The sequence below is a fragment of the Actinophytocola sp. genome (assembly GCF_009379765.1).
Taxonomy (GTDB): Bacteria; Actinomycetota; Actinomycetes; order Mycobacteriales; family Pseudonocardiaceae; genus Actinophytocola.
In genome coordinates, this window is sequence record NZ_WHTD01000052.1 from 1 (window position 1) to 45,882 (window position 45,882).

The following is a 45,882-nucleotide window of genomic DNA, read 5'->3' on the forward strand; positions in this document are numbered from 1 at the left end:
CACTAAGCAGCTCACGCTGGCACCGCCATCCAGTGGGCGATGGATCAGTCCCCGCTGGTGCCCTCCGGCCAGGCCGTCGGGGATCGCGGGTCACAATTAGGTCACCAAATGTGACTTCGCCTTCGCGACCCGCGAGTCCAACGCTCGCGACCCGCGAGTTCGGACACTCGCCGCGAACGGTGAACTCGCCGATCCCGCACGTTGACCTTGCGGGTTCAGGGCGTGTGCCGGAGCGGGGGACTCGCGGGTTCTGGGTGTTGGACTCGCGGGATCCCGCGTCCGGCCGGTGATCAAGAAGGGCGAGCCACGGCCGTCGGTCCGCTACCAGGCGGTCGTCATCGGCACGGCCGGGCAGTGCGTGCCGCGCCTCGGCGGCTCCAGGTCGACCAGGTACCGGCTCGTCGCCGCCAGCGTGCAGGCGCTGCGGTCGATCACCCCGTGTCCCCAGCCCTCGTAGGTGAGCAGCACCCCGCGGGGGATCTGCCGCGTCACGTTCTTCGCCCACGAATAGGCCGTCGCCGGGTCGTGCAGCGAGTTCAGCACCAGGATCGGCGGCGCGCCGTCGATGTCCAGCCGGTGCTGCGGGTTCGGCACCGGCGCCGGCCACGACGCGCACATCGACACCGGCAGCCACGCGAAGTGCGTCCGCAACGTCGGCGCGGAACGCCTCTGCTTCTTCCACAGCGCGAGCCACTCCCGCTCCGACGAGATCGGCATCCGGTGGTCGGCACAGAACGCCGCGAGCGGGAAAGGCGCGACGTCCGCGGTTTCTCGGGCCGCGACCGCCGACCCACCGTCGGCCAGCGACCTCAGGTACGCGGCCGCCTCCGGCCACCGGGGCCCGTAGAAGAAGTTCACCGTCCGGGTGACCAGCTCCATCGGCGCCACCAGCCGCCCGGACCCGTCCGGCGCGGGCAGCTCACCGGCCACCGACCTCCGGTACAGCGCGTCGTACACCTCGTGGACGTCCCGCCCGTGCAGCACGCAGTCCGCCGACGCCGAGCACCAGGAGGCGAACTCGTCGAACGTGTCCTGGCCGGTCGCCGCCTCGGTCTCCAGGAACCGCGCCGGCGACAGGCTGTGGTCGAACACGCTGTCCAGCACCAGTGCCCGCACTCGCGACGGAAACCGCTCCGCGTACATCTGCCCGGCGAGCGTCCCGTACGACCGCCCGTAGAGCGACAGCTGCCGCTCGCCCAGCGCGGCGCGGATCGCGTCGATGTCGCGCGCGACGCTCACGCTGTCCACGTGGTCGACGAGCGGACCGGTGTGCTCCCGGCAGCTCGCGCCGAGCGCCCGGCTGTACGCCGACACCTGCGCGAACGTCGCCCCGCCCTCCGGGTTGCCGTCGGGCGGGCTCGCCACGAGGTCCGCGTCGCACACGACCGGGTGGCTGCGGTTGGTGCCGCGTGGGTCGAAGCTCACCACGTCGAACTTCGCGGCGAGCTCCGCCGGCACCGGCTCCGGTCCGAGCAACCGGTTGACGCCGGAGTCACCCGGGCCGCCGGGCAGGAAGAACAACGTGCCGATCGGGTTCGCGGCCGCCCTGCGCGCGACGGCGACCTCGATCGAGCCGCGTGACGGTCTTGACCAGTCGATGGGCACGGTCACCGTGGCGCACTCGACGTCCGCGTTCTCCTGGCACGGCCCCCAGTCCGGCCCGGGCGACGCGACGGCCGTGGCCGTGCCCGCCAGCGTGGCGCCCACCGCGACGGCGGCGAGCAGCGCGGTTGTTCGGAGCAGTCTCATCCGATTCCCTCCGGCATCCCTGTGGATCTCCCGGAGTCGAGTATGGTTCGCCGCCCCGAGCCGGCGGCTCCGGGAAAACCCTGAGATGGCCCCGAACTACGGGGTCGAGGTGAGGAGCTCGGTGAGCGCGCGGGTGGTCGCCGCGGGCGCTTCCTGGTGCGGGAAGTGGCCGATCCCGTCCAGCAGCCGGGTGGTGACCCGGCCGTGTGCCCAGCCCGCGGACGCGCGGACGGTGCCCGGCAGGATGCACGGGTCGGCCGCGCCGGAGAGCTGCAGCACCGGCACGGTGATCTCGCGCTGCATCGCCTCGCTGAACCGCCTGCCCTCGCCGCGCAGCTGTGCGCGGACCGCCCAGCGGTAGTACTCGAGCGCGCTGTGCGCGGCGCCGCGCACCAGCATGGCCGAACGAAACCGTTCCGCGACGTCGTCGAATCCCGGTTGGACAGTCCACTCCGGACCGGACCAGCGGCGCATCAGGGTCTCGACCGTGGCCGCGTCGTCGCGGGTGAGCCAGCGTTCCGGCGCGATCGGCAGCTGCGCGCGGAAGACGTGGCCCAGCGCGCGGGCCTGGTTGGTGGGCTTGCGGTGCAACGCGGTGCGGCGGATCTCGCGGCGCAGCGCCAGCGGATGCGCGGCCGACACGGAGCTGACCGAGCGCACGAGACGCGGGTGCATCGCGGCCACCGTCCACGCGAGCATGCCGCCCCAGGCGTGGCCGACGAGGTGCGCGTTGGGCTCGCCGAGCGCCTTGACCAGGCCGCCGACGTCACCGGCGAGCGTCCACGCGTCGTAGCCGCGTGGCGGCTTGTCCGAGTCGCCGTAGCCACGCAGGTCCACCGCCACCGCGCGGAACCCGGCGTCGGCGATCGCGGTGAGCTGGTGGCGCCAGGTCCACCAGAACTCGCAGAAGCCGTGCAGCAGCAGGACGAGCGGGCCCTCGCCGGTCTCGGTGACGTGCAGCCGGATGCCGTTGGCGTGCACGTCCCGGTGCACCCAGGGCCCGTCGATGCGCACGGTCGACGGGTCGGGACGGGGGCGCACGGCGGCCGCGGTGCTCAGCGGACCGGCCGATCAGACACGGCGCACGGCGTCACCCGAGGTCGGCACGGGCGCGGTCTCGGCCTCGCCGTTGTCGCCGCCGTTGTCGCCTCGGTGTCGCAGGACCGCCGCGGTGTCCTTCACGGTCTCGATCGTCCGTTTCGGCGCCCGCACCGACCTGACCTTGCGCCATCCCCGGAACGCGAAGAACAGGATCAGGACGAAGATGAAGGCGAAGATCATGAGGAAGCCGAACCACGGGTGGTCCTCGAAGTCGAACATGTCGTTGATGCCCAACCCGAGCGCGATCAGACCGAACGGGATGAACAGCAGGAGCAGGACCAGCGCGAGGATGAAGTAGATGCTCCCCGTGAGGCCCTTCTTGACCTCCTTGGTGACCTCCGACCTGGCCAGCTCGACCTCGGCTCTGACCAGCGTCGACAGGTGGGTGGTCGCGTCCTTGACCAAGTTCCCGATCGACTGGTCGCCCGCGCCGGTCGTCTCGTCGGACAGCGGGATCGACGGGACCCGCGGCAGCCCCGCTCCGTTGCCGTTGTTGTCGTGCGCACTGGTCACGTGCGCCATCGTGCCATGTGCCGATCAAACGAGCTGGCCGGGCGGGTTATTCGGCGGGTTCCTCGCGGGCACGGCCGCGGCGCAGCAGCATCACGGCGGCGAGCAGCGCGGCGATCACCGACGCGACGAGCACCGCGCCCTTGGCCAGCTCCATGTCCACGCCGTCCAGCGCGAGGTCGGCGAGCAGCAGGCTCACCGTGAACCCGACGCCGCCGAGCATCGCCACCGCGACGAGGTCCCGCCTGCCGAGCCCGGACGGCATTCTGGCGATCCGCAGGCGGACGGCCAGCAGCGACGAACCGACGATGCCGACGAGCTTGCCGACCACCAGCCCGAGCATCACCGCGAGCGCGACCCGGTCGGTGAAGAGCTGCCCCAGGGTGTCCGCGGTGACCGGGATGCCGGCCGCGAACAACGCGAACAGCGGTACCACCAACCCGGCCGACCACGGCTGCAGCCGGTGCTCGAGCCGCAGGCACGGCGACTCGTCCTCGTCGGGATCCGCCCGCACCCGGGTCAGCAACGCGAGCGCGACACCGGCGATCGTCGCGTGCACCCCGCACGCGTGCACCGCCATCCAGGTGCCGAGCGCGATCGGCACGTACAGCCACGCCGTGCGGACCCGCCGGTGCTGCAGGAACCAGTACAGCGCGAGCAACCCGACCGCGGCCGCCGCGGCGAGCAGGTCGAACGTGCCGGTGAAGACGATCGCGATCAGCAGGATCGCGCCGAGGTCGTCGACGACCGCGAGGCTCAGCAGGAACACCCGCGCGCTGCTGGGCATACCCGAGCCGGTCAACGCGAGCACGCCGAGCGCGAACGCGATGTCCGTGGCGACCGGGATCGCCCACGCGTCGGCGATGCGCGGGTCGCCCCAGCCGACGCCCAGCGCCACGACCACCGGCACGACCATGCCGCCGAGCGCGGCGATCACGGGCAGCAGCGCGTTGCGCAACCGGGACAGCTCGCCGATCACCAGCTCGCGCTTGAGCTCGAGCCCTGCGACGAAGAAGAACAGTGCGAGCAGGCCGTCCTTGACCCAGTCGCCGACGGTGAGGTTCAGGTGCGGCCCCGACGGGCCGAGCTCGGTGTCGCGCAGCGTGCGGTAAGACTCGGACCAGGGGCTGTTGACCCACAGCAGCGCCACCGCGGTGGCGGCGAGCAGGATCGTGCCACCGACGGTCTCGGTGCGCAGGTACCGGGCGAACTCGCCGACGGCGGGAATGCGTCGGGTCATGGGCGTCCTTTCGGCATCACGGACTCGATCGTGCTGCCGACCAGACTTCCCGGCGCTCCAAGACCTGATCTTAACCCGTTGTGACGCCGAACAGGAGGCCGACGAGGTAGGTCACGACCATCGTCAGCGCGCCGACCCCGACGTTGCGCGCCACCGCGCGGCCGATCGGCGCGTTGCCCAGCCGCGCGCTGAGCCAGCCGGTGACCACGAGCCCGACGACCACCGCCGCCGCGCACGCCGACACCCGCAGGCTCACCGGCGGCAGCGCGATCGCGATCAGCGGCAGCAGCCCGCCACAGGTGAACGCGACGAGCGACGCCCACGCCGCGTGCCACGGGCTCGTGAGCTCGTCCGGGTCGATACCGAGCTCCGCCTCGGCGTGTGCCTCGAGCGCGTCGTACTCGGTCAGCTCGCGGGCCACCTCGGCGGCGAGCTCGGGGGAGAGGCCCTTGTCCTCGTAGATCCCGGCGAGCTCGCGCTCCTCGGCCTCGGGCATGGTCTCGAGCTCGTAGCGTTCGAGGCGAAGCGCGGCCTGCTCGGTGTCGCGCTGGGTGCTGACCGAGACGTACTCGCCGCCGGCCATCGACAGTGCGCCGGCCACGAGGCTCGCGACCCCCGCGATCATGATGGCGGTCCGGTCGGTGGTCGCGCCGGCCACCCCGACCACGAGCCCGGCCACCGACACGATGCCGTCGTTGGCGCCGAGGACCCCTGCGCGCAGCCAGTTCAGCCGCTCGCCGAGGCTGGTGTGATGCGGCTCGCCGGTGTGCGCCGCACCGTGCATATTCGCGGGCTCTTCGGCACCCAGCTCGGTCATTCGCCCATTGAACTACCGTGCGCAAACTGTGGCAGCATGACTCCAACTGTCACGGCGTCGGGGAGCCTAGATGAAGAAGTGGATCTTCTGCCTGGTCGTCGGCCTGGGCCTGCTGGCATTCGGCGCCGCCGTGAACGGCAACGACAAAACGGTCCGCTGCGACGGGCAGCTGATGCAACCCAGCGATGTGTGCGAGTACCGCACCCGCGGCGGTGACGTCACGTCCAGCGAGACGTACGACGAGGTCAAGGCCGGCAACGAGAGCGCGCGGCGCACCTTCGACACCTGGGGCCGGTGGGCCCTGCTGGGCGGCGGCTTGGCCCTGACCGGCCTGGGCGTGTGGGGCATCGTGCGGACGCGCCGGCGCCGGAAGGCCCAGGATCCGACCACAGCCGACCTGTTCCTGCAGCAGCAGGCCGCACATTCCGGAGCCGGGTACACACAGCCGCCGCACACGCCGCCACATGGCCAGGACCCGCCGCAGGCCCAGTACCCACCCCAGGCCGTCCAGCAGCCCGGCCCGCCCGCACAGCAGCCCCGCTACGGGCCGGGGCAGCAGCCTCAGCCCGCACAGCAGGCCCGGTTCGGGCCGGGGCAGCAGCCTCAGCCCGCACAGCAGGCCCGGTTCGGGCCGGGGCAGCAGCCTCAGCCCGCCCAGGCCGTTCCGCCGTGGCCGCCCCAGCAGGCGCCCATGCCGCCCGGTCCGCCGCCACCGGTCGGCACACCGGGCTACGGCACCCACCCGTGGGGCTCGGCCCCACCGCCGCCGCCACCTGGACCGCACCCCAATTTCGGCCCGGGAGCCGACGAGGACCTCACCGAACGCTACTGACGAACGAACGGCGGCCCCGGCTACAACCAGCCGGGGCCGCCGTTCGTCACGGTGTCACTCGTCCGAGCCGCCGCCCTTGTTCAGGCCGGCGGAGATCAGGTCCATCACCGCGGAGTCGGCGAGCGTGGTGACGTCGCCGACCTGCCGGTTCTCCGCCACGTCCCGCAGCAGCCGGCGCATGATCTTGCCCGACCGCGTCTTCGGCAGCTCGGCCACGACCAGGATCTGCCGTGGCTTCGCGATCGGCCCGATCTCCTTCGCCACGTGGTCGCGCAGCTTCTTCAGTGCCTCCTCGCCGGACGCCTCGTCGGACGGAACGCCGCCGCGCAGGATCACGAACGCCACGATGCCCTGCCCGGTGGTCGGGTCGGTGGCGCCCACGACCGCGGCCTCGGCCACCGTCGGGTGCGACACCAGCGCCGACTCGACCTCGGTGGTGGAGATCCGGTGCCCGGACACGTTCATCACGTCGTCGACCCGGCCGAGCAGCCAGATGTCGCCGTCCGCGTCGTACTTCGCGCCGTCACCGGCGAAGTAGTAGCCCTGGTCGGCGAAGCGCGCCCAGTAGGTCTCCCGGTACCGCGCCTCGTCGCCCCAGATGCCGCGCAGCATCGCCGGCCACGGCTGGTCGAGCACCAGGTACCCGCCGCCGCCCTTGCCGACCTCGTTGCCCTGGTCGTCGACGACCTTGGCGGAGATGCCCGGCAGCGGCGTCTGCGCCGATCCCGGCTTGGCAGCGGTCACGCCGGGCAGCGGGGAGATCATGATCGCGCCGGTCTCGGTCTGCCACCAGGTGTCCACGACCGGCGTCCGGTTGGCGCCGATGTTCTCCCGGTACCAGATCCACGCCTCCGGGTTGATCGGCTCGCCGACCGACCCGAGCACCCGAAGCGACGACAGGTCGAACTTCGCCGGGATGTCGTTGCCCCACTTCATGAACGTGTGGATCAGCGTGGGCGCCGTGTAGTAGACCGTCACCCCGTACTTCTGGATGATCTCCCAGTGCCGGCCCTCGTGCGGGGTGTTCGGCGTGCCCTCGTAGACCACCTCCGTGACGCCGTTGGCGAGCGGCCCGTAGACGATGTAGCTGTGCCCGGTCACCCACCCGATGTCCGCGGTGCACCAGTACACATCCGCGTCCGGCTTCACGTCGAACACGGTGCGGTGCGTGTACGCGGTCTGGGTGAGGAAGCCGCCCGAGGTGTGCAGGATCCCCTTCGGCCGCCCCGTCGTGCCCGACGTGTACAGGATGAACAGCGGGTGCTCGGCGTCGAACGCCTCGGGCTCGTGCGTGTCCGGCTCGTCGTCGACGACGTCGTGCCACCACAGGTCGCGACCCTCGGTCCACTCGACGTCGGTGCCGGTGCGGCGCACCACGAGCACGTGCTCGATCGTCGGCGTCCGGGCGACGGCCTCGTCCACCGCGGCCTTGAGCGAGGCCGGCTTGCCGCGCCGGTACTGGCCGTCCGCGGTGATCACGAGCTTGGCCTGGGCGTCGTCGATGCGCGAGCGCAGCGCCTCGGCGGAGAACCCGCCGAACACGACGCTGTGCGTGATGCCCAGCCGCGCGCAGGCGAGCATCGAGAAGATCGCCTCGGGCAGCATCGGGAGGTAGATCGCGACCCGGTCGCCGGCCTCGAGGCCCAGCGAGAGCAGGGCGTTCGCGGTCTTGGCGACCTCACGCTGCAGCTCGGCGTAGGTGATCGTGCGGCCGTCGCCGGGCTCGCCCTCCCAGTGGATGGCCACCCGGTCGCCGTTGCCGGCCTCGACGTGCCGGTCGACGCAGTTGTAGGCGACGTTGAGCTTCCCGCCGACGAACCACTTCGCGAACGGCGGGTTCGACCAGTCGAGTACCTGGTCCCAAGGGGTGTCCCAGTGCAGCTGGCCGGCCTGCTCGGCCCAGAACGCGTCCCGATCGGCCTCTGCCTTGTCGTAGAGGTCCGCCTTGGCGTTGGCCTGCTGGACGAACTCCGCACTCGGCGGGAACGTCCTGCTCTCGGTGAGCAGGTTGTCCAGCGTCGGGCCCCGGCCGGGCTGCTCTGTCATGATGCGGATCCTCCTCGACCCAGGGATGAAGTTGCTCGCCCTGTGCTATCACACGCGACGACCGGGCGCATAGAGGTCCAGACCACTGATCGGGACGCCCCACGAGTGGATGTCACCCGGTAAGGTCCGGTGCCGTGACTGACCCGCTGGCGCCGTTGCTCGAGCTGCCCGGGGTGGACGACGCGGTGCGCGCCGCCCGCGATGCGGTGGACGAGGTGCACGGCCACCCGGCCAACCGCCGCGGCTGGCCGGCGACCGCGGCCGAGGCGTCGGTGCGTGCCGCGCGGGCGTCGGCCGCCCTCGACGGGGGCGACCCGGAGATCCCCGCCGCCGGTGAGGTCGACGAGCCGCATCTCGCCGGAGCGCTCCGCATCGCCGAGTCGATCGGCACGCTCGTGCCGATCTGGCAGCGCGCGCCGATGCAGGCGTTGGCCCGGCTGCACGTGCTGGCCGCGACGGAGCTGGTGAGCGACGAGAAGCTGGGGCGGCCCCGGCCGAGCCGGGGCGTCACCCGCCGGCTGGACATCCTCGGCGACCTCGTGGCGGGCGGCACGTCGGTGCCCGGCGCGGTGCTGGTCGCGGTCGTGCACGGCGAGCTGCTCGCCTTGTCCGCGTTCGGTACCGCGGACGGCGTCGTGGCGCGTGCCGCGGCCCGGCTGACGACGATCGGCACCGGACTGGACCCGAAGGGCCTGATCGTGCCCGAGGTGTTCTTCCTGCGCCGGCAGGACGGCTACCGCGCGGCGGCGGCCGGCTTCGCCACCGGGACCGACGAGGGCCTCGCCGAGTGGATCGTGCTGTGCTGCGACGCGGTCGTGGCCGGCGCTCGCGAGGCGACGAGCATCGCCGAGGCGGCGCTGGCGCGCTGACCTCGGCATTCAGCAGACTTCCAGTCCTTTTCGTCCGGGTCCGCGCATCATTGGTGGTGCGAGTCCCCCTTCCTCGCTGTGTAGTTGGGATCCCCACGGAGCGGGCCGAGATTCCTAGCGTCTCGGCCCGCTTCCCCTGTGTGGCGGTCAGTCCCGCGTCGGCGTCTCGTCGAGGAACGGCTCGACGAGCGGCAGCACCAGGTCGGCCCGCCGGGTGAGGTCCATGTGCGTGGTGCCCGGCAGCACCGCGAGCCGCGAGTCCGGGATGTGCTGCCGCATCTCGGCCGCGTGGTCGACCCGCACGAAGTCCGTGTCCCCCACGACGATCAGCACCGGCGACGCGACCGCCCCGAGGTCGTCGGCCGACCAGTCCAGCTTCTCCGGCAGCGCCGAGGCCTTGGCCATGAACACCTCGAAGTGCTCCGGCACGGGCGCGACGGCCAGGTAGGCGTCGCGCATCGCCGCGAAGTCGGCCTCGGTGGGCAACCGCTTGGAGTGGGGATCCAACGCGAAGACCTCCGGGTGGTACCCGTCGGCCCGGAAGTGCACGCCCGCGACGACGAGTCGCCCGGCCCGCTCCGGGTACGCCATGGCGACCTGCAGCGAGACGAGCCCGCCCAAGGAGAACCCGAAGAAGTCGGCCTTCTCGATGCCGAGCTCGTCGAGCAACCCGACGACGTCGCCGGCGAGATGGGAGAGCTCGAAGGGTCGCTCGGTGTCCGCGGTGTGCCCGTGCCCCTGCAGCTCGACCGCGATGACCCGCCGCGTCCGCGCCAGCGCCGGCAACACGGCCGCGAACGTGAGGTCGATGGTGAGGAGCCCGCCGTGCAGGAGCACCAGCGGCTCACCCGAGCCGTGGACCTCGTAGTAGATGTCCAGGCCGTTGACGTGCGCATAGCTCATGGTGCGGTCTCCGTTCGCGGTGGGTGCCCGACACTCACGCGTCGAACGAGGACCGCGCCGATCGACACGGCAGGGTCAGACAGTCGCACCCAGCGTCAGGAGGGCCTGCCGCACGTGGCCGTCGGCGGCCGCCAGCGCCGCTGCCGCCCGCGCGGAGTCCACTCCGGACAGGAGGTGGACCAGGGCCACCTTCAGGTCGCCCCGGGCCTCGTCCAGGGCCTCGGAGCACTCGTGGAGGTCCTGGCCCGTCGCCTCGCGGAGGATGCGCAGGGTGCGACCGCGCAGCTTCGCGTTGGTCGCGCGCATCGACACCATCAGGTTCGAGTAGGTCCGGCCCAGCTTGACCATCACGGCCGTCGAGAACGCCGTGAGGACCAGCTTCTGCGCGGTGCCGGCCTTCATCCGGGTGGAGCCGGCGACCGCCTCGGGGCCGGTGTCCACCTCGATCAGCACGTCGATGTGGTTGAACCGGGTCGCGTGCGGGTTCGAGAACACGAGCCCGGTGCGGGCGCCGAGCGCCCCCGCCGCTCGCAGCGCGCCCAGCACGTACGGGGTGCGGCCGGACGCGGTGAGCCCGAGCACGAAGTCGCCCGGTGACGCGTCGCGGGTGAGCTCCGCGGCGCCGCCCTCCTCGTCGTCCTCGGCGTCCTCCACCGAGCTCCGCAGCGCCCTGGTCCCGCCGGCGTGGTGGACGACGAACCACTCGGCCGGCGCGTTGTACGTCGGCGCCAGCTCGGCGGCGTCCAGGGTCGCCATGCGGCCGGACGTGCCGGCGCCGACGTAGTGCACCCGGTGTCCGGTGCGCAACGCCTCGGCTGCCAGGTCGACGGCCGTGGCCAGCGCCGGCAACGCGGCCGCCACCGCGTCCGGCACCAGGCGGTCCTCGGCGTTGATCGATCTGAGGAGGTCGAGGGTGGACAGCTGGTCCAGGTCGGTCGTGCGCGGGTTACGCCGCTCGGTCGGCGAGTCGACGTGTACGGCCTGGCGCGGCACTGTCATGTTTGTCTCCCCCAAGGATCACTTGCCGGTCTCTCGCGCCTTGCGGCGACCGTCGTGGCGGGTCTCCAGCCGATGCGAGCCCACCGCGTCCCGGGTTTCGTCCAGCGCCTTCATCGAGTCGGTCAGGTGTCGCTGGGCCACCCCGATGAACAGGCAGTCGATGACCGTGAGCTGGGCGATGCGGCTGGCCATCGCGCCGGAGCGGAAGGTGGTCTCCCGCGCGGCGGTGGTCAGCACCAGGTCGGCCACCTCGCTGATCGGCGCGGTGGGGAAGTTGGTCAGCGCCACGGTCGTCGCCCCGGCCCGCCGGGCCTCGCGCAGCGCCTCGACGGTGTCCTGGGTCGCGCCGGTGTGCGAGATGGCGAACGCGACGTCGCCCTCCCCGAGCACCGCCGCCGAGGTCAGCATGATGTGGGTGTCGCTCCAGGCGAAGCTGATCCGGCCGATCCGGTGCAGCTTCTGCTGCAGGTCGGCGGCCACGAACGCGCTGGCGCCGACGCCGTAGACGTCGACCCGGTTGGCCCCGGCCAGCGCCGTGACCACCTTCTCGAGGACGTCGATGTCGAGCTGGGCGGCGGTCTCCTCCACCGCGCGGGCGTCGGCGAAGGTGACCTTGCCCACGACGCTCGCCAGCTCGTCGTCGGGGGCGATCTCGCCGCCCAGGTCACGCTCGGCGTGAACCTCGGATCGGGCGGTGTCCGCGGCCAGGGCGATGCGCAGTTCGGGGTAGCCGCCGACGCCGATGGCCTTGCAGAACCGGGTGACGGTGGTCTCGCTGGTACCGGCCTCCTCGGCGACCTCGGTGATGCTTCGACGGGCCACTGTGGAGGGGCTGTCCAGAACCACTTTGGCCACGCGCTGCTCAGCGCGGGCCAGACCGGGCAGCAGCGACCGGATACGAACCAGGGGACTTGACTCAGTGTGTTGTGTGGTCATGGCACTCGCGCTCACGTGGGAAACTTACTAACCGGCAGGTGGGTCAACAAGACGGCAGCCGCTGTCTTGGGACAACGCTACCCAACAAAGGCGGAAAATTCAGATGTCGTGGTGCTTGCTCAACATCGGAATCGACGGTCAGGGGCAGGTTGTTAGCGTTTCAACCAGTTTTTCAATCTCATCGTGATCTGAGCTGCCAGCCGTCTGCCTGCACTTTGTGGGGTTCTTTCTCACCGTTGAGGAGCGTTTGAACACTGTCCGTGATGGCGAGCCCGTCGAGGGATATTCCCCGCCCGGTGTACCGGGCGTCGGTAGTGAACCGCCAGCGCAGCGTGATCTCCGCAGCGTGCGGTAGTTGCGCACGCACCTTCCACCAGTCCCGGTGGCCCGATCCGGACAACGACGTGACCGTTTCGTCCGGTGCGCCGCGGCCCGAGACGGACAGCGGGACGGCCGTCCAGGTGGTCCCGTCCGTGCTCGACTCGAGGACCAGGAGGTCCGTCGACTCAGAGTCGACGAATGCGTCGAAGTTCACCCGTACGGGGCCCGTCGGCCGCAGGGGGAGGGTCGTCAGCGTGGCCTGTGACGCGTCCCCGATGCCGGTGTACCACGCGTCCCGGCCGCGCTTGGGCCGGACCGCGAGCGACTTCGCCAGACCGGTGCAGAGGACCTCGCGCGCGAGGTTGATCGAACCCCAGCTGCGGCTCGGGTGCACCCGGTTGGTCAGCAGGATCGCGAACGACCGCGACGCCGGGTCGATGACCACGTCGGTGCCCGTGTACCCGGTGTGCCCGGCCGTGTGCGCCCCGGAGAGCCCGCCCATGTACCAGATCTGGTTGAGCTCGAACCCGTAGCCGTGGTCGTCGCCGGGGAAGGCCTCGTTGTGGTTGTCGATCATCGCCTGAACGGTGTCCGGGCGCATGATCCGGTGCCCGCGGTAGGTGCCGCCGTTGAGGATCGTCTGGGCCAGGATCGCCATGTCGTTCGCGGTGGAGAACACCCCCGCGTGCCCGGCGACGCCGCCGAGTGACCAGGCGTTCTCGTCGTGCACCGAGCCGCGCACCATGCCGCGCGGCGGCGTGGTCTGGAACTCGGTGGCCGCGATCCGGTCGAGCTTCTCGGCCGGCGGGTTGTATCCGGTGTCGACCATGCGCAGCGGGCCGGTGATCCGTTCGGCGACCACCTTGTCCAGCGTCTTGCCGGTGAGCCGCTCGACCAGGACGCCCAGCGTGATCAGGTTCAGGTCCGAGTACTCGTAGTTCGTGCCGGGTGTGGTGCGTGGCGCGACATCCATCACGGCCTTGATCCGCGACGGCGGGTCCGGGTACGCCGACCACAGCGGCAGCCACGACACCAGCCCCGACGTGTGCGTCAGCAGCTGGCCGACGGTGATCGACTCCTTGCCGTTCACACCGAACTCGGGCAGGTAGGTCGCCGCGGGCGCGTCGACGTCGATCTCGCCCCGCTCCGCCAGCTGCATCACGAGGATCGAGGTGAAGAGCTTCGACACCGAGGCCATGTCGAAGATGGTGTCGGTGCGCATCGGCACCTTGTCGGCGTCCGGCAGCTCGGTGCCCGCGCCGTCGGCGTAGCGCACCGCGTAGCCGGCCGTCTCGCGGCTGACGACCACGCCGTCGTGGGCGAGCAGCGTGACCGCGCCGGAGTACAGCGGGTGGTCCGTGTTCGGCGTCGGGTGGGTCCGGGTCCACCCGTCGATGCGGCCCAGCGCCTCGTCGATGGGTGCCGGATCCAGCCCGACCGAGCGCGGCGAACCGTCCCGCAGCACGGTTCTCGGCGACGCGAAGCCCTGCTGGGGCCGGTCGAACCGGCCGGTCGGGTCGCCGCCGTGCGGCTCGGCGCTCACCGCCGCGCCCGCCGTCGTGGTGACGGTGCTGAGCACGGCGAGCAGGGCAACGGATAACACGCTTCGCCTGAACATGGCCACCTCGAAGTAGTCACTGAGTCTGTGGCGACCAGCGTGTTGTGGTCATCTCGACTGCCGCCAATTCCGACTTTTCCATCACTGAGTTTTATGGCGACCAGCGCGCTGACGCGATCGCGCCGGCAGGGCGGTTCCGGCGCACGATCACGCCGGCGGTGCTCCGGTGCCCTGCCACCGCGATCGCGTGCCTTCGGCACAGAGCGCGCTCCGTGGTCATCTCGACTGCCGCCAATTCCGACTTTTCCATCACCTGTAGATGAGATACCGCTCCCGCAGCTTCGCGAAAGCCGTGAGCTCGCCCCGCCAGGCGCCGATCACCTCGTCGACCCCGGCGCCCGCGTCGACCATCAGACGCAGCCGGTCGGAGCCGGAGAGCTTGTCGATGTAGTTGTCCGGCCGCCAGCCGAACACGTCCGGATGCGCCTGCTTCGCGGTGACGATCATGGTGACCGCCGTGCGGATGGCGTCGAAGCGGCGCTCGTCGGTGATGTGCACCTGGACCCCACCGCAGGTCTCGTTGACCCATTTGGAGAACGTCGGTGCGAAGTAGTGCTCGCGGAACCGCACACCGGGCAGCCGCGCCGCGTTGAGCGCCTCGGCCCAGTGCCAGTCGATGCCGGGCGCGCCGATGATCTCGAACGGCCGGGTGGTGCCGCGGCCCTCGGACAGGACGGTGCCCTCGAACAGGCACGTGCCGGGGTAGGCGAGCGCGGTGTGCGGGGTGGGCATGTTGGGGCTGGGCAGGACCCACTGCAGGCCGGTCTCGGAGAACAGCTCGTCGCGCCGCCAGCCGCGCAGCCGCACGACCTCGAGGCTCTCCAGCCGCCCGCCCGCGTCCGCGGTCAGGAACTCCGCGTCGAAGAGCCTGGCCAGCTCGCCGACGGTCATGCCGTGCTGCTGGACGATCGGCTTGCGGCCGACGCCGGAGGAGAACGCCGGGTCCAGCATCGGGCCCGCCGGCTTGCCACCGACCGGGTTGGACCGGTCGAGCACCACGACCGCCGTGCCGGTGAGGACCGACGCGTGCATCGCCGTGTACATGCTCCAGATGTAGGTGTAGAAGCGCGAGCCGACATCGGCGATGTCGAAGACGAGCGTGTCGATGGCGGACTTGGTGAACAGCCCCGCGAGCTTGGTCGCGGTGGCGCCGTATGCGTCGTAGACCGGGACCTGGGTGCGCGGGTCGAGATAGTCGCCCTCGGAGCCGCCCGCCTGCGCGGTTCCGCGGAAGCCGTGCTCGGGCCCGAACACCGCGGTCGGCGTGACGCCGGCGGCCACCATCGAGTCGACGATGTGGGTCTGGTCGCGCAGCACGCCGGTGGGGTTGGTGAGGACACCGATCTTGTGCCCGCGGAACTTGCTCCAGTCGTCGGCCGCCAGCAGGTCGGCCGCCGGGGTCACGCCGCCGCCGTGTCCTTGGGTCGTCGGCTCCGTGGCGGCCGGGCCCGCGGCCGCCACGGTCAACGCGGGGGCCGCCAGTGCGGATGCCGTCAGGAAACGTCGTCGGTCCATGCTCACCACGTCAATCCGGTGCCGAACGGGTACAGGACGGTGTTGGGGTCGTCGCCGGTCGGGATGTCCACCGGGAGCGTGCCCTTGGGGGAGACCTCACCGAAGAGGACCTTGGTCAGCGACTCCATCGCGTTGGCCCGCCAGCCGTAGGTGGCGACCCAGGTCGGCGCGTCGACGAAGCCCGCGTCGTAGGGGATCTGCGAGGCGACCGCGACCACCGGCTTTCCGGTGGCGAGCAACGCGTTGACGAGCGCGCGCTGCTGCAGCCGGCCGCTGAGGTTGTTGGTGAGCACGACGACCAGGTCGGCGCCGTTGGCCGCGGTCACCGCCCGGTCGATCGTCGCCTGGTTGGGGTTCAGGCCGGTCGGCAGGGGAGTCGCGTCCGCGCCGCGCTCGTCGATGCTGGCGGCGAGCCACTCGGGGCTGCGGTGGGTGAGCCCGGAGGTCGTGTCGCCGATGCCGGTGACCAGCACGTTGGCCGGCACGTCGGCGATCGGCAGGAGGCCCGCGTCGTTGCGGACCACGGTCGTCGTGCGGTCCATGATCTGCTGGATCTTGGCGACGTTGGCCGGGGTGCCGACGATCTTGTCGACCTTGTGCTCGTTGACGAACGGGCTGGTGAGGATGCCGCGCTTGAGCTTGAGCAGCAGGATCCGCAGGACGCTCTCGTCGATGCGGCGCTCGGTCAGCCTGCCGCTTTCTACGGCGGCCTTGACCGAGTCGATGGCGAGCTGCAGGTCCGGTGGCATGAGGAGCTGGTCGACGCCGGCCTCGAGGGCCATCACGGGGATCTCCTCGGGCGGGAAGACGTTGGCGCCGCCCATGCCCAGCGCGTCGGTGACGATCACGCCGCGGTAGTGGAGCTCGTTGCGGAGCAGCCCGGTGAGGATCGGCTTCGAGAGCGTCGCGGGCACGCCGGTCGGGTCGAGGCTCGGGACCTCGATGTGCGCGGTCATGATCGAGTCGATGCCGGCGTCGACCGCGGCCTTGAACGGCGGCAGGTCGAACTCGCGCCACTCCGCCTCGGTGCGGTCGATGTTCGGCAGGCCGGTGTGGCTGTCGGTCTCCGCGTCACCGTGGCCGGGAAAGTGCTTGGCGGCGGAGGAGACGGTCTCGGAGAGCCGGCCGCCTTCCTGGTAGCCGTCGATCTCGGCGGTGACGAGCCGGCTCGCGAGGTCGGGGCGGGAGGAGAAGGAGCGGGCGCCGATCACCGGGTTCAGCGGGTTGGAGTTGACGTCCGCGACCGGGGCGAAGTTCTGGTTGATGCCCATCGCGCGAAGCTCGCGGGCGTTGATCGTGGCAACGGTCTTGGCGTCGGCGGAGCTGCGCCCGGCGCCGACGGCCATGCTCGCGGGGAACTCGGTGGCCGGCGACTCCAGGCGGGTGACGTTGCCACCCTCCTGGTCGATGGCGACGATCAGCGGTAGGTGGGTGTTGTGCTTCACCGCGGCGCGCTGCAGGCCGTTGGAGAAGGCGGCCAGCTGCTCGGGGTTGTCGACGTTGTCCGTGCCGCTGTTGTTGAAGTAGATGACACCGCCTACGCCGAACTTCTCGATGACCTGGGCAGGGGTGTCCACGCCGTAGTTGGCCTGGTTGGTGGGATGCGCCTCGTTCGCGGACTTGCCCCACACGGAGACGACGAACAGCTGGGCGATCTTCTGGTCGAGCGACATGCCGTGCATGTGCGCCTTGGCCTGCGCGAGCGCGGCGGCATCCGCGCCCCGGTTCGAGGCCTGCGGGTTGCCGGACACGGCGGCTTGGCTCACCCCGCTAACCATTGCCGAGCTGGCGACCACGGCGATCGCGACGGACAGACTTCGACGGGCTGAAGTACGAGACATGGGCACAACGGCCTCCCTGGCCGGCCAGCAGGGGTCACTCCGTAACCTCTTAACCGAGAACAAGCTGCACCGGTAAGTTACCCACGCCAATGACCGCGGGCAAGCAGGCGTTCGGCTCAAAAAGCATGCCGCGAGGATCGCCAACGCCGAAGGCGAGGCGAACGCCGAAGCCGAACTGCTGGTTCATCCGGTACCAGCCACGCTGGGTCGGGAGGAGCCCGCACCGTGGGGGTCTGGGGGGTCGCCCCCCAGAAACTGAACTGGGCGATCCCGGTCCGCGCAGTCCGCGGACAGGGATCGCCCAATCGCCCAGCACAGAACGCTCGGGTTACCAAGCGTGCAACAGTGTCGTACCTACCTGGCCTCGGCGTCCGGCGTCCCGGTACGCAGTCCCTTGACGACATGCCTCCCGCGGCTGGCTGCGCGTGGGTGCCCGGTGTTCTGTGCACGGAGCCCCACCGGGGTGGTCGAAACTTCTCTTCCGCTTCGGCCCTGGCCGATCGGGAGTCCGTATGTCCTTTCTACCCAGTGATGGAGGTCACTTCAAGACCACAGTCGGGTGCACCGTTTCAGAGCCTGTCAGGTGTCGACGAATACGGTCCGTGAGCGTATTGTGTGGCCTCTTTCCGCAGCTCATAAGTGGTGCGGTCGCGGGCTGGTACCGCCACACGGGTGGTGCTGTTCACCGCTTGCGCCGGCGATGGATCCCGTACCAGGTTGCCCCCGCGGTGGCGATCGCGCCGAGGCCGATCGCGGTCACCGCGACGGCCGTGCCGGACGGCGCGTGGAACCGGGAACGCAGCGACACGGGCTTGGTGAACTCGAGGATCGGCCAGCCGCGTTCGAGGGCCAGTGCGCGCAGTCCCCGATCCGGGTTGACCACGGTCGGGTGGCCGACGGCCGCCAGCATCGGCAGGTCCGTGATCGAGTCGGAGTAGGCGTGGCACGCGGCGAGGTCGTAGCCGCGCTCGGCGGCTATCTCCTTGATGGCGCTGGCCTTGTGCTCGCCGTAGCAGTAGAACTCGATCTCGCCGGTGTACCGGCCTTCCGCGGCCACCATGCGGGTGCCCATGCTGTGGGTGGCGCCGATCATCTCCGAGATGGGCGCGACGATCTCCTCGCCGGACGCGGACACGATCACCACGTCGCGGCCCTCCGCCTTGTGGTCGCCGATCAGCTCGGCGGCCTCGGCGTAGACCAGCGGATCGACGATGTCGTGCAGGGTCTCGTCGACGATCGAGCGAACCTGGGCCACGTCCCAGCCGGTGCACAGGGCGGTGAGGTGGGCGCGGATGCGTTCGACCTGGTCGGCGTCCGCGCCGGAGGCCGCGAAGACGAACTGCGCGTAGGCGCCCTTCAGCACGGCGCGCCTGTTGATCAAACCGTTCCGGAAGAAGGGCCGGCTGAACGCCAGGGTGCTCGACTTGGCGATGACGGTTTTGTCCAGGTCGAAGAACGCGGCTGCCCTGGAACGGTCATCGGTGGCCTCAACAGGCATTTCACGGCGCGCTGTCACCTCGTCAGCATAGGAGCGAAGTGCGGTGTTGGACGGACTTCGCCAAGGCTCAGACATCCGATGTCTGACGGGTTTGGCGCCGGTTCGAGCAAGTTGCAACCACGACGTGGAAGTGACGGGATACAGTGGTGGCGTCCGGCTTTTGCCGGGCGGGTTCAGCTCGACCCCCCGGAGCTGAACCTTTGACGACCCCCGTCCCTCCCCCCTGGCGGGGGTCGTCCCTAACTACTCGGTCCCGGTCGGAAACAAATGCGCGAGCATAACCGCGCCCACCGACAGATCTCCCTCGTCGAGCCCCTCCCGGCGCGAGTTGTCCACAACGCACCCAGCTGTCCACATGTTGATCTTGGTGCGTTGAACGGTCCCCGAAGCCGGGCGATCGTGGTTCTGCGGCACGAGAACCGCCGCGACCACGACCGCTCAAGGGGGGCATGGTGGACCCGAACCGCCCGGTGGCCTTCGTCGAGGACGAGGACCTGCTCGACGACGTGCTGAAGCTGGCCGCAGCCGCCGGCTGTGACCTGGAATGCGTGCCCGACGCGGCCGCCGCTCGCTTGCGCTGGTCGACAGCGCCACTGGTACTTCTCGACGCGGCAGGCGCCGAACACTGCGACAACGCGGGCCTGACCCGCAGGGACTCGGTGTTCCTGCTGGCCGCCGAACCGGCGTCGAAAGCCTTGTGGGAACGAGCGGTGGAGATAGGCGCCGAACGCGTCATCGAGCTCCCCGGCGCCGAGGCCTGGCTGGTGAGCGCGATGGCCGACGCGACAGAAGCCCCCGCCCCGACAACGGGCCGCGCTCTCGCGGTCCTGGGTGGCCGGGGCGGCGCGGGCGCGTCGGTCTTCGTGGCGGCCCTGGGTCTCACCGCGCTACGCATCGGCCAAAGCGCACTACTGATCGACTGCGACCCGCTCGGTGGCGGTCTCGACCTGGTCCTCGGCGCCGAGTCCGAACAAGGCCTCCGCTGGCCCGACATGCACCTACGCGCCGGTCGGGTGGCGGCGTCGAGCCTCCACGACGCCCTCCCGAGCAGAACCAGAGGCACAACAAGACTCACTGTGCTGTCCGGCGCCCGCAAAGGCACAGCCCCCGCCCCGGACGCGGTGGCCGCAGTCCTGGAGGCCGGCCGCCGGGCGGGTGAAACCGTCATCTGCGACGTGCCGAGAGCTCTGGAACCGGCGGCCCAAGCCGCCCTGAGCCGAGCCGACCTGACAGTAGTGGTCGTCCCCGGCGAGGTAAGGGCCTGCGTCTCGGCCCGCCTACTGGTCGAACGCCTCACGGAGCTGGGCACCAAGCCCCACCTCGTAGTCCGAGGCCCGTCCCCGGGCGCCCTTCACCCGGACCAGGTGGCGAAAGCCGTGAACGCGCCCCTTCTCACCACGATGCGCCCCGAGCCCAACCTCGCCCACTCCCTCGACCGCGGCGACTTCACCCCACGCCCGAAAGGCCCCCTGGCAACCGCCGCCAGAACCACCCTCACCGCGTTGGCCGACCAACCCCTCCGCACGACCCGAATCCTGCGAGCAGCCTCATGACCGCCACATGCAGCGGCGAAGCGGCCGCTGCCGCCCCTTACGTACTCGGCCCCGACAACCAGAGCCGACATCCACGGCCCCACCCGCCGCTGCCCATCGCCATCAGCCGCGAAGCCACAGCCGACGCGTCAACCTTGCGAGCCATGTCATGACCGGCCTGACGCCCTTCCCCATGCACCGAGTCCACCCCGGCCGCCTGCGAGCGCCCGCGCGGAGCCAACGGCCGCCTGCGCGCTGCCCCGCGTCCGCGACCCCGTGCCCCACCTACCCGAACGCGCCGAGGGCCTGCGACCCCTGCGCCGCCCAACGTGTCCCGACCGACCTGCGAGCGGCGTCATGAACGCCTCGGACAACCTCGTCGGCAGGGTCCGCAGCCGGCTCGCCAGCAGCGGCACCGAGATCACCTCGGCCGTCGTCGCGCGGGCCGTTCGCGAGGAGGCCGGCGGCATCGTCGGCGACGCCGACGTCCTCGACGCTCTCCGCCTCATGCGTCAGGAGTTCGTCGGCGCCGGGCCGCTCGACCCGCTGCTCCGCGCCGACGGCACCACCGACGTCCTCGTCACCGGACCGGACCAGGTCTGGCTCGACGGCGTCGGCGGCCTCCGCCGCACGGACGTCACCTTCCCCGACGAGGACGCCGTCCGTCGTCTCGCCCAGCGGCTCGCCCTCGCCTGCGGCCGCCGGCTCGACGACGCCCAACCGTTCGTCGATGCCTGGCTACCGGTCGGCGCGCTCGGGCGCATACGCCTGCATGCGGTCCTGCCGCCCGTCGCCGCCGACGGCACATGCCTGTCCCTGCGCGTACTCCGGCGCGCCGGCCACGACCTCGGGTCCCTTCACCGGCTCGGCACCTTCGACCAACGCACCCACCGACTTCTCGGAGCCGTCGTCGACGCCCGGCTCGCCTTCGTCGTCACCGGCGGCACCGGCGCCGGCAAGACCTCACTGCTGAGCGCCCTCCTCGGCCGCGTCTCCCACCACGAACGCATCGTCACCGTCGAGGACGCCGGCGAGCTTCAACCCGACCATCCCCAGTTCGTCCGGCTCATCGCCCGCCCACCCAACGTCGAAGGCGCCGGCGAGGTCACGCTCGCCGACCTCGTCCGCCAAGGCCTGCGCATGCGACCCGACCGCATCGTCGTCGGCGAGGTCCGCGGTGCCGAGGTGTGCGACCTGCTCACCGCACTCAACACCGGCCACGACGGCGGCGCCGGCACCGTCCACGCCAACTCCCCGGCCGAGCTCCCCGCCCGCATGGAGGCGCTCGCCGCGCTCGGTGGCCTCTCTCGCGACGCTCTGCACAGCCAGCTCGCGGCCGCCTTCCAGGTCGTGCTCCACATGCGCCGCCACCCGGACGGCACCCGCCGCCTCGACGAGGTCGGTGTCCTCGAGCGAACCGCCAACGGCGTGCAGGTCGTCCCCGCGTGGCCCCAGGACAAAGCCGTCCTCGGTGAGCTGCTCGAAACACGGGAGGTCGAGCCGCCATGGTGAGCCTGCTCTGCTGCGCGCTGGCCCTCCTCACCTGGGCCGGCTCTCCCGCCGCCACCCGACTCCGCAACCTCGACCTCGTCGGGACGCGCCACCACCGGCGGCTCGGCCCGCCTCGCCCCAGCTCGGTCACGCTCACCACCGCGGCGGCCGTCGCCGGATGGCTCATGGCCGGCGTCGGTGGCGCCATCGCCGCGGCTCTCGCGACCGTCACGGTCTGGCGTCGCTGGCGAGCCAGGGGACAACTGCACCGCTCCCTGTCCGCCATCGACGGGCTCACCGAGGCGCTCCGCTCGCTCGTCGCCGGACTGCGGGCCGGCGCCCACCCGGCCGAGGCCGCCGAAGCAGCTGCGGCGGACGCCCAACCGCACGCCGCCGCACCGATGCGAGCCATCGCCGCCGCGGCGCGACTCGACGGTGACGTCCAACGCGCGCTCGACGGCACGCAAACGCTTGCCGGCGTCCTGGCCAGGGTGTCGAGAGCGTGGGCGCTGGCACAACGCCACGGGCTGCCGCTCGCCGACGTCCTCGACGCGGTCGGCCGCGACCTCGACCAGCGCGTCCGGTTCGCCCGCCAGGTCCTCGCCCGGATGGCCGGCCCGCGCACCAGCGCCACCACCCTCGCGTTGCTGCCCGTCCTCGGCATCGGGCTCGGCGAGGCGATGGGCGCCCACCCACTGCGCGTGCTGACCGGCCCCGGGCTCGGCCAAGTGCTGCTCGTCATCGGCATCGCCCTGCTGTGCGCGGGGGTGGCTTGGTGCGGCCGGCTCACGGGCCAGGTGGTGCCGTCGTGAACCCGAACAGCATCGCGCTGGTCCTGCTGGCCGCGGCGGTCCCGCTCTGGTCCAGGGCCAAGCTGCCAGGTCTGCGGCTGGCCAGGCTCGGTGGCGCCCGCCGCGCTCGGCCCGGCCTCGGCCCGAAGGCACCGCGGATCGCCTTGGCCGCCTCGCTCGGCGCGCTGACCGCAGTGGTGACGGGCTTGCCGGAGGGGCTGTTCGTCGGCGCGATGGTGGCCGTTGCGGCCTGGTGGCTCGCTCGCCGCCTGACCCGCGGCGCGACCACCCAACCCGACCCGCTCACCCTGGCCGCGACGTGGGACCTCCTCGCCGCTTGCCTCCGCGCCGGCCTGCCGGTCCCCACTGCGGTCACCGCCATCGCCGACGATCTGCCCTCCGACGCCACCAGGGCGTTGCGGGCGACCGCCGACCTGCTGGCCATGGGTGCGGACCCGATCGATGCCTGGACGCCGGCGATGAACTGCCCGCACACGGCGGCCCTCGCTCGCGGCGCGCGGCACACCGCCCGTTCCGGCACCGCGCTGGCCGACGTGGTCGGCACGCTCGCCACCACCGTCCGCGATACGGCGAGCGACGCCGCCGAGGCGCGAGCGCAGCGAGCCGGCGTGCTGATCGCCGCACCGCTCGGACTGTGTTTCTTACCCGCCTTCGTCTGCCTCGGCATCGTGCCGATCATCGCCGGCCTGGCCGGCAGGTTGTCGCTCTGAACCCAGAGACCCATAGATCCAGAGACCCATGGACAAGGAGAACCCGAATGTTCCCCCACCGGACCCCGCTCCCCCTCCACCCACGCCGGGACTTCCTGCTCGGCGACGACGGAATGAGCACCGTCGAGTACTGCGTCGGCCTGGTAGCGGCCGCGGCCTTCGCGATGGTGCTGTACGCCATCGTCAGCGGCGCCGACGTGCTCGCGGCAGTGACATCGATCGTCCAGCGAGCCCTCACGGTGGACATCTGATGCCCCCGACCAGGCGTGGCCGCCGAAAACTCGACCGGGACGGTGGTGCGGTCACCGTCGAGGCGGCGATCGCGCTGGCCGGCTTCGTGGCGGTGCTCACGCTGGCGCTGGGTGCCATCTCGGCAGCCATCGACCAGCTGCGATGCATCGACGCGGCCCGAGAGGCGGCCCGCCTGGTCGCGAGGGGCGAACCCGACCGCGCCCGAGCGGTGGCCGAGGAGATCGCCCCCGGCAACGCGGCGATCGCCATCACCGTGGAGGACGACACCATCCAGGTCGACGTGCGAGCCGCCCCGGTCAACGGCCTGCTCCCCGGCCTCGACCTCCATGCCGAGGCCTACGCCATCGCCGAACCCGCCGCCACCGAGGCGAACCCATGACCCGACCAGGTGTTGCCCGGGCGGCAAGGATCGCGAGGCTGCCCGGCGGAAGTGATGACCGGGGAGCGGCCACGGTCTGGGCGGCCGGCGCCATCGCGGCGCTCCTCGTGGTCAGCATGCTCGTCGTCTCGATCGGGGCGGCGGCCGCGACCCGGCACCGGGCCGAGGGCGCGGCCGACCTCGCAGCCCTGGCCGCGGCGGGTGCGGCCGTCGAGGGGGAGCGGGCGGCGTGCGGCAAGGCTCGCTGGGTCACCGACCGGATGCGCGTTCAGCTGCAGGGCTGCCGGCTGGACGGATGGGACGCGCTGATCGAGGTCGTCGCGGTGCCGTCCGGCGTGCTGGACGGTTTCGGCCCGGCAAAAGCCCGTGCCCGGGCCGGACCTGTTGAACAGCCTGCCAACCCGGGCGAACGGTCGTCCGCGCACGGTAAACGGCGTTTCCCGGTGCCCGGTGCCTCCGACGACCGGCACATCGAGCTTCAGTCGTGCCTATCCCGTTATTCGCTCACCGTGTCACAACGACCAGTTGTCGACTGCAAGTTACGTCCGGCCGTGGTCGTGCCGTTACATAAGCCGTAGGGCACCTCGCGGACAGCGGGCGCCCGAAGTACAAGGAGGCAAGCACCCGACATGTTGGAAATGGATTGGTCGGATAGCTGGCGCAGGGCATTCCGCGTCGAGCTGCGCGCAACGGCCATCGGCCTCGCGTGGCGCGGATGGCCGGTGCTGCCAGGCACCTATCCGGCTGGCTCGCACTGGGCGGGCCGCGAGGGCATCGAGAACACCGGCCCGCACCCCGTGCACCAGGACTGGCAGGAGCGCATCGGCACCAAGCCGGAGCAGGTCGCCACCTGGTGGAGCGGCCGGCCCTACAGCGTCCTTCTCGCCACCGGCGTGACCCTGGACGCCATCGAGGTTCCCGGCCACCTGGGCCGGGGCGCCGCACGTGTTCTGCGCACCGTCGGCCTGCCGGTGCCGATCATCGCGACGCCGGACGACCGCTGGACCTTCCTGGTCCAAACCGGACAGAAGCTCGCCAGCTCGCTCGCCGAGCACGACGACGTCGTCCTCCACACCGAGGGCAGCTACGTGGCGCTGCCGCCGACCCCGATCCAGCACGGCGTCGTCCACTGGCGGGTTCGTCCGGAGGTCTGCGGCTGGCAGATGCCCGTGTCGAGCACCGTGCAGGACGCGCTGGTCGACGCGCTGGCCGCCGACGCGACCTACGCGCGGACGACCGGCCTGGTCGCCGCGGACTGACACGTCAAGGGATGAGTGGGATGCGCTCAGCAGTACCCGTGTACCAAGCCTCGCCGGGGGCACCCTCCCGGCTCGCCCGCGGTGGGCGTTCCGCAGAAATGCCGTTCCACCGCACCCAACCCGTCCCGCTGTTCGGCGCCGCTCCCGCAACCAGGCGGCCGGACCTGGGACGGGGAGCATGCCGGGCGCTCGCTGGAGGAAACGGTCTCCCGCGGCGCGGCCAGCAACGGAACATCGGCGAGAACCTGGCCCCAGGGATGGCCGTCGCACGTGGAGGTCTCCGCCTCCCCGTAGCCACCACGCGCGACGGACGCCCCGCCGATGCTCCAAGCCTGACCGCGCGCCGACCCGAGCGGTAGCTGACCGCTCCTCGCGCGCCTGGTGTAACGCAACGCGCCGGGGCTGCCGGATCTCCGGCCCCCGGCGCGTTGCCCTGGTTGTGGACAACCACTGTGGACAGTGGGTCGGTCAGGCGGCGGGGCTCTGGTTCCTCGCGGTGACCACCCGGAGGACCGCGTCCAGGACGGCGACGGCGCCAGCCTTGTCGAGGGGCTCGTTTCCGTTGCCGCACTTAGGGGACTGCACGCACGACGGGCAGCCGGCCGGACATTCACAGGCGGCGATCGCGTCCCGGGTTGCCGTCAGCCAGGGAATCAGGGCGGTGTGGCCTCGGTCGGCGAAGCCCGCGCCGCCGGGGTGGCCGTCGTGGACGAAGACCGTCGCTTCGCCGGTGTCCTGATGCAGGGCCGTCGAGACGCCGCCGATGTCCCACCGGTCGCACGTCGCGAACAGTGGCAGCAGGCCGATCGCCGCGTGTTCTGCCGCGTGCAGGGCGCCGGGGACGTCGCGGTGGGCGACGCCGGCCTCCGCCAGCAGTGCCTCGCTGAGGGTGTACCAGACGGCTCTCGTGTGGAGGGTCTGCTCGGGCAGGTCGAGGGGGATCTGGTCCAGGACCTGGCCGGACGGCAACCGGCGGAGGTAGCCGACCACGTGGGACGTGACGGCCACCTCGCCCAGGCTCACGCTGACGTCGGCGCCGAACGCGCGGCGCTCCACAGTGGACAGTACGGAGATGTCGATCTGCTCGCGGGGCATGGTCGACCATTCCGGGTCCTCGCGGTGCACCATGGCCAGGCCGGACTCCAGGTCGAGGTCGTCCACCACAAAGGAGGTGCCCTGGTGCAGGTACACGGCACCCGGGTGCACCGTCGCGCACGCCGAGCCGGGGTCGACCGTGCCGAGCATCCGGGCGGAGTCCGTCTCCACCACCGCGATCTGCTCGCCGCCCGAACCGCGGATGTCCACCGAGGAATGCGGGCGCTCGCGCGAGGTCCAGAACCAGCCGGTGGGCCGGCGGCGCAGCATGCCGTCGCCCACCAGCTCGTCGACGACCCGCCGGGCCGCGGCGCCGCCGAACGTCGACAGGCACGCGTCGGTGAGCGGGAGCTCCATGGCCGCGCAGGCGAGCTGGGGTCCCAGCACGTACGGGTTGGTGGGGTCGATGACCGTGGCCTCGACGGCTTTGTCCAGCATCGCCGACGGGTGGTGCACGAGGTAGGTGTCCAGCGGGTTGTCCTGCGCCACGAACACCACCAGAGCGGAGTCCCCGGCCCGCCCCGCCCGACCGGCCTGCTGCCAGAACGACGCCAGCGTCCCCGGATATCCGGCCACCACGACCGCGTCCAGGCCGGCGATGTCGACCCCGAGCTCGAGCGCGTTGGTGCTCGCGACCCCCAGGAGCGAACCGTCCGCGAGGGACTTCTCCAACGCCCGGCGCTCCTCCGGCAGGAACCCCGCCCGGTACGCGGCCACCCGGGACGGCAGCGACGAGTCCACTTCGGACAACGCGTGGCGGGCCGAGAGCGCGGTGAGCTCGGCACCCCGCCGCGACCGGACGAACGCCAGCGTCCGCGCACCCTCCACCACGAGGTCAGTGAGGATCCGTGCGGTCTCGGCACCGGCCGACCGGCGGACCGGGGCGCCGTTCTCCCCGGCCAGCTCCGCCAGCAGCGGCGGCTCCCACAACGCGACCGTCCGCGCGCCCCGCGGCGAGCTGTCCAGGGTCACCGCCTCGCAGGGCACCCCGGACAGCAGCGACGCCGAGTCCGCCGGGTCGGACACCGTGGCCGACGCCAGCACGAACACCGGGTCCGACCCGTACCGCCGGGCCACCCGCCGCAGCCGGCGCAGCAGCAGCGCCACGTGCGAGCCGAACACCCCGCGGTACCCGTGGCACTCGTCGACGACCACATAGGACAGGCGGCGGAAGAAATGCGCCCACTTGGCATGTGCCGGCAGGATCCCGCGGTGGAGCATGTCGGGGTTGGTGAACACCCACCGGGAGTGCGCCCGCACCCAGTCCCGCTCCGGCAGCGGCGTGTCCCCGTCGAAGCTCGCCGCCCGCACCTCCGCCACGCCGAGGGCGGAGGCCGACCGCAGCTGGTCGGCCCCGAGAGCCTTGGTGGGCGAGAGGTACAACGCCGTCGCCCGCGGGTTGGCGGCCAGGGCGGTGAGCACCGGCACCTGATAGGCCAGCGACTTCCCGGACGCCGTCCCGGTCGCGACCACCACGTGCCGCCCGGCGTGGGCACGCGTGGCCGCCTCGACCTGGTGCGCCCACGGCGCCGACACCCCGCAGCCCGCGAACGCCGACCGCAACGACGAGGACACCCAGTCGGGCCAGGGAACCGAGGTGGCCGGCCGCTCCGGCAGCTCGCGCACGTGCCGCAGCGGGTTCTCGCCCATCGGCACGCCGGCGAGCACTCGGTCGAGCAGCCGACGGCCACGCTGTGCACCTGGCTGCGTACCCACGAAACGAGCTTCGCACATCCCACCGACAGCCCTGGGAAGCGGCCGGGGCGGCGGGCTGGATCGATGCTCTTAATCGATCATGCGGCCGACCGGCGACGTTGCCGAGATCGCAGTAGGTGGGACGGCTCGCGGAGCGCGGAAGTCCAACCAATAGACTCCGCCGACGTCCCATCAACACCTGGTGGCGCACCCGTCCCGAACAGGGACGATGCCGTGGCCCAGTATCGGCTGCCCGGTATCCGCGCCCATATCAGGCAGAAGTACCTGGAGGACCGATGTCCTGGCAGTACCTAGCGGAAGGCCCGCCGCTGACCGGCGGTGACCGCGGCGTAGTCGTCGTGGTGGCCGTGATCGCTCTCGCCGCCCTCGCCGTTGGCTACGTGCTGCTGAAGGAGGTGCTGGCCGCCGGCCAGGGCACCTCGAAGATGCAGGAGATCGCCAAGGCCGTGCAAGAAGGCGCGGGGGCATACCTGAAGCGGCAGCGGAACACCCTGGTGATCTTCGGGGCGATCGTGTTCGTCCTGCTCTTCTTCCTACCCGCCGACGGCTGGGGCGAGCGGATCGGCCGCTCGCTGTTCTTCGTGGTCGGCGCGGTGTTCTCCTTCTCCATCGGCTATCTCGGCATGTGGCTCGCCACCCAGGCCAACCTCCGCGTCGCCGCCGCGGCCCGCGAGCAGGGCGGCCGCGAGGTCGCGATGCGCGTCGCGTTCCGCACCGGTGGCGTCGTCGGCATGTCGACCGTCGGCCTCGGCCTCTTCGGAGCCGCGGTCGTCGTCCTGGTCTACGCGGGCGACGCGCCCAAGGTGCTCGAGGGCTTCGGCTTCGGCGCCGCGCTGATCGCCATGTTCATGCGTGTCGGCGGCGGCATCTTCACCAAGGCCGCCGACGTCGGCGCGGACCTGGTCGGCAAGGTCGAGCAGGGCATCCCCGAGGACGACCCGCGCAACGCCGCCACCATCGCCGACAACGTCGGCGACAACGTCGGCGACTGCGCCGGCATGGCCGCCGACCTGTTCGAGTCCTACGCCGTGACCCTGGTCGCCGCGCTGATCCTCGGCTCCACGGCGTTCGGCTCGCAGGGCCTGCTGTTCCCGCTGATCGTGCCGGCGCTCGGCGTGATCACCGCGGTCATCGGCGTCTACATCACCCGCGCGAAGGTCGGCGAGAGCGGCCTCACCGCGATCAACCGGTCGTTCTACATCTCCGCGCTGATCTCCGCGCTCCTGTGCACCGTCGCGGCCTTCGTGTTCCTGCCGACGTCGTTCTCCGAGCTGAGCGACGCGGCCGAGCCGGACATCAGCGGCAGCCCGGCGCTCATCGCGGCCGTCGCGGTGATCATCGGCATCGTGCTCGCCGGCATCATCCTCTGGCTCACCGGCTACTTCACCGGCACCGACTACAAGCCGGTCAAGGACGTCGGCAAGACCTCGCTGACCGGTGCGGCCACGGTGATCCTCTCCGGCATCTCGGTCGGCTTCGAGTCCGCCGTCTACACCGCGCTCGTCATCGGCGCCTCGGTGTACGGCGCGTTCCTGCTGTCCGGCTCGCTGTTCGTGGCGCTGTTCGCGGTCGCGCTCGCCGGCTGCGGCCTGCTCACCACCGTCGGCGTCATCGTCGCGATGGACACCTTCGGCCCCGTCTCGGACAACGCGCAGGGCATCGCCGAGATGTCCGGCGACGTCGAGGGCGAGGGCGCGCAGATCCTCACCGAGCTCGACGCGGTCGGCAACACCACCAAGGCGATCACCAAGGGCATCGCGATCGCGACCGCCGTACTGGCCGCGACCGCGCTGTTCGGCTCGTACCTGACCGCCATCCAGGAGGCCATCGCGGACGTCGGCTCCACCCTGGCCGACGCGCCGAGCTCGTTCTCCTTCCAGGTGTTCAGCCCGAACGTGCTCGTCGGCATCATCGTCGGCGCGGCGGTCGTGTTCATGTTCTCCGGGCTCGCGGTCAACGCCGTGTCCCGCGCGGCGGGCGCGGTCGTGTTCGAGGTGCGCCGCCAGTTCCACGCGAACCCGGGCATCATGGACGGCTCGGTCCGGCCGGAGTACGGCCGCGTCGTGGACATCTGCACCCGCGACTCGCTGCGCGAGCTGGCCACCCCCGGCCTGCTCGCGGTGCTCGCGCCGATCGCGGTCGGCTTCGGTCTCGGCACCGGCCCGCTGGCCGGCTACCTGGCCGGCGCCATCGCCACCGGCACCCTGATGGCCGTCTTCCTGGCCAACTCCGGTGGCGCGTGGGACAACGCCAAGAAGCTGGTCGAGGACGGCAACCACGGCGGCAAGGGCTCCGATGCCCACGCGGCCACGGTCATCGGCGACACCGTGGGCGACCCGTTCAAGGACACCGCCGGCCCCGCGATCAACCCGCTGATCAAGGTGATGAACCTGGTCTCGCTGCTGATCGCGCCCGCCATCGTGACCTTCTCGATCGGCGCGGACGCCAACGCCGGCCTGCGGATCACCATCGCGGTCATCGCGCTGGTGCTCATCGTGGCCGCCGTGGTCGTGTCCAAGCGCCGCGGCACCGCGATCGCGGACGACCCGGCCGACCAGATCGACGCGTCCGACTCGGCCGACCCGGAGAAGTCGGTCACCAACGGCGTGTCCTGACCCGACCGAACCCACGAACGGGCCCGCCGCGCGACAGCGCGTGGCGGGCCCGTTCGGGTTCGTCATGATCCACCGGTTCCCAAGGGTCGAACTGGTGTTCTATCCTTTGTCGGGTGGCGCAGTTGTCGTTCTACTCCGCCGAGGCCAACCCGCCTGCCCGGGGCGACCTCGCCGGGCTGCTGTGCGGCCCCTCCCGGCTCGTGAGCTTCGGGGGCGTGACCGCCCGGCTCTCGGTGTCCGTCCCCGAGACGTGGCGCGCGAGGGCGCTCGAGCAGGCGCTCGCCGAGCGCGGCGTCGACGCCACCGTCTACACCGCCGAGGACGGCCTCCTCGTGCGCACCGCGTTCCGCCGCGACCTCATCGGCCTCGCCGCCGCGTGGACCACCGGAACGGACAAATCGTGCCCGGCCGGCCTCGACCTCGCCGGCGCGGCATTGCGACTCTGGGTATTCGCCGCGGGCTGCTGGATCGACGGCGGCTACCTCCTCCGGCTCGATCCGCACGCTCCCGACACGCACGAGCCGCTGAATTCCGCGGTGGCTGCGTGTGGTTTGCCCGCGATCCGCCACCATTCCGATGACGAGGGCCCTGGCCTGCGGATATCCGGCCGGCGGCGGCTCGCGAGGCTCGCCGAGCTGGTCGGCGGACCACCGTCCGTGGCCGCCGAATCGGACTGGCCCGCGGTATCCCGTGTGCGGCAGACGGCCTGAGCGTGCTACCCAAGTAATAGGGGCATACCGCCGCCGCGAAGTGTGCCGCGAGGCACCTGGGGGTAGGTATCACGGTGAGCAACGTGCACACTGTCGAGCTGAGAGTGAGCTTGACGAGAGAGCGGGACAAGCGTGGCAGGGACAACCAAGGCGGGCAGAAGCGGCGGGACCAACGGGTCGGAGCCGCGGCGGCTGGTGATCGTCGAGTCACCGGCCAAGGCGCGCAAGATCGCCTCATACCTCGGCCGGAACTTCGTCGTGGAGTCCTCCCGGGGGCACATCCGCGACCTTCCCCGGAAGGCCGCCGAGGTGCCCGCCAAGTACAAGGGCGAGTCCTGGTCCAACCTCGGCGTCAACGTCGACAACGGCTTCGAGCCGATCTACATCGTCACGCCGGACAAGAAGTCCACGGTCACCGAGCTCAAGGAAGCTCTCAAGACCGTCGACGAGCTCTACCTCGCGACGGACGGTGACCGCGAGGGCGAGGCCATCGCGTGGCACCTGCTGGAGGCGCTCAAGCCGAAGGTGCCGGTGAGCCGGATGGTGTTCCACGAGATCACCGAGACGGCCATCCGCGCCGCCGCGGAGAACACCCGCCCGCTCGACCAGGACCTCGTCGACGCCCAGGAGACCCGGCGCATCCTCGACCGCCTCTACGGCTACGAGGTCAGCCCGGTCCTGTGGAAGAAGATCACCCGCGGCCTGTCGGCGGGGCGCGTCCAGTCGGTCGCCACCCGCATCGTGGTCGACCGCGAGCGGGAGCGGATGAAGTTCGTCCCCGCCTCGTACTGGGACATCTCCGCCAAGCTCGACGCGGGCGCCGAGGCCGACCCGCGCAACTTCGGTGCCCGGCTGCTCTCGGTCGACGGCACCCGCCTGGCCACCGGCCGCGACTTCAACCAGGACGGCAGGCTCAAGTCCGAGTCCAGCGTCCTGCGGCTCGACGAGCCCGAGGCCCGGCGTCTCGCCGGCGCGCTCACCGGCGCGGCGCTGTCGGTATCCAGCGTCGAGGAGAAGCCCTACACCCGCAGGCCCTACGCGCCGTTCATGACCTCCACGCTGCAGCAGGAGGCCGGCCGCAAGCTCCGGTTCTCGGCCGAGCGGACGATGCGCATCGCCCAGCGGCTGTACGAGAACGGCTACATCACCTACATGCGTACCGACTCCACGACGCTGTCCGAGACGGCGATCGCGGCGGCCCGGTCGCAGGCCCGCGAGCTGTACGGCGACGCCTACGTCTCCCCGCAGCCGCGCCAGTACACCCGCAAGGTCAAGAACGCCCAGGAGGCGCACGAGGCCATCCGCCCGGCCGGCGAGGTGTTCCGCACCCCCGGCCAGGTCGCGGGCGAGGTGCAGTCCGACGAGTTCCGCCTCTACGAGCTGATCTGGCAGCGCACGGTCGCCTCGCAGATGGCCGACGCCCGCGGCACCACCATGAGCGTCCGCATCACCGGCACCGCGGCCAGTGGCGAGGAGTGCACGTTCGCCGCGTCCGGCCGCACCATCACCTTCGCCGGCTTCCTGCGCGCCTACGTCGAGGCCGTCGACTCCGAGGAGGGCGGCGAGGCCGACGACGCCGAGCGCAGGCTGCCGCACCTCACCAAGGGCCAGGACGTCACCGCCACCGAGCTGAACCCGGACGGCCACACCACGAGCCCGCCGCCGCGCTACACCGAGGCGAGCCTGGTGAAGACCCTGGAGGAGCTGGGCATCGGCCGCCCGTCCACCTACGCGTCGATCATCAACACCATCCAGGACCGCGGCTACGTGTGGAAGAAGGGTTCCGCGCTCGTGCCGTCCTGGATCGCGTTCTCCGTGATCGGGCTCCTCGAACGGCACTTCGGGCGGCTCGTGGACTACGACTTCACCGCCGCCATGGAGGACGAGCTCGACCGCATCGCGTCCGGCCAGCAGCAGCGCACCCAGTGGCTCACCGGGTTCTACTTCGGCGGCGACATCGGTGCCGAGGGCTCGGTCGGCCGCTCCGGCGGGCTCAAGAAGCTCGTCGGCTCGGGCGTGGACACCATCGACGCACGAGAGATCAACTCGATCCCGCTGTTCGCCGACGCCTCCGGCCGCGCCGTCGTCGTGCGGGTCGGCCGGTACGGTCCCTACCTCGAGCGCGACGGCGACGGCCCCGATCCCGGCGCCAACCCGCAGCGGGCCAACCTGCCGGAGGACCTGCCGCCGGACGAGCTGTCCGTCGACCTCGCCGAGAAGCTCTTCGCCACCCCGGTCGAGGGCCGCACGCTCGGCACGGACCCGGTCACCGGGCACGAGATCGTCGCCAAGGAAGGCCGCTTCGGCCCGTACGTCACCGAGGTCCTGCCGGAGTCCGACGACGAGACCACGAGCAAGGCCAAGAAGGCCAAGCCGCGCACGAACTCGCTGTTCAAGTCGATGGCCATCGAGTCGGTCTCGCTCGACGACGCGCTGCGGCTGCTGTCGCTGCCGCGGGTGGTCGGCAACGACCCGGCCAGCGGCGAGGAGATCACCGCGCAGAGCGGCCGCTACGGCCCGTACATCAAGAAGGGCACCGACTCCCGGTCGCTCGCCAACGAGGCGGACATCTTCACGGTCACCCTCGACGAGGCGCTCAAGCTCTACGCCGAGCCCAAGCGCCGGGGCCGGCAGGCCGCCGCGTCCGCGCCGTCGCTCAAGGAGATGGGCAACGACCCGGTGTCGGGCAAGCCCATGGTGGTCAAGGACGGCCGGTTCGGCCCGTACGTGACCGACGGCGAGTTCAACGCGTCGCTGCGCAAGTCCGACAGCGTCGAGGCGCTCACCGACGAGCGCGCGGCCGAGCTGCTGGCGGAGAAGCGCGCGAAAGGCCCGGCACCCAAGCGCGCGACCACCCGCCGCAAGGCCCCCGCCAAGACCGCCGGCAAGGCACCGGCGAAGAGGTCCACGGCCAGAACGAAGTCCTGACCGCTACCGTTCGCGTTCGTGAGCGAGCTTGCGAGCGAACCAGAGTTACAGGGCGACCGCGAGCGGCGGCACCGAGCCTGCGAGGGGGTGTCGTGAGCGAGCTTGCGAGCGAAACAGTGTCACAGGGCGACCGCGAGCGAGCTTGCGAGCGAACCATGACACAGCGGCACCGGGCACGGCATCACCGAGCCTGCGAGGGGATGTCATGACCGGGGAGGACCATGTCGCGCGGTACGCGGCGGCGGTACGCGGGGAACGGACCGAGCCGGCGCCTCGACCGCCCGAGATCGACCGTCGGGCGGTCGAGGCCTGGTTCCGCCGCCGCGGGCTGCCGCTGGTCGTGCGGCGCGACATGCGCGGCTCGGCGCTCCTGCAGCGGGCCACGCCAGCACTGACGTTCCTGCTGGTGAACGACCCGCTCGCGGCGCTGATCGCGAAGCTGCTCGACGTGCCGCCGGCCGAGCTCGAGCGACTGTTGAGCAACACCGCCTACGTGTTCGCGCTGTTCGCCGTCACCATCGCCACGCTGGTCGCGCCGTTCGTCGCCGGTTGGCTCGTGGCGAAGTGGATGCGGACGATGAACCGCGACGGCCGGCTCGTGCTGGCCACCATCGTGCTCGTGCTGACCGTCGTCGTCCTGCCGGTGGTCGAGTGGGTAACGGGCCTGCGCTCGCCGCTGTGGCTCGGCCTCACCATCAACGTCGGCGGCACGCTGCTGATCCTGTTCGTCGTCTACGTCGGCGCCGGGTCGATCGCCGCCTGGAGCCTGCGCAGCGCCCTGTCCCAGCTCGGCGCCGTCGGCACGCTGGCCACCCGGGCGCTGCCGCTGCTCGTGCTCGTCGTGCTGTTCGCGTTCTTCGCCACCGAGATGTGGCAGGTCGCCGAGGCTCTACCGCGCTGGCGACTGTGGCTGGTCGTCGGCGTCCTCGCGGTTCTCGCGGTGTTGTTCATGGCCGCGATGCTGGGCGAGGAGCTGCGCGCGATGGCCGATCGGGCCAGTGCCGGCCGGGTACCCGACCTCGCCGCGCAGCTGCGCGGCACCCCGCTCGAGGGCCTCGCCGCCGGAGCTGAGACAGCCGACGGGCAGGTCCGGCCCCAGCCACTGTCCCGCGCCGAGCGGATCAACGTCCGGGTGGTGCTGTTCGTGGCGCAGGCACTGCAGATCGTGGTGCTGACCCTGCTCGTGTTCTGCCTCTTCGTCGGCCTGGGGGCACTCGCGGTCGACAAGTCCGTCGTGGATACCTGGCTCGGCGAGGGCAAGTTCCTCGAGAGTGGGACGTTCTTCAATCTGGAGCTGCCGGTCTCGAAGGCCCTGGTCCAGGTGTCGATCTTCCTGGCCGTGGTCTCCGGGCTGTACTTCACCGCGTCGGCCGCGACCGACCCGCACTACCGGAAGGCGTTCTTCGATCCGCTGATCGACGACGTTCGAGTCAGCCTCGCGGTGCGGCAGGTTTATCTCGCCCACAAGGCCGACGGGCCTTAACCTGGAACACGCAGTGACGACCAGGTAGCCCAGGGAGTTTCGCGCATGACGAACGACGGCACCCAAGACCCAGGTCCGCCGCCGGTTCTGGCCGACCCGCTTGCCGGCCTCGTTACCGGCGGCCGTTACGAGCCGGAGCCGCTCCGGGTGCGGGTGGTCGAGCCGTCGATGCCGGACATTTCCGCGGTACGTGCGGCCATGGCCAACGTGCTCGACGAGGACTCCGAGCTGAACCTCGGCCCCGTCGCGCCGGTGTTCGACTCGGACCTGGGCACCGGCTGGGCCGACCCGTCCACCGGCGGGATTCCGACCCAGGCCGCGCCGCGGGCCGCCGAGCAGGCCACCCCGGCCGCCGACCCGCCGGTGGCGAAGGTGCCGGTGTCTCAGGTGCCGGTCACCCGGGTGCCCCGGCCCGCGGCCATTCCGGCGCAGCGGTCCCGCCCACGCGGCGCGGTCCCGCCGGCCAGGGTGCGGCCGCCCGCGATCCTGGCGGAGAAGACGCGCCGCATCCGGGTGCCGCGGGGGTTCACGCCGAGCCAGACCAAGCCACTGCCGGGCACCAAGGGCAAGGGCAAGGGCACGTCCTCCGCCGCGAGCGTCGCGCTCATCATGGCGCTACTGTTGGTGATCGCCGTGATCGCCATCGTGTTCCTCGTGAGCTTCATCGACACGATCTCGTCCATCTTCAGCTGACCCCGCATACCCGGGCGTGCCGTGCGCCAGGTCACCTACTACCGTTCGATCATCCGTACGTGCTCGGATGCCGGCTACGCTGGATTACGGGCTGCGTGGAGGTGGGGTGGCGGGTATCAGCGGGGGACCGGACTCGAGTGTCGGCGTGCGGACGCCGACCGAGTCGAACGCGTCCCTCACGCACCGGATGCGGAGCGTGCTCGCCATCCGGGGCTTCCGCAGACTCTGGGGTGTCACCTACCTGTGCAGTATTGGTGACTGGCTGTCACTGCTCGCGCTCACCGGTCTGGTCACCAAGCTGACCGAGGGATACCAGGCGCAGAGCTTCGCGTTCGCCGGCGTCGTGCTCACCCAGCTGCTGCCCGGCCTGCTGTTCGCGCCGCTGGGCGGGTTGTTCGCGGACCGGTTCGACCGCCGCAAGATCATGGTCATCTGCGACGTTCTCCGTTGCGCGCTGTTCATCTCGATCGCCGTCGTCGGCTCCACGATCTGGCTGTTCATCGGCAACTTCCTCATCGGCTGCTGCGCGATGATGTGGATCCCGTCGAAGGACGCGGCGGTGCCCAACCTGCTGCGCCGGCCCGACCAGGTCGAGACCGCGAGCCAGCTCGGCATGGTGATGACCTACGGCATCGCGGTCATCAGCGGCGCGGGCCTGTACGCGGCGATCACCGGCATCACCACCAACCTCAACGTGCAGCCCGACCCCGACGGGCTCGGCATCGCCAAGATCATCCTGGCGATCAACGGCCTGCTGTACCTGGCCAGCGCGATCGTCGTGGCCACCCGGATCCCCGAGCTGTCCCGCCGCGACTCGGCACCGTCCCCGCGCCTGAGCCGAAAGGAACGCAAGGCCCGGGAGGACGAGGAGAAGACCGGCTTCGCCCAGATGGTCCGCGACGCGGCGCAGTTCGTACGCAGCACCCCGCTGGTGCGGGGGTTGCTGGTCGGCATGATCGGCGCGTTCGCGGCCGCCGGCGCGCTGATCGGCTCGGCACGGCCCTACGCGGACAGCCTGCGCGGCGGCGAGTCCACGTTCGGTCTGCTGTTCGTGGCGATGTTCATCGGCCTCGCGGCCGGCATGGCCGGCGCGCCGAAGCTCGCCCGCAGGCTGCCGCACAACCGGCTGTTCGGCATCGCCATCGTCCTCGCCGGCCTGGTGCTGTGCCTCGTCGCGCTGTCGCCGCACCTGGCCGTCTCGCTGATCACCGTGATGATGGTCGGCGCCTGCGCGGGTGCGGCGTTCCTCACCGGCGTGACGATCATCGGCACCCAGATCGAGGACGCCATCCGCGGCCGGATCAACGCGATCTACCAGTCGCTGATGAAGATCATCCTCGCGGCCGCGATGGCGCTGACCCCGCTGCTGGTCGGCCTGGTCCAGCCGCGCAACGTGATCGTCTGGGGCCGGCCGATGACCATCGACGGCACCCGGCCGGTCCTGCTGGCCGCGGGGCTGCTCGCCGCGCTCGTCGGCGTCATCGCCTACCGGCAGATGGACGACCGGCGCAGCGAGCCCATCCTCGCCGACCTGCTCGCCGCCATCCGCCGCAAGCCGCGACGCTCAACCGGCCTGCTGATCGCCATGGAGGGCGACACGGTCGACGACACCGCGTTACAGGCGCACCTGCTGTCCGACTGGCTGAAACGGCCCGGCACCAAGGAAGTGCTGCTGGCCAACGACCCCGCACTGGACGACGAACGGTTGCAGTCGGTTCTGTCCGGGGCGCATCTGGCGGGTGCCAGGGCGCAGGCGCTGGTGGCCGCGGCGGTGCGGGCCGACATCGTGGAGCGGCAGATCCGGCCGGCGCTCGACCGCGGGGCGCTGGTCGTCATGGAGCGGTTCGTGGACAGCCCGCTGGCGCACCTGTCGGTCGCGGCCGGCCTCGACCCGGCCGAGCTCGAGGGCCTCGCGGACTGGGCCACCGCGCGCCTGCGTCCCGACGTGACGATCCTGCTCGACCGCGACCCGAGCACCCTGACGGAGTCGCGGACCCGGTCGACCGAGCATCACTGGCACGTGCAGCGAGTGCTCACCGAGATGGCGTCGGCCGACCCCGACCGGTACGTCGTGGTCGACGCGGACGGCACACCCGAGCAGGTCGCGGTGCGGGTGCGGATCGCCGTGCAGACGACGTTGGCCGGGCGGCGCATGGCGAGCATGGTGCCGAGCGACAGTCTGGCCCCGGTGCCCGCGTCGGTTCTCGTCCAGAAGGCCGTCGAGAAGGTGGAGACCACATGACCGTGTGGGATCAGGTCGTCGGGCAGCCCGAGGCGGTCGGGATCCTGACCTCGTCCGCCGCCGTGGCCGCGTCGATGGTCGACGGGACGTTCACCGGCTCGGCGTCGGCGGTGCCGCACGCGTGGCTGTTCACCGGCCCGCCCGGGTCGGGCCGCTCGGTGGCGGCCCGCGCGTTCGCGGCGGCGTTGGAGTGCGGGACGGGGGTGGGGTGCGGTGAGTGCCCCGGCTGCCGGACATCGATGGCCGGCACGCACGCCGACGTGCACGTGGTCGTGCCGGAAGGCCTGTCGATCTCGGTCGCGGAGATGCGCGCCCTGGTCCAGATCTCCGCCCGCCGCCCGACCGGCGCGCGGTGGCAGGTCGTGATCATCACCGACGCGGACAGGCTGACCGAAGGTGCCGCGAACGCCCTGCTGAAGGCGGTCGAGGAGCCACCGGAGCGGACGGTGTTCCTGCTGTGCGCGCCGTCCGACCACCCCGACGACGTCCCGGTGACGATCCGGTCGCGCTGCCGCCACCTCGGCCTGCGCACCCCGTCGGCGCCGGCGATCGCCGAGGTCCTCCGCACCCGGGACGGGATCGCGGACGACATGGCCCGCTGGGCGGCGTCGGTGTGCGGCGGCCACGTCGGCCGGGCCCGCCGCCTGGCCACCGACGAGGCGGCCCGCTCCCGGCGCGAGTCGGTGCTGCGGATCCCGCTGTCGCTTCGCCGCCTGCCGGACGTGTTCACCTGCGCGGACGACCTGGTGAGGTCCGCCGAGGCGGACGCCGTCGAGGTGAGCGGCGCCCGGGACGAGGCCGAGAAGGACGCCCTGAAGACCGCGATGGGCCACGGCGGTACCGGAAAGGGCACGGCGTCGGCGACCCGGGGCAGCGCCGCGGCGATCAAGGAGCTGGAACGCCGCCAGAAGAGCCGAGCGACCCGAACCCAACGCGACGCGATCGACCTGGCCCTGGTGGACCTGGCCAGTTTCTACCGGGACGTGCTGGTGGTGACCAGCGCCGCCGCCGCGGCGCTGAACCACCCGGACCGCGAGCCCGACGCCCGCCAGGCCGCGGGTTTGTGGGCGCCGGAGTCGACGCTGCGGCGCCTGGAGGCGGTCCTGGCCTGCCGCGAGGCGTTGGAGCTGAACGTGAAGCCCCGGATCGCCATCGAGGCGATGCTCATCACCCTGCACCACGGCTGACCCGACGCGCGCACATCCGGTTGTCCACAGGGCGGCTCTCGCCCGCCCTTTTTCGTCGGTGGTCACCAGTAGGCTGGAAACCGGGGCCGGAGGCCAACGGCCCCCGCCGGATCACCGCCGGATCACCGCCGTCGTGGCTTGCGGGCCTGCTGGGCCTTGCGCAGCCGCCGCCTCCGCCGGGCCGCTTCGCTGGGCGTCACCCTCGCGACCGGCACCACCTTCGGCGAGTCGGTTGCCTCGACGTCACCGGCCTCGTCCGCGGGCGCCTCGGTCTCGAGCCCACCGGCCTCCTCGACCGTCTCGGTCAGCCCGGCCTCGACCTTTGGCCCGGCTTCGGTCGCCACGGCCGACGGCCCGGCTTCAGTCACCTGCGCAACAGCTTCGGCCCGCGGCTCGGCCTCGGCCTGCGGGGCGCCCTCCGTGACCGCCTCCGCCGCGGAAGCGCCGGCCGGGTCACCACCGCTCGGGTCGATCGCGTCCGACTCGGCCTCGGCGGCATCGGTGCCCGCTGGTTCGGCTTCCGGTTCCGCGGGCGGTGCCTTGTCGGCCGGCGGGTCCGGCTCGTCGCGCGGCGGGCCGGGTGGGAGGCCGTTCGCGAGGGCGTAGCCGCGCGGGTTGCGCAGCGTCGGCACGGCCGCCACCAGCACCACACCCACCAGCAGCATCGCCGTGCCGGTCCAGAACATCGGGATCGTCCGGTAGGCGAGCGTCGTGTACGCGAGCCCCGGCGGGGTCATGCCCTGCGGGCGCGGCGTCGGCGGCGGCACCGGCTGGTCGGACGGAAGGCACACGACCCCACCCGTCGGCGCGTACGCGCGGGCCACCTGCTCGCCCAGCGACACCTGCGCCAGCGCCGACGGCAGGTTCGGCAGCCCCAGCGCCGCCGTCGGCAGCACCTGCAGGTCCAGCATCCGCGCGGTCGCCCCGAGCTGGTAGCCCTTGAACGGGTCGGTCATCCCCATGCCGCGCTCGTCCAGCTGCGCGACACCCAGCCGCAGCACGCCGAGGTCGAGCTTCTGCAGGCCCTTGCTGACCGCGTCCGTCACCTGCTGACCGTTGGCGAGCAGGGCACCGATGATCGGCAGCTTCTCCGTGCCTGGCACGCCCGGCAACGGGATCCCGATCGGGATGTCGAGCGACGGGTGCGCCGCGTCGAGCCCGCCCAGCCGCTTGCCGCCCTGCCAGACCTCGAGCACCGGCGCCGTGTACTTCACCGACGACGTCTTCTCGTCGCCCGTCGACGTCACCCGCAGCGTCGGCTGGCTCACCACCCGGATCTCCATCGCGAACGGCGTGCCGGCCAGCAGCTGGATCTTCGCGACCTGCAGCGTCGACGTCGACTGCACGGCCTTGTTCTTCGAGCCGGGGATGTCCACGAGCCGCACCGTCGACCGCGCCGACAGCGTGTTCGGCAGGCTCAGCAGCGCGCCCGTGCCGTCCGCCTTCGGGCTCGCGCCGCCGGACAGCACACCGCCGAGCGTGCTCAGCGGGCCGGACAGCTGCTTGAGCCCGTTGACCACGGCCGCATCCTGCCGCGCGGTGAGCTTCGACGCGTCGAACACGCCGCTGAGGTCGGTGACGTTCGGAAGCGTCGGGATCGCGTTGACCAGCGACAGGCTGCCGACCTCGGTGGAGGCGTCGGAGATCGTGTCCACGCACGGGCCGAGCGCGTCGTCCCACTGCGCGTGCACCTGGCCGCTCAACGCGCTCGCCGTGATCAGCGAGTCCAGCGGCGTCGACGGCAGCGACAGCCCGCTGTGCGTGGGCTGTGGGTTGTTCGGCGGCGCGGTCTGCGCGAGCGCGCCCGGAGCCTGCGGGCTCGAACCCTGGAGCGCGAGGCCCCCCGGCGCCGCTTCTGCCACCGACCGCTCGAACGCGAGGTAGGCCTCGGAGTTCGCCTGCGCGCTCGCGAGCCCGAAGCCGAACTCCGCGGCCGCCTGTTTGGGCAGCTTGTCCTCGGCCCCCGGCACGATCGTCTTGGTGGGCGCCGAGTTCGGCAGGAGCCGGATGATGCCGAGCCCGGTGCCCGAGTCGCCGACCGCGTGCGCCGTCGGCGTGGGGCCGACGGGCGCCGACATCGGCGGCGAGTTCGGATCGGTCGGTGTCGGTACCGGCGTCGTCACCGGCTGCGCGAGCGCGGGCGCCGCGGAAAACGCCAGCACGACAGCCGCGAGCGGCAACGCCGTGGCGACGACTGAGCGTCCGCGCATCGGGTGGGGCCTCCTTGTAACCGAGTCACCGGTCCCCGACCTGTGTCCGGTTTCCTAACGAGACCGCCACCCCGCAGGTGACGCCCCAGCGCCAGCTACACTGAACCCGCTTCGCCGCCTTAGCTCAGTCGGCCAGAGCGGCTCACTCGTAATGAGCAGGTCAAGGGTTCGATTCCCTTAGGCGGCTCGCTCTGGCGACCCCTGTCCGCGGAATGCGCGGACCGGGGTCGCTCGCGTTTTGTTTGGGGGCCGAGCCCCCAAACCCCCACGGTGCGATCATCTCTCGACCCAGCGGGGCCGCGGTTCTCTGCAGCGGGTTAGTCTCCGATCTCCCCTGTCGGGGAGCGCCGTTCCGGGCTGAAAATGCTGGGCGGCTGCCCGTTGACGTCGTGTCTCCTTGGTCCTGCTGAGGCCGTGGGTTAGTCGGGCGCTGGGAGATGCACGTTTGGGCTGTTCACTGTTGCTTCGAGCACGAGGATTAGATTCGCCGTTCCCTGCAGCTCCCACGGGTGACCGCCCTTGTCGGTGACCGTTGCGGAGGTGGGCACGATGCAGGTCGATCAAGTCGATCAAGAGATCATTCAACGGATCGCGGCGTTGGATGTCGGCAAGGCCGAGGTGGTGTGCTGCGTCCGGGTACCAGGTCCTGGGCCAAGTGCACGACGGATGCAGGAGGTCCGCACCTTCACCACGATGACGAGATCGCTGCTGAGCTTGGGTGACTGGCTGGCTGAGCTGGGTGTCACCAGGGTGGTGATGGAAGCCACCAGCGACTACTGGCGGGCGCCGTTCTACCTGCTGGAGGACCGGTTCCAGACGTGGCTGGTCAACGCCAAGGACGTCAAGCACCTGCCGGGGCGCCCCAAGACCGACCGGTTGGATGCGGTGTGGTTGTGCAAGGTCGCCGAGCGGCAGATGCTGCGGTCCAGTCTCGTCCCGCCACCAGCGATTCGTGAGCTGCGGGACTTGACCAGATACCGGGTCGATCTGATCGGCACCCGCACGTCGGAGAAGCAGCGGGTAGAGAAGCTACTGGAAGACGCGTTGATCAAGGTGTCGGTGGTGGTCAGCGACATTTTCGGCGTATCGGGTCGGGCAATGCTGGCGGCGCTGGTCGCCGGTGAACGTGACCCGAAGGTGTTGGCGCTCATGGCTCGCGGGTCAATGCGATCCAAGACCGGCCGGTTGGAGGAGGCGTTCACTGGCCGGTTCAGCGAGCATCACGCGTTCCTGCTGGCCACGATGCTGAACCGGGTCGATGCGATCACCGCGGACATCGCCACGGTGCAGGCCCGCGTCGACACCCAGATCGCCCCTTTCGGTCGGGCGGTGACCCGGCTCGATGAGATCACCGGCGTCGGGCTCACCACCGCGCAGACGATCACCGCCGAGATCGGCGTGGACATGTCCCGATTCCCGACCTCGGCCCATCTGGTGTCCTGGGCCAGGTTCGCGCCCGGTATCAGCGAGTCCGCTGGCCGCAAGAAGGGCAACAGCGGCACCGGCCACGGCAACCGCTACCTCGCCCGCGTTCTGGGCGAAGCGGCCGTCGCGGCCAGCCGCACCGACACATTCCTCGGTGAAAGGTACCGGCGGATCGCCCGCCGTCGTGGCAACAAACGCGCCGTCGTCGCCACTGGCCGATCGATCCTGATCATCATCTGGCATCTACTCAACGACGAGACGACCCGATTCGTCGACCTCGGATCCGGCTACTACGACAGCCGCGTCAACCTCAACCGCAAGATGCGCAACCACGTACGGCAGCTGCAGAACCTCGGCCACCGCGTCACCCTCGAACCCGCTGCCTGAGCACGACCACACCGACCAGCGCGACGCCCACCGCCGTGCCAGGCAACCACGTCACCAACCAGCATGGTCACCAGCACCAGTCACCTTCATTTTCGGATTAGGAGTGAGAGTGCACGCTGGTGTCGACCAGGTTGCTTGCGGAAGTCGACGAGCGACGCAACTTCCGTACGAAGGCGACTGAAGCAGCACGAGTGCACGGACTCGCCAGCGGCAGCCTCCGCAAGATCCACGCCGTGCTGATGGAGCCGGCAAGCCCGACGTTCGGTGAAGAATCCCGGCAGTTACAGGGGTTCCGTGCCGGTCAGCACGGCTCTTGGCCCAGGGCGGCCAGGCACGCCGAGCACGCGGTGAAATCGTTCCTGTTCGGGTTTGGTAGGTCGGCGACCAGCCACGCGCCGCAGACCGCCGGCCCGACAGCGGCGCCGTCGATCACGCTCACCGTGGTGGTGCCGTTCTTGGTCGCGCGCACGTGCCCCCGCTGTGGCTCAAGGTAGGAATGCCCCCACGGCGCGGTGCGCAGCCGCGCGTGCCGCTGCACGGCCCTGCCCAGCGCGACCAGGTCCCGGCCGAGCTCGACCCCGTCCCCGGCCGACGGTCGCGCGGCGTCGCGGTCGTGCGTGCCCAGGATGAACCGCGCGATGCGAGTGTTGAGGCCGGCCAGCTTCGCCATGAGCACCGACTCGCCGTGGTCCATCTGGTCGTCCTGCCAATCCGCCGTTCCCGTGGCACTATTTGCCCGCGCGCTTTCACCGAACGTAAGGCGTTGACCGCACTGACAGAAAGAGACGGACATCCATGGGCGGCAAGCACAGGCCGGGGACACCGCGCGACCGGGCGTTGGGCGCGGAACTGCGCGCGATCCGACAAGCCGCTGGCAAAAGCCTCCACGAGGTCGCCAAGGTGATCCAGTGGAACGTCTCCACGCTCAGCCGCCTGGAACGCGGTCAGCGGCACATCTCCCCCGAGGCGGTGATGGGCCTCGCGATGATCTACGAGTTGCCCGCCGAGCGCCGCGACGAACTGGTCGCCTGGGCCAGCAAACCGGTCGCGCTCGGCTGGTGGGACCGTCCGCTACCCGGCGTCCCCGGTGATCTGGGCGCCCTGGCTTCCTACGAGCACGAAGCCGTCCGCATGACGGAATGGTGCCCGGGCATCATCCCGGGTCTCCTGCAAGTTCCGGAATACGCCGCTGAAACTATGCACGGCACGGGCGTGCCGGAATCCGAGGTCAACCCCCGCATCGGTGCCAGGCTTCAGCGGCAGAAGCTGCTGGACCGACGCGACCTGGACTATCTGGCGCTCATCGGGTCCGCCGCCTTGACCAACCAGCTCGGAGGACCAGCGATCTTCGGCAAGCAGCTTCGCCACCTGCTCGCGCTGTCCAGGCGTGACGGTGTGACGGTGCGATTGGTTGAGGCGCCGACTCCGTACATCTTCACCAGCTGGTACCTGATGACCTTCGAACAGGCCGGACCGGTGGTCATGTTGGAGCACCTGGGCTCGTCCACGTTCCTGTTCGACGAGGAGACCGACCCGTACACCTACGCCCGCAAGCAGCTCCGCGACATGGCTCTGTCAGAGCGGGCAACGCAGGATAAACTTGAGGAGCTGATCGAACGGAGCGACCTCGGGAGCTAGCTCATGCGCCAGGAGCCGTTACGGTTCAAGAAGTCTCGCCGTTCGGCCGGACAGTCCGCCTGTGTCGAGGTTGCCCACACGTTGCGCCATATCCGCGACAGCAAGAACCCCGCCGGCTCTTTCCTGCACGGCGTGGACGTCACCGCGCTGATTGCCGCGCTCCGCATCCCACCAACCGGGTGAACTAAGGAATTGTCTCAAATTAACTTGTACATGTCGTGATTGTTCTGTCATGGTTCTGGTATGGCCATGGTCGTGGAGATCGATGAGCAGGTCCTGGCGGCGAAGTTCGGGACGATCCTGCCGCACTTGGATGAGCGGCA

37 protein-coding genes and 1 tRNA gene are annotated in these 45,882 nt (G+C 71.0%); 21 read left to right on the top strand and 17 right to left on the bottom strand.

Annotation, left to right across the window (positions count from 1 at the left end; all coding sequences use genetic code 11):
• Positions 1 to 321 precede the first annotated feature (321 nt).
• The 5 genes from GEV28_RS17560 to GEV28_RS17580 form a co-directional block, all read right to left on the bottom strand.
• Positions 322 to 1,749, bottom strand: a complete 1,428-nt coding sequence (locus GEV28_RS17560) for an alpha/beta hydrolase (RefSeq protein WP_291413156.1) — start codon at positions 1,747 to 1,749, stop codon at positions 322 to 324.
• A gap of 96 nt (positions 1,750 to 1,845) precedes the next feature.
• A complete protein-coding gene (locus GEV28_RS17565; protein ID WP_291413157.1) occupies positions 1,846 to 2,790 on the bottom strand; it encodes an alpha/beta fold hydrolase in 945 nt (314 codons plus the stop codon).
• Between the two features lie 30 nt (positions 2,791 to 2,820).
• Positions 2,821 to 3,372, bottom strand: coding sequence for a phage holin family protein (locus GEV28_RS17570; protein WP_291413158.1), 552 nt, complete (start codon positions 3,370 to 3,372; stop codon positions 2,821 to 2,823).
• A gap of 37 nt (positions 3,373 to 3,409) precedes the next feature.
• Positions 3,410 to 4,600 carry a Na+/H+ antiporter NhaA gene (nhaA, locus tag GEV28_RS17575; RefSeq protein WP_291413159.1) on the bottom strand — a complete coding sequence of 397 codons (1,191 nt, stop codon included), beginning with the start codon at positions 4,598 to 4,600 and terminating at the stop codon, positions 3,410 to 3,412.
• 70 nt (positions 4,601 to 4,670) lie between these two features.
• The gene (locus tag GEV28_RS17580; RefSeq protein WP_291413187.1) at positions 4,671 to 5,384 is read right to left on the bottom strand and encodes a VIT family protein; all 714 of its coding nucleotides are present in this window, start codon (positions 5,382 to 5,384) and stop codon (positions 4,671 to 4,673) included.
• Positions 5,385 to 5,487: 103 nt separating this feature from the next.
• On the opposite strand from GEV28_RS17580, the gene GEV28_RS17585 reads away from it, so the two are divergent.
• On the top strand, positions 5,488 to 6,249 hold the full coding sequence (locus GEV28_RS17585) for a hypothetical protein (RefSeq protein ID WP_291413160.1): 762 nt from the start codon (positions 5,488 to 5,490) through the stop codon (positions 6,247 to 6,249).
• 54 nt (positions 6,250 to 6,303) lie between these two features.
• Here the strand turns inward: GEV28_RS17585 and acs are convergent, their stop codons facing one another.
• Entirely contained in the window at positions 6,304 to 8,295 is a 1,992-nt protein-coding gene (acs, locus tag GEV28_RS17590) for an acetate--CoA ligase (RefSeq protein WP_291413161.1), read from the bottom strand.
• Positions 8,296 to 8,429: 134 nt separating this feature from the next.
• Here acs and GEV28_RS17595 point away from each other — a divergent pair, with 134 nt between their 5' ends.
• Positions 8,430 to 9,164, top strand: coding sequence for an oxidoreductase (locus tag GEV28_RS17595; RefSeq protein ID WP_291413162.1), 735 nt, complete (start codon positions 8,430 to 8,432; stop codon positions 9,162 to 9,164).
• Positions 9,165 to 9,311: 147 nt separating this feature from the next.
• Here the strand turns inward: GEV28_RS17595 and GEV28_RS17600 are convergent, their stop codons facing one another.
• The 8 genes from GEV28_RS17600 to GEV28_RS17635 all read right to left on the bottom strand — a co-directional run bounded on the left by GEV28_RS17600 (position 9,312) and on the right by GEV28_RS17635 (position 18,795).
• Positions 9,312 to 10,067: an alpha/beta hydrolase gene (locus GEV28_RS17600; RefSeq protein WP_291413163.1), complete on the bottom strand. Its 756-nt coding sequence runs from the start codon at positions 10,065 to 10,067 to the stop codon at positions 9,312 to 9,314.
• A 75-nt stretch (positions 10,068 to 10,142) separates the two neighbouring features.
• Complete coding sequence (locus GEV28_RS17605; protein ID WP_291413164.1) at positions 10,143 to 11,066, bottom strand: N-acetylmuramic acid 6-phosphate etherase; 924 nt, start codon at positions 11,064 to 11,066, stop codon at positions 10,143 to 10,145.
• Between the two features lie 18 nt (positions 11,067 to 11,084).
• Entirely contained in the window at positions 11,085 to 12,002 is a 918-nt protein-coding gene (locus tag GEV28_RS17610) for a MurR/RpiR family transcriptional regulator (protein WP_291413165.1), read from the bottom strand.
• Between the two features lie 178 nt (positions 12,003 to 12,180).
• Positions 12,181 to 13,941, bottom strand: coding sequence for a serine hydrolase (locus GEV28_RS17615; protein WP_291413166.1), 1,761 nt, complete (start codon positions 13,939 to 13,941; stop codon positions 12,181 to 12,183).
• 249 nt (positions 13,942 to 14,190) lie between these two features.
• Positions 14,191 to 15,462 (bottom strand): DUF1343 domain-containing protein, encoded by a 1,272-nt coding sequence (locus GEV28_RS17620; protein ID WP_291413188.1) that lies wholly within the window; start codon positions 15,460 to 15,462, stop codon positions 14,191 to 14,193.
• The gene (locus tag GEV28_RS17625) at positions 15,459 to 17,297 is read right to left on the bottom strand and encodes a glycoside hydrolase family 3 protein (RefSeq protein ID WP_291413167.1); all 1,839 of its coding nucleotides are present in this window, start codon (positions 17,295 to 17,297) and stop codon (positions 15,459 to 15,461) included. Before GEV28_RS17625 ends, GEV28_RS17620 begins: the two co-directional genes overlap by 4 nt.
• Positions 17,298 to 17,346: 49 nt before the next feature.
• Positions 17,347 to 17,484, bottom strand: coding sequence for a hypothetical protein (locus GEV28_RS17630; protein ID WP_291413168.1), 138 nt, complete (start codon positions 17,482 to 17,484; stop codon positions 17,347 to 17,349).
• A gap of 495 nt (positions 17,485 to 17,979) precedes the next feature.
• Positions 17,980 to 18,795 carry an HAD-IB family hydrolase gene (locus tag GEV28_RS17635; protein WP_291413189.1) on the bottom strand — a complete coding sequence of 272 codons (816 nt, stop codon included), beginning with the start codon at positions 18,793 to 18,795 and terminating at the stop codon, positions 17,980 to 17,982.
• Between the two features lie 449 nt (positions 18,796 to 19,244).
• On the opposite strand from GEV28_RS17635, the gene ssd reads away from it, so the two are divergent.
• From ssd to GEV28_RS17675, 8 genes are all read left to right on the top strand, one after another.
• On the top strand, positions 19,245 to 20,348 hold the full coding sequence (ssd, locus tag GEV28_RS17640) for a septum site-determining protein Ssd (RefSeq protein ID WP_291413169.1): 1,104 nt from the start codon (positions 19,245 to 19,247) through the stop codon (positions 20,346 to 20,348).
• Between the two features lie 336 nt (positions 20,349 to 20,684).
• Positions 20,685 to 21,839 carry a TadA family conjugal transfer-associated ATPase gene (locus GEV28_RS17645; RefSeq protein WP_291413170.1) on the top strand — a complete coding sequence of 385 codons (1,155 nt, stop codon included), beginning with the start codon at positions 20,685 to 20,687 and terminating at the stop codon, positions 21,837 to 21,839.
• Positions 21,833 to 22,630, top strand: coding sequence for a type II secretion system F family protein (locus GEV28_RS17650; protein ID WP_291413171.1), 798 nt, complete (start codon positions 21,833 to 21,835; stop codon positions 22,628 to 22,630). Before GEV28_RS17645 ends, GEV28_RS17650 begins: the two co-directional genes overlap by 7 nt.
• On the top strand, positions 22,627 to 23,340 hold the full coding sequence (locus GEV28_RS17655) for a type II secretion system F family protein (RefSeq protein ID WP_291413172.1): 714 nt from the start codon (positions 22,627 to 22,629) through the stop codon (positions 23,338 to 23,340). The genes GEV28_RS17650 and GEV28_RS17655 overlap by 4 nt, the downstream gene beginning before the upstream one ends.
• A gap of 47 nt (positions 23,341 to 23,387) precedes the next feature.
• On the top strand, positions 23,388 to 23,591 hold the full coding sequence (locus GEV28_RS17660) for a DUF4244 domain-containing protein (protein WP_291413173.1): 204 nt from the start codon (positions 23,388 to 23,390) through the stop codon (positions 23,589 to 23,591).
• Entirely contained in the window at positions 23,591 to 23,971 is a 381-nt protein-coding gene (locus GEV28_RS17665; RefSeq protein ID WP_291413174.1) for a TadE family type IV pilus minor pilin, read from the top strand. Before GEV28_RS17660 ends, GEV28_RS17665 begins: the two co-directional genes overlap by 1 nt.
• Positions 23,968 to 24,549, top strand: coding sequence for an Rv3654c family TadE-like protein (locus tag GEV28_RS17670; RefSeq protein ID WP_367115118.1), 582 nt, complete (start codon positions 23,968 to 23,970; stop codon positions 24,547 to 24,549). The genes GEV28_RS17665 and GEV28_RS17670 overlap by 4 nt, the downstream gene beginning before the upstream one ends.
• A 51-nt stretch (positions 24,550 to 24,600) precedes the next feature.
• Positions 24,601 to 25,230: a bifunctional DNA primase/polymerase gene (locus tag GEV28_RS17675; RefSeq protein ID WP_291413175.1), complete on the top strand. Its 630-nt coding sequence runs from the start codon at positions 24,601 to 24,603 to the stop codon at positions 25,228 to 25,230.
• Between the two features lie 468 nt (positions 25,231 to 25,698).
• Here the strand turns inward: GEV28_RS17675 and GEV28_RS17680 are convergent, their stop codons facing one another.
• Positions 25,699 to 27,975, bottom strand: a complete 2,277-nt coding sequence (locus tag GEV28_RS17680) for a DEAD/DEAH box helicase (protein WP_291413190.1) — start codon at positions 27,973 to 27,975, stop codon at positions 25,699 to 25,701.
• 341 nt (positions 27,976 to 28,316) lie between these two features.
• Between GEV28_RS17680 and GEV28_RS17685 the strand changes: the two genes are divergently transcribed.
• The 7 genes from GEV28_RS17685 (at position 28,317) to GEV28_RS17715 (ending at position 39,899) form a co-directional block, all read left to right on the top strand.
• Positions 28,317 to 30,656: a sodium-translocating pyrophosphatase gene (locus GEV28_RS17685; protein WP_291413176.1), complete on the top strand. Its 2,340-nt coding sequence runs from the start codon at positions 28,317 to 28,319 to the stop codon at positions 30,654 to 30,656.
• Positions 30,657 to 30,769: 113 nt separating this feature from the next.
• The gene (locus tag GEV28_RS17690; RefSeq protein WP_291413177.1) at positions 30,770 to 31,366 is read left to right on the top strand and encodes a hypothetical protein; all 597 of its coding nucleotides are present in this window, start codon (positions 30,770 to 30,772) and stop codon (positions 31,364 to 31,366) included.
• A 132-nt stretch (positions 31,367 to 31,498) separates the two neighbouring features.
• On the top strand, positions 31,499 to 34,294 hold the full coding sequence (gene topA / locus GEV28_RS17695) for a type I DNA topoisomerase (RefSeq protein ID WP_291413178.1): 2,796 nt from the start codon (positions 31,499 to 31,501) through the stop codon (positions 34,292 to 34,294).
• A 205-nt stretch (positions 34,295 to 34,499) separates the two neighbouring features.
• The gene (locus GEV28_RS17700) at positions 34,500 to 35,777 is read left to right on the top strand and encodes a hypothetical protein (protein WP_291413179.1); all 1,278 of its coding nucleotides are present in this window, start codon (positions 34,500 to 34,502) and stop codon (positions 35,775 to 35,777) included.
• A gap of 45 nt (positions 35,778 to 35,822) precedes the next feature.
• On the top strand, positions 35,823 to 36,470 hold the full coding sequence (locus GEV28_RS17705) for a hypothetical protein (protein WP_291413180.1): 648 nt from the start codon (positions 35,823 to 35,825) through the stop codon (positions 36,468 to 36,470).
• A 187-nt stretch (positions 36,471 to 36,657) separates the two neighbouring features.
• Complete coding sequence (locus GEV28_RS17710; RefSeq protein WP_291413191.1) at positions 36,658 to 38,712, top strand: dTMP kinase; 2,055 nt, start codon at positions 36,658 to 36,660, stop codon at positions 38,710 to 38,712.
• Positions 38,709 to 39,899: a DNA polymerase III subunit delta' gene (locus GEV28_RS17715; RefSeq protein WP_291413181.1), complete on the top strand. Its 1,191-nt coding sequence runs from the start codon at positions 38,709 to 38,711 to the stop codon at positions 39,897 to 39,899. The genes GEV28_RS17710 and GEV28_RS17715 overlap by 4 nt, the downstream gene beginning before the upstream one ends.
• 122 nt (positions 39,900 to 40,021) lie before the next feature.
• On the opposite strand, the gene GEV28_RS17720 is transcribed toward GEV28_RS17715, so the two are convergent.
• Positions 40,022 to 42,109 (bottom strand): hypothetical protein, encoded by a 2,088-nt coding sequence (locus GEV28_RS17720; protein ID WP_291413182.1) that lies wholly within the window; start codon positions 42,107 to 42,109, stop codon positions 40,022 to 40,024.
• A gap of 113 nt (positions 42,110 to 42,222) precedes the next feature.
• On the opposite strand from GEV28_RS17720, the gene GEV28_RS17725 reads away from it, so the two are divergent.
• Positions 42,223 to 42,296, top strand: a tRNA-Thr gene (locus tag GEV28_RS17725).
• A 362-nt stretch (positions 42,297 to 42,658) separates the two neighbouring features.
• Positions 42,659 to 43,921, top strand: coding sequence for an IS110 family transposase (locus GEV28_RS17730; RefSeq protein ID WP_291413183.1), 1,263 nt, complete (start codon positions 42,659 to 42,661; stop codon positions 43,919 to 43,921).
• Positions 43,922 to 44,222: 301 nt separating this feature from the next.
• On the opposite strand, the gene GEV28_RS17735 is transcribed toward GEV28_RS17730, so the two are convergent.
• Positions 44,223 to 44,615 (bottom strand): hypothetical protein, encoded by a 393-nt coding sequence (locus GEV28_RS17735; RefSeq protein WP_291413184.1) that lies wholly within the window; start codon positions 44,613 to 44,615, stop codon positions 44,223 to 44,225.
• Between the two features lie 101 nt (positions 44,616 to 44,716).
• Here GEV28_RS17735 and GEV28_RS17740 point away from each other — a divergent pair, with 101 nt between their 5' ends.
• The gene (locus GEV28_RS17740; protein ID WP_291413185.1) at positions 44,717 to 45,559 is read left to right on the top strand and encodes a helix-turn-helix transcriptional regulator; all 843 of its coding nucleotides are present in this window, start codon (positions 44,717 to 44,719) and stop codon (positions 45,557 to 45,559) included.
• A gap of 3 nt (positions 45,560 to 45,562) precedes the next feature.
• Positions 45,563 to 45,742: a DUF397 domain-containing protein gene (locus GEV28_RS17745; RefSeq protein WP_291413186.1), complete on the top strand. Its 180-nt coding sequence runs from the start codon at positions 45,563 to 45,565 to the stop codon at positions 45,740 to 45,742.
• Positions 45,743 to 45,882: the final 140 nt, after the last annotated feature.

Coding starts and splice junctions, on each gene's coding strand:
- GEV28_RS17560 (WP_291413156.1), bottom strand. CDS start 1,749: ATGAGACTGCTCCGAACAACCGCGCTGCTCGCCGCCGTCGCGGTGGGC.
- GEV28_RS17570 (WP_291413158.1), bottom strand. CDS start 3,372: ATGGCGCACGTGACCAGTGCGCACGACAACAACGGCAACGGAGCGGGG.
- nhaA (WP_291413159.1), bottom strand. CDS start 4,600: ATGACCCGACGCATTCCCGCCGTCGGCGAGTTCGCCCGGTACCTGCGC.
- GEV28_RS17580 (WP_291413187.1), bottom strand. CDS start 5,384: ATGCACGGTGCGGCGCACACCGGCGAGCCGCATCACACCAGCCTCGGC.
- GEV28_RS17585 (WP_291413160.1), top strand. CDS start 5,488: ATGAAGAAGTGGATCTTCTGCCTGGTCGTCGGCCTGGGCCTGCTGGCA.
- acs (WP_291413161.1), bottom strand. CDS start 8,295: ATGACAGAGCAGCCCGGCCGGGGCCCGACGCTGGACAACCTGCTCACC.
- GEV28_RS17600 (WP_291413163.1), bottom strand. CDS start 10,067: ATGAGCTATGCGCACGTCAACGGCCTGGACATCTACTACGAGGTCCAC.
- GEV28_RS17605 (WP_291413164.1), bottom strand. CDS start 11,066: ATGACAGTGCCGCGCCAGGCCGTACACGTCGACTCGCCGACCGAGCGG.
- GEV28_RS17610 (WP_291413165.1), bottom strand. CDS start 12,002: ATGACCACACAACACACTGAGTCAAGTCCCCTGGTTCGTATCCGGTCG.
- GEV28_RS17615 (WP_291413166.1), bottom strand. CDS start 13,941: ATGTTCAGGCGAAGCGTGTTATCCGTTGCCCTGCTCGCCGTGCTCAGC.
- GEV28_RS17625 (WP_291413167.1), bottom strand. CDS start 17,297: ATGTCTCGTACTTCAGCCCGTCGAAGTCTGTCCGTCGCGATCGCCGTG.
- GEV28_RS17630 (WP_291413168.1), bottom strand. CDS start 17,484: ATGAACCAGCAGTTCGGCTTCGGCGTTCGCCTCGCCTTCGGCGTTGGC.
- GEV28_RS17635 (WP_291413189.1), bottom strand. CDS start 18,795: ATGCCTGTTGAGGCCACCGATGACCGTTCCAGGGCAGCCGCGTTCTTC.
- ssd (WP_291413169.1), top strand. CDS start 19,245: ATGGTGGACCCGAACCGCCCGGTGGCCTTCGTCGAGGACGAGGACCTG.
- GEV28_RS17645 (WP_291413170.1), top strand. CDS start 20,685: ATGAACGCCTCGGACAACCTCGTCGGCAGGGTCCGCAGCCGGCTCGCC.
- GEV28_RS17650 (WP_291413171.1), top strand. CDS start 21,833: ATGGTGAGCCTGCTCTGCTGCGCGCTGGCCCTCCTCACCTGGGCCGGC.
- GEV28_RS17660 (WP_291413173.1), top strand. CDS start 23,388: ATGTTCCCCCACCGGACCCCGCTCCCCCTCCACCCACGCCGGGACTTC.
- GEV28_RS17665 (WP_291413174.1), top strand. CDS start 23,591: ATGCCCCCGACCAGGCGTGGCCGCCGAAAACTCGACCGGGACGGTGGT.
- GEV28_RS17670 (WP_367115118.1), top strand. CDS start 23,968: ATGACCCGACCAGGTGTTGCCCGGGCGGCAAGGATCGCGAGGCTGCCC.
- GEV28_RS17675 (WP_291413175.1), top strand. CDS start 24,601: ATGTTGGAAATGGATTGGTCGGATAGCTGGCGCAGGGCATTCCGCGTC.
- GEV28_RS17680 (WP_291413190.1), bottom strand. CDS start 27,975: ATGGGCGAGAACCCGCTGCGGCACGTGCGCGAGCTGCCGGAGCGGCCG.
- GEV28_RS17685 (WP_291413176.1), top strand. CDS start 28,317: ATGTCCTGGCAGTACCTAGCGGAAGGCCCGCCGCTGACCGGCGGTGAC.
- GEV28_RS17700 (WP_291413179.1), top strand. CDS start 34,500: ATGACCGGGGAGGACCATGTCGCGCGGTACGCGGCGGCGGTACGCGGG.
- GEV28_RS17705 (WP_291413180.1), top strand. CDS start 35,823: ATGACGAACGACGGCACCCAAGACCCAGGTCCGCCGCCGGTTCTGGCC.
- GEV28_RS17710 (WP_291413191.1), top strand. CDS start 36,658: ATGCGGAGCGTGCTCGCCATCCGGGGCTTCCGCAGACTCTGGGGTGTC.
- GEV28_RS17715 (WP_291413181.1), top strand. CDS start 38,709: ATGACCGTGTGGGATCAGGTCGTCGGGCAGCCCGAGGCGGTCGGGATC.
- GEV28_RS17720 (WP_291413182.1), bottom strand. CDS start 42,109: ATGCGCGGACGCTCAGTCGTCGCCACGGCGTTGCCGCTCGCGGCTGTC.
- GEV28_RS17730 (WP_291413183.1), top strand. CDS start 42,659: ATGCAGGTCGATCAAGTCGATCAAGAGATCATTCAACGGATCGCGGCG.
- GEV28_RS17735 (WP_291413184.1), bottom strand. CDS start 44,615: ATGGACCACGGCGAGTCGGTGCTCATGGCGAAGCTGGCCGGCCTCAAC.
- GEV28_RS17740 (WP_291413185.1), top strand. CDS start 44,717: ATGGGCGGCAAGCACAGGCCGGGGACACCGCGCGACCGGGCGTTGGGC.
- GEV28_RS17745 (WP_291413186.1), top strand. CDS start 45,563: ATGCGCCAGGAGCCGTTACGGTTCAAGAAGTCTCGCCGTTCGGCCGGA.